Source organism: Pseudomonas sp. 25 R 14 (assembly GCF_900004755.1).
Taxonomy (GTDB): Bacteria; Pseudomonadota; Gammaproteobacteria; order Pseudomonadales; family Pseudomonadaceae; genus Aquipseudomonas; species Aquipseudomonas brenneri.
Genome location: NZ_CVTS01000046.1, coordinates 30,024 through 86,577 on the forward strand (window position 1 = coordinate 30,024; position 56,554 = coordinate 86,577).

A 56,554-nucleotide genomic window follows, 5' to 3' on the forward strand; every position below is an offset into this window, starting at 1 on the left:
CCGCCGCTCCCACACAAGCCGGCTCTCACGGTCAGTTATTGGCCGCTGTAGATCTGGTCAAACACCCCGCCATCATTGAAGTGGGTCTTCTGCACGGTGCGCCAGTCACCAAAGGTCTTCTCCACGGACAGGAAGTCGACTTTCGGGAAGCGGTCGGTGTACTTGGCCAGTACCGCCGGGTCACGCGGACGCAGGTAATTGTTGGCGGCGATTTCCTGGCCTTCTGGCGACCACAGGTATTTGAGGTAGTCATCGGCCACTGTACGGGTGCCTTTTTTGTCGACCACTTTGTCGACGACCGACACCGGCGGCTCGGCTTCGGCAGAGACGCTTGGGTAGATCACTTCGAACTGATCACGACCGAATTCACGGGCAATCATTTCTGCTTCGTTTTCAAAGGTCACCAGCACGTCGCCGATCTGGTTGGTCATGAAGGTCGTGGTGGCGGCACGGCCACCGGTATCGAGCACCGGTGCTTGTTTGAACAGCTTGCCGACAAACTCCTTGGCCTTGTTTTCATCGCCGCCGTTCTTCAGCACATAACCCCAGGCCGACAGGTAGGTGTAGCGCCCGTTCCCGGAGGTCTTGGGGTTGGGCACGATCACTTGTACGCCATCCTTGAGCAGGTCCGGCCAGTCTTTCAGAGCCTTGGGGTTGCCCTTGCGCACGATGAACACGGTGGCGGAGGTGAACGGCGCGCTGTTGTTCGGCAGGCGCGTGACCCAGTTATCGGGCACCAGTTTGCCGTTGTCCGCCAGGGCGTTGATGTCGGTGGCCATGTTCATGGTGATCACGTCAGCCGGCAGGCCGTCGATCACCGAGCGTGCCTGTTTGCTGGAACCACCGAAGGACATCTGCAAGGTCAGCTTGTCGTCTGGGTGCTCGGCTTGCCAGTGCTTCTGGAACGCGGCGTTGTAATCCTTGTAGAAGTCGCGCATCACGTCGTAGGAGACGTTGAGCAGGGTGGTCGATGCGGCCTGGGCGCCGATAGACAGGGCGAGGCCGGCGGCCAGGAGAGAAGCGCTAACGAGTTTTTTCACTGCTCATTCCTTGTTGTTCGAGAAGGTAGTGGCTTATAGCCCACGACTATAGCCGGGGCGGCATAGACGCTTAAAGATTAAAAAGAACTTTGCTTATTCTGCTTTGCGATAAAGCCCGTTGCCACAACGTGAGCAAAAGGCTGCGTTGGGTTCATGGCTGCTTTTCTTGCACACCGGGCAATCGTGTTGCAGTTGCTCGCCGCGCATGGCGTTGGCCAGCTCGGCGGTAAAAATCCCGGTGGGTACGGCGATGATCGAGTAACCGGTGATCATCACCAGCGACGAAATCACCTGGCCCAGCGGGGTCTTGGGCACGATATCGCCAAAGCCCACGGTGGTCAGGGTCACGATAGCCCAGTAGATGCCCTTGGGGATGCTGGTAAAGCCGTGTTCCGGGCCTTCAATCACATACATCAAGGTACCGAACACGGTGACCAGGGTGCACACGCTGACCAGGAACACCACGATCTTCTGCTTGCTGCCGCGCAGCGCCGACATCAGGTAGTTGGCCTGCTTGAGATACGGACCCAGCTTGAGCACGCGGAAGATTCGCAACATGCGGATGATGCGGATGATCAGCAGGTACTGGGCATCGCTGTAGTACAGCGCAAGGATGCCGGGGACGATGGCCAGCAAGTCCACCAGCCCGTAGAAACTGAAGGCATAGCGCAACGGTTTGGGCGAGCAATACAGGCGCAGGCCGTATTCGATGGCGAAGATGATGGTGAAGCCCCATTCGATATAGGCCAGCACATCGGCGTAGTTCTGGTGGATCTGGTCGATGCTGTCGAGCATCACGATCACCAGGCTTGCGAGTATGGTCAGCAACAGGATGCCGTCGAAGCGCCGCCCGGCCGCGGTGTCGCTCTGGAATACCATGACGTAGAGGCGCTGGCGCCAGTCGTTGTTGCTGTCCATGAAGTTCGCCTGAATCGAAGGTCTGCGAAGCCTAGGGGGATTCGAACGGGCTGTCCATGTTGGGCCTTTGCAGCAGGCGCCGCGTCGCGCGTACCAGCCAGCAGGCGAGGATAAACGGCGCAGTCAGCGGCGCCAGGTGCAGGCCGGCGAAGCCTGGGGTCAGGATGATTGCCAGCAGGATGCCGAACAATGGCAGCCAGGGCTGGCGCCGGAACTGGCTGAGGGCCAAGGCGGCGAGTGCCGGGTTATAGCTGTGCAGGCCGAGCAGGGCGCCAGCGCGGTCATCGAGCAACAGGCCCATCGCCACGCCGCTGCTGGCGCCGATCAAGGCCCACAGCATCGCGCGTCGGTCAGCCAGCCATAAACCGAAGGCAATCAACAGGCCGGCCAACGGTTGATCGAGCAGGACGATCTGCCCCAGGCCAACCAGCGGTGCGCCGAGCCACACCAGGGTATCCGGCGGGCTGATCGTCAACGCCGCAGGTGAGACCGTGCCGAGCAACAGCCAGCTCAAACCGACAAAGGGCGCGGTGTAGGCGGGCAAGTCATCGCTATGGGCCACGCGCTTGATCCATTGGCGCGTCAGGATCGCACTCAGGCCGCCGCACGCCAGGATCAGCGGCGGCAACAGTGCCGACCAGGCAAAGTGCTGGCTGATCAGCAACCCCAGCAGCACACCGTTGTAGCTATAGAGCCCGGCCTGGCGCTCGGCCTTGGGATAGTCACGGCGCTGGGCCGTGAGCAAACCGGCGACCCCGCCCAGCAGCGCACCGCCGAGCAGGGCCGGGGCACAGGTCAGGATCGCCAGCAGGCAGAGCAGGCCACACAGCGGGTGGCGCTGCAGGAAGATCTGGCTGAAACCGTTGAGCAGGGCTTCGGCCCAGTCGGGGCAGGTTGGGTTGGACATGGTGGTGGTCGCTCCCCTGTAGGAGCGAGCTTGCTCGCGAAGGTCGTTAACGATGACGCGTACTTTTTGAATGGACGCGTCGCTCTCAGTTTTTTCGCGAGCACGCTCGCTCCTACAGTAGCGTCTCGATACGCAGCGAGTTGGTCGACCCCGGCTGCCCAAAGGGCACCCCCGCCGTGATCAACAACGTATCCCCACGCTGGGCCATGCCTTGGGCCTGGGCGATTTCCAGCGCGGTGGAACATACCTCGTCCACCTGCCGCAACCGATCATTGACCACCGAGTGCACGCCCCAGGCTACGCTCAGGCGCCTGGCGGTGGACAGGTTTGGCGTGAGGTTGAGGATCGGCACCGCCGGCCGCTCCCGCGCTGCCCGCAGGGTGGATGTGCCGGACTCGCTGTAGTTCACTAGCACCGCCACCGGCAGGATGCTGCTGATCCGGCGGATCGCACAGCTGATCGCGTCGGACACCGTGGCATCGGCCTTGGGTCGGCTTACATCCAGTTGGGTCTGGTAATCCGGGCCGTTCTCTACCTGGCGGATGATCTTGCTCATCATCTGCACGGCTTCCAGCGGGTATTCGCCAGAGGCGGTTTCGGCCGAGAGCATCACCGCATCGGCGCCTTCGGCCACGGCATTGGCCACGTCCGTGACTTCGGCGCGGGTCGGGGCCGGTGAGAAGCGCATGGATTCGAGCATCTGTGTGGCGACCACCACCGGTTTACCCAACTGGCGGCAGATGGTGATGATGTCTTTCTGGATTTGCGGCACGCTTTCGGCCGGGACTTCCACGCCCAGGTCCCCTCTGGCGACCATGATTGCATCGCTCAGCTCGGCGATTTCCTGCAAACGCTGCACGGCCGAGGGTTTCTCGATCTTGGCCATCAGGTAGGCTTTGTCGCCAATCAGTTCGCGGGCTTCGCGGATGTCTTCCGGGCGCTGCACAAACGACAGGGCGACCCAGTCCACCCCAAGCTCCAGGCCAAAGCTCAGGTCACGCCGATCCTTGGCGGTCAATGGGCTCAACTCCAGCAAGGCTTGTGGCACGTTCACGCCTTTACGGTCCGACAATTCGCCACCGTTGAGCACGGTAGTGTCGATGGCGTCGCTGTATTTGGCGGTCACCCGCAGGCGCAGCTTGCCGTCGTCCAGCAACAGGTCCATGCCCGGTTCAAGGGCGGCGATGATTTCCGGGTGCGGCAGGTTGACCCGGCGCTGGTCGCCCGGGGTGTCGTCCAGGTCCAGGCGCAGGGCCTGGCCGCGCACCAGTTGCACCTTGCCTTCGGCAAACCGGCCGACGCGCAGCTTGGGCCCTTGCAAGTCCATCAGGATGCCGAGGGGGTAGTTCAATTGCCGCTCGACCTGGCGGATCCACTGGTAGCGCTGGGCATGGTCGGCGTGGTCGCCATGGCTGAAGTTGAGGCGGAAGATGTTCACCCCGGCTTCCACCAGTTCGCGGATGTCATCGATACCGTCGGTGGCCGGTCCCAGGGTGGCGAGGATTTTAACCTTCTTGTCAGGCGTCATGTTCAGGACTCTCAAGGATCAGAATGGCGCGCAAGTCGTTGACGTTGGTCCGGGTCGGCTCGGTGACGATCAACGCGTCGAGTGCCGCGAAATAGCCGTAGCCATTGTTGTTGTCCAACTCATCGCTGGCCGACAGGCCCAGGGCTTCGGCACGGGCATAGCTGGTGGGGGTCATGATCGCCCCGGCGTTGTCTTCGGAACCGTCGATGCCGTCAGTGTCCCCGGCCAGCGCGTAGACACCGGGCAGGCCCTTGAGGCTGTCGGTCAGGCTCAGCAGGAACTCGGCGTTGCGTCCGCCACGGCCATTGCCGCGTACGGTCACGGTGGTTTCGCCGCCGGACAGGATCACGCAGGGCGCTGCCAGTGGCTGGCCGTGCTGGATGATCTGCCGGGTGATGCCGGCGTGGACCTTGGCCACGTCCCGCGCTTCGCCTTCCAGGTCGCCGAGGATCAGCGGGCTGAAACCGGCCTGGCGCACTTTTACCGCCACGGCTTCCAAAGATTGTTGTGGCCGCGCGATCAGCTGGAAATGGCTGCGCGCAAGGCACGGATCGCCGGGTTTGACGGTCTCCGACTCAGGGCTCTGCAACCAACTGCGCACCGAGGCCGGGATGTCGATCTGGTAACGCTTGAGGATCGCCAGCGCTTGTTGCGAGGTGCTCGGGTCGCCCACGGTGGGGCCGGAGGCAATCACTGTGGCTTGATCACCCGGTACATCGGAAATCGCATAGGTGTAGACGGTGGCGGGCCAGGACGCCTTGGCCAATCGCCCGCCCTTGATTGCCGAGAGGTGCTTGCGCACACAATTCATCTCGCCAATGGTCGCGCCGGATTTGAGCAGGGCTTTGTTGATCGCCTGCTTGTCGGCCAGGGTAATTCCCGCTGCCGGCAAGGCCAGCAGGGCCGAGCCACCGCCGGACAAGAGGAAGATCACGCGGTCGTCTTCGTTGAGGTTGCTGATCAGCTCCAGCACGCGTTTGGCCACGGCCTGGCCGGCGGCATCGGGCACCGGGTGCGCGGCTTCGACCACTTCGATTTTCTGGCAGGGGGCGCCGTGGCCGTAGCGGGTGACCACCAGGCCCGAGACTTGGCCTTGCCAGCTGTTTTCCACGACCAGGGCCATGGCGGCGGCGGCTTTGCCCGCGCCGATCACGATCACGCGGCCGCTGCGGTCGGCAGGCAGATAAGGCTCGAGGACTTGCCGGGGGTGGGCTGCGTCGATGGCTGTGGCAAACAGCTCGCGAAGCAGGTGTTGCGGATCGACCGACATAAGCGGGCTCCCGGATTCTTGTTATTGGATTTGAAATGTGGAATGCAATCAAAATGTGGGAGCTGGCTTGCCTGCGATAGCGGTGTGTGGGGCGATTAATCTGTCACTCAAAGACCGCTATCGCAGGCAAGCCAGCTCCCACAAGGTATTGCTTTCCAAAAGGGGAGGTTACTTATCGCGAATCGAGAAATTCGCCATATGCTCCAGGCCCTTGATCAGCGCCGAGTGGTCCCAGTTGCCGCCGCCGATCGCGGTGCAGGTGCTGAACACTTGTTGGGTGCCGGCGGTGTTGGGCAGGTTGATCCCCAGTTCCTTGGCGCCGGCCAGGGCCAGGTTCAAATCCTTCTGGTGCAGGTTGATGCGGAAACCCGGGTCGAAGGTGCCCTTGATCATCCGCTCGCCATGCACTTCGAGGATCTTCGACGAGGCGAAGCCACCCATCAGCGCTTCGCGCACCTTGGCGGGGTCTGCACCGTTTTTCGAGGCGAACAGCAGCGCTTCGGCCACGGCCTGGATGTTCAGGGCGACGATGATCTGGTTCGCCACCTTGGCGGTCTGGCCGTCGCCATTGCCGCCCACCAGGGTGATGTTCTTGCCCATGCTCTGGAACAGTGGCAGGGCGCGTTCGAAGGTCTGTGGCGCGCCGCCGACCATGATGCTCAGGGTCCCGGCCTTGGCGCCGACTTCACCGCCGGATACCGGGGCGTCGAGGTATTGCGCGCCGGTGGCGTTGATCTTCGCGGCAAACGCCTTGGTGGCGGTGGGCGAGATCGAACTCATGTCGATCACCACTTTGTTCGGTGACAGGCCGGCCGCCACGCCATCGGCACGGAACAGTACGTCGTCGACCTGTGGGGTGTCGGGCACCATGACAATGATAAATTCTGCTTCCTGGGCCACTTGCTGCGGGTTGGCCAGGGCCACGGCGCCAGCGGCGACCAGTTCGGCGGGTGCCTTGCCGTGATGCTCGGAGAGGAACAGTTGGTGACCTGCTTTCTGCAGGTTCGCGGCCATGGGTTGGCCCATGATGCCGGTGCCGATAAAGCCGATTTTAGCCATGATCAAAATCCTCTTTTTATTCGTTATGCAGGTTGTGCACTGCCCCCTGTAGGAGCTGGCTTGCCTGCGATGGCTTCACCTGGGTATGCCTGATACACCGAGGTGTCTGCATCGCAGGCAAGCCAGCTCCTACAGGTTTTTATGGTGTTGGTCAGATCGCGTTATGGGTCTTGAGCCAGCCAAGACCGGCTTGGGTCGTGGTCAGCGGCTTGTACTCGCAGCCCACCCAGCCCTGATACCCGATGCGGTCCAGGTGTTCGAACAGGAAGCGATAGTTGATCTCGCCCGTGCCCGGCTCGTTGCGCCCGGGGTTGTCCGCCAACTGGATATGGTTGATCTGATCCAGGTGCGTTGCCATGGTGCGGGCCAGGTCGCCTTCCATGATTTGCATGTGATAGATGTCGTATTGCAGGAACAGGTTGGCGCTGCCCACCTGTTCACGGATCGCCAGGGCCTGCGCCGTGTTGTTCAGGTAGAAGCCAGGGATATCGCGAGTGTTGATCGCTTCCATCACCAGCTTGATACCCACCGCTTGCAGCTTGTCGGCGGCGTACTTGAGGTTGGCGACGAAGGTTTTTTCGACGCTAGCGTCATCCAGGCCTTGTGGACGGATGCCGGCCAGGCAGTTGATCTGGGTATTGCCCAGCACCTGGGCATAGGCGATGGCCAGGTTGACGCCGGCACGGAACTCCTCGACCCGATCCGGGTGGCAGGCCAGGCCGCGCTCACCGTTGGCCCAGTCACCGGCCGGCAGGTTGAACAGCACTTGGGTCAGACCGTGGGCGTCAAGCTGCGCCTTGATTTCGGCGGAGCTGAACTCGTAGGGGAACAGGTATTCCACACCACTGAAACCTGCGTCGGCGGCGGCTTTGAAGCGGGCAAGGAAGTCCTGCTCGGTGAACAGCATGGACAGGTTGGCGGCAAAACGCGGCATGGGAATCTCCTCAAAAGCGTTCCCGCGTCGGACGCGGGAACGTGCAGTCATTAATCGAGCAGTGAAATCGCGGTAGGCGCGTCATTGCCCACCAGTGCCAGGTCTTCGAATTCGTTGACGGCGTTGATCTCGGTGCCCATGGAAATATTGGTCACACGCTCCAGAATAATCTCAACGATCACCGGAACCTTGAATTCCTCGATCATTTCCTGAGCCTTGCGCAACGCCGGCTGGATCTGTGCCGGTTCGAACACGCGCAGGGCCTTGCAACCCAGGCCTTCGGCGACGGCGACGTGGTCAACACCATAGCCGTTGAGTTCCGGGGCGTTGAGGTTGTCGAAAGACAGCTGCACGCAGTAGTCCATTTCAAACCCACGTTGGGCCTGGCGGATCAGCCCCAGGTAGGAGTTGTTCACCACCACGTGGATGTACGGCAGCTTGAACTGCGCGCCCACGGCCAGCTCTTCGATCATGAACTGGAAGTCATAGTCGCCCGACAGTGCCACCACCTTGCGGCTCGGGTCGGCCTTGACCACGCCCAGCGCAGCCGGAATGGTCCAGCCCAGCGGGCCGGCCTGGCCGCAGTTGATCCAGTGGCGCGGCTTGTAGACGTGCAGGAACTGCGCGCCGGCAATCTGTGACAGGCCGATGGTGCTGACGTAGCAAGTGTCTTTGCCGAACACCTGGTTCATCTCTTCATACACGCGTTGCGGCTTGACCGGTACGTTGTCGAAGTGGGTCTTGCGGTGCAGGGTGGCTTTGCGCTGCTGGCAATCATGCAGCCAGGCGCTGCGGTCCTTGAGCTTGCCGGCGGCTTTCCACTCGCGGGCCACTTCGATAAACATTGTCAGTGCGGCGCCGGCGTCGGAGACGATGCCCAGGTCCGGGGTGAACACGCGGCCGATTTGTGTTGGCTCGATGTCAACGTGAATGAACTTGCGGCCCTCGGTGTACACCTCCACCGAACCGGTATGGCGGTTGGCCCAGCGGTTACCGACGCCCAGCACCACGTCCGACTTGAGCATCGTCGCGTTGCCGTAGCGGTGCGAGGTTTGCAGACCGACCATGCCCACCATCAGCGGGTGATCGTCGGGGATGGTGCCCCAGCCCATCAGGGTCGGGATCACCGGGATACCGGTCAGTTCGGCGAACTCCACCAGCAACTCGCTGGCATCGGCATTGATCACGCCGCCACCGCTGACCAGCAGCGGGCGCTCGGCTTGATCGAGCATGGCCAGGGCTTTCTCGACCTGGATGCGGGTAGCCAGTGGCTTGGCCAGTGGCAATGGCTGGTAGGCGTCGATATCGAACTCGATTTCGGCCATCTGCACGTCGAATGGCAAATCGATCAACACCGGGCCAGGGCGGCCGGAACGCATTTCATAAAAGGCTTTCTGGAACGCATAGGGCACTTGGCCTGGTTCCAGCACGGTGGTTGCCCACTTGGTCACCGGCTTGACGATGCTGGTGATATCCACGGCCTGGAAATCTTCCTTGTGCATCCGGGCCCGCGGTGCTTGCCCGGTGATGCACAGGATCGGGATCGAATCCGCCGAGGCACTGTACAGGCCGGTGACCATATCGGTGCCCGCGGGGCCCGAAGTACCGATGCACACGCCGATATTACCGGCCTTGGTACGGGTGTAACCCTCGGCCATGTGCGAAGCGCCTTCCACGTGGCGAGCGAGGACGTGATCGATGCCGCCGACCTTTTGCAGGGCCGAATACAACGGGTTGATCGCGGCACCTGGGATGCCGAAGGCGGTGTCCACACCCTCACGGCGCATCACCAGAACGGCGGCTTCGATTGCTCTCATTTTGCTCATGGTTTTGGTGCCTCTTGCGTTTTGTAATTGTATACAAGTAGGTTTTGTCAAAGTGTATTCACGGCGAGCAGCGCAGGTCAATCCATTTTGTTCTAGCGTCTGTGCATTCGTCGGAAGGCATTTTGCAGGGAGTATTTCGACGTATGGTGCGTATATTTCGAAAAATTGTATACAAAAAATAAATCTATTGTGATCTATTTGTCGTATCAGGCTTCTGATCAGTCAGAGCCCCCAGGCTTTCTCAATAACAAAATAAGGACGGCACCCATGAGCGCTTTAACCTTGAAAGTCGCAGTCAACCTGGTCAGCCAGGCCATCACCGCAGGCCGCACCATTGCCGCTGCACCGCTGACCATCGCGGTGCTCGACAGCGGCGGACATCTGATCACCCTGCAACGAGAAGACGGTGCCAGCCTGCTGCGCCCGCAAATTGCCATCGGCAAGGCCTGGGGCGCGATTGCCCTGGGCAAAGGCTCGCGCTTGCTGGCACTGGATGCACAGCAGCGACCGGCGTTTATTGCCGCCTTGAACAGCCTGGGGCAGGGCGGTGTAGTGCCGGCGCCGGGTGGGGTGTTGATTCGCGATCAGGCGGGGTTGGTGCTGGGGGCGATCGGGATCAGTGGGGATACGTCGGATATTGATGAGCAGTGCGCGATCAGTGCGATCGAGGGGGTGGGGTTGTTGGCGGATGCGGGGGTGAGTGCTTGATTTTGTAGTGACTGGGAGGGCCTCTTCGCGAGCAAGCCCGCTCCCACATGGTGGGAGCGGGCTTGCTCGCGAAAGCGGCGACTCGGTCTTGCATCTATACCCAAACCGCATCCCACAGCGGATAGTCGCCAACCCTCTCCACCAATCCCGCCCTCAATGGATTGGCCACCACATACCTGGCCATCTTCACCAGGTCATCTTCCTTGCGCAGCGCGCGATCATGAAAGCTGGTCTGCCAAAGCCGACCCTTGCGGCCAGTGGCGCCGTTGACTGATCGAGTGCTTTTGGATTTGACCTGGCACATCAAGTCACCCAGCGAGCCTTTTTGCAGTTCGATCAGCCAGTGGAAATGGTCGGGCATCACCACCCAGGCCAGGGAGTGCGCCAGCCCTTGATAGTGGGCGAGCCTGAACTGCCAGACCACCAGGCGTCCCAGGTAGAAGTCGCTGAAGATCGGCACGCGTTCGTGGGTGTTGGTGGTGATCAGGTAGGTGCGGTTGGTTTCGTTGAACCGGCCAATGCGTAGGCGGTGTGAGGTGGCTCGATCAGGCATTCCGTTGCCTCTCTTCAGATGGGGTCTTGAGAGGCTAGATCGGGGAGTCTGAGGCTGATGGGCAGGCTTTTGGCGGGATGTGTCTGGGAGGGCGCATTCGCGAGCAAGCCCGCTCCCACATTGGCTTTGCGGTGTTCATACAATCTGTGTCTGGCGCAGATCCAAATGGGGGAGCGGGCTTGCTCGCGAATCTTGGCCACACCACGGTCTATCAGTCCGGCTCACACCCCTTCAACACCAACCGGATAATCGTCTGCGCCGCCGCTTCATAATCGGCCTCATCCAGCTTGGCCTTGCCCGTGACCGCTGAGATCTGCCAGTCAAAATCGGCATAGGTCTGGGTGGCCGCCCAGATGCTGAACATCAGGTGATTGGGGTCAATGGCGGCGATCAGGCCGCGATCTACCCAGCTCTGGATGCATTGGATGTTGTGCTTGGCCTGGGCGTTAAGCTGTTCCACCTGTTCGGAGCTCAGGTGCGGTGCGCCGTGCATGATTTCGCTGGCGAACACTTTTGAGGCAAACGGCAGGTCGCGGGAGATGCTGATTTTCGAGCGGATGTAGCCGCTCAGCACTTGCCTGGGATCGCCATCCGGATTGAAGGGTGTGGAAGCGGCCAGGATCGGCTCGATGATGCTTTCGAGCACCTCGCGGTAGAGGTTGTCCTTGGACTTGAAGTAGTAATAGACATTGGGTTTGGGCAACCCGGCCTTGGCGGCGATATCACTGGTTTTGGTCGCGGCGAAGCCCTTGTCGGCAAACTCCTCGCTGGCAGCCCGCAGGATCAGTTCTTTGTTGCGCTCGCGAATGGTGCTCATAGACCAGATGATTCCTTGCCAGGACAGGCGGTTGCGCATGGTAGCACCGGCGATCCGCGAGCCTCAAGAATGTGCCCGTGACGCCTTGTACCACGCTATGCTGAGAAATATCCCACATTAAGGACGTCCGATTCATGGCAGGAAGCAGCTTGTTGGTTTTGATTGATGACATCGCGGCGGTACTCGACGATGTGGCCTTGATGACAAAAATGGCCGCCAAGAAAACCGCCGGGGTGCTGGGGGACGATCTGGCGCTCAATGCCCAGCAAGTCTCTGGCGTGCGCGCCGAGCGGGAAATCCCGGTGGTATGGGCCGTCGCCAAGGGCTCGTTTGTCAATAAACTGATCCTGGTCCCCGCCGCGTTGCTGATCAGCGCCTTTGCACCGTGGGCGGTCACGCCGTTGTTGATGCTCGGCGGTGCCTATCTGTGTTTTGAAGGCTTTGAAAAGCTCGCGCACAAATTCCTGCACAGCAAGGCGGACGATCAGGCCCAGCATGCCCAGTTGGTCGAAGCGGTGGCCGATCCCGCAACGGACCTGGTGGCGTTCGAGAAAGACAAGATCAAGGGCGCGATCCGTACCGACTTTATCCTCTCGGCAGAAATCATTGCCATCACCCTGGGCACCGTGGCCGATGCACCGTTGATGCAGCAAGTGATCGTGCTGTCGGGCATTGCTCTGGTCATGACCGTGGGGGTCTATGGTTTGGTGGCCGGCATCGTCAAACTCGATGACCTGGGCCTGTGGATGGCGCAAAAGCCCGGCCAATTGGTACGCGATATTGGCAACGGGCTTCTGCGAACCGCGCCGTACATGATGAAAAGCCTCTCGGTGATAGGCACCGCGGCGATGTTCATGGTCGGTGGCGGTATCCTGACCCATGGCGTGCCTGCGGTGCATCACTGGATTGAGAGCGTGAGCCAGAGTATTGGGGGGATCACCTGGTTGATGCCAACCTTGCTCAATGCCATCGCGGGGGTCATTGCCGGGGCGGTGGTTCTGGCGCTGGTCTCGGTGGTGAGCAAGCTCTGGAGGAGTTTGAAAGCCAAGCCATAGAGAGACAGGCGACGCTTTTTGGGCAACGGCACAGTTTGTGCTGGTGCTCGGCGCTGATAAGGGGTGTTTGAGCATGGTTTCTCGGGCAGTTTCTTTTACAGAGCGATAGTCAGCCACCGTTCTGTCGGTGTTATGGCTTGGGTCTGGCTTTATGTCTGGACCTTGTCACAAAACAGATCTGAATGCCTGGTAACCAATATGAAAAAAACTGGAAAACATATCTGCTTTTGTACGATAGCCTCCGTATCTGGTACCGGGTGTAACATCACCTAGAGGGTTTTCTGAGGTGATATTTATATTTTCTCCTCCTTTCAAGCTTTCAACGTAGTTAAAAGCAGTAATGATGTCATAGAGTGCGTCGGCACGTGATTCCGGGTCGCGGTTGTGTGCACTCCAGTCGCCAACTAGATTGTTGAAGGTTAAGTCGTTGTCTCTGATATGAGCATTTTTATTGAAGAAAAATTCAATTTTCTCAAAAGTTTTCTTGTTGTCATTTATAAGCTCTTCTGCTGTTCTACTATCTCCCCGTGGGCGACCTGTTGGGTAGGTTGGCGCTTTGAGAACTTGCTGTTCACCTTTGTATATCAGGCTTGAATAGCCTTTTTCGATAAATTCAGAGAGCAAGGCATGTTCTGAGTGTTTTTCAGTACGATTCGAGGGTAGTAAACCAGAAAGAAAACCGTCGTTGTGTTGGCCGAAACGCACAGTGTGTGCATCCGGTGAGTCTATAAAGTTGAACAAACGAGCAGCGTTGTATGCAGCATCGGCTCGGGACTCCGGGTTTGTGTTGTTCTCTGACCAGTCCCCGGTATGTTTATAAATACCGTTGAGGTAGCTATTCGTTAGAGGCCTCTCTATGGCTTCATTTTTATAGATAGTTGGTTCGAGGTTCAGATTTTTTAGGGTGGGGTTGGCATTGATGATGTCTTCGGCCGTTCGGCGATCGCCTTCCGGCCGACCCGTTGCGCCTGTCGGACGCACCGCGCTGTCCGGGCCTCTTAGTGCCGCTGGTAGGTGGACGTTATGGCTGAAGCGCTCGGTATGTAGTGCTTCACTGTTTTGTGTCGATTTGAATGTGTCGGTGTCTATGCTGTTAGTGTGGTCGATGCTTTTTAAAGAGGTTGTGCCGATAGCGGGGGTAAGATTGATATCCATAGTTGGCCTTTTGTTGGTTTTTGTTAGTGGAAATTTGTGCGTGAAGAAAATCAGTATTTTTATATTGTATTGGTCGGCAGGGCTGTGTGGTTCCATGTGTTTCTGATTCATAGTGTTAACTATTGGAGCGTGAGGCCGTGGCTCCCTGGTCTGGTAATAACTATATAGAAAGAAACAAAGTCAACATGCAGGATTTGGATGTTGGTAGCGAACAAACTATGGCGTGCCTTGGGAGGGGGGTGGCGAGTAGGCTAATGGCTCTCTATTTGAGAGAGCCTGGCCAAAAAGTGACGCTAATTGGATTGTTACAGCGCGCTGTAGCCTTTTTCACTGAAAGCCTTGAGCTTTTGTGCTTCCGATCCTGCTGAAACACTACCGAACTGGCCGAAGCCTTGTATGTGTTGATCGTTCTGTTGGGCCGGATCCTGGCGCTTGATATCTGCGCGGCCATTTAGGTGGTTGACCACCTCAGCCAGGTTATAGGCAGCATCGGCGCGTGATTCGGGGTTGCGGTTGGCAGGGCTCCAGTCGCCGGTTTGATTCTTGAGTTGATTGAAGAAGTTGTTCGCAAAAGGACCGTTTTGTTTAAGAACATCTTTCAGGATCGGGTTGTCCTTGAAGATTTGTTCTGCGCTGCGAGTATCGCCGGCAGGTCGGCCATGGGCGCCTTTGGGGGCTTGTTGGTTGGACGTAGTTGAAGTCTGGGGCTCGATTGTCACTGAGCTGGGGACGGTAGGGGGGGTGATACCAGATATCGTCATGTTGAAATTCCACTGGAAAGTTCGAGGTAGGCAGCGCAGTCAGCCTGTTGTTTGTCAGGCGTATCAGCGCGCGTGCCAGGATGTACGTGGCAAACATGTACGAAAGGGTTCCGAGTGGTACCGAAAGTGACTCCTGCGCGCATTAAAAAAGGCCATCGAGGTGTTCGATGGCCTTTTTGTTTGTACCGAGTATTACTCTGCTATTTGTAGTTTTCGCGACTCGCTGTACACGTACCGAACTTTTTCATACTCGAACGGCGAGTTCATCTGGCCGTAGCGAAAGCTCGTCTGGTAGCGCTTGTCTACCGCACGCAGGGCCCAGATTTCCGGGTGGTTGGAGCTGACTTCGGCGACGTTGAGGAAGTTGATCTGCGATTCGGCGGTGTAGTCCACCAGCAGGCCGCCGGTGTCGCGCAGGTTTGACGGGCCGAGGATCGGCAGGACCAGGTAGGCTCCACCGGGCACGCCGTAGAAACCCAGGGTCTGGCCGAAATCTTCGCTTTGGCGCGGCAGGCCCATGGCGGTCGCCGGGTCCCACAGGCCGGCGATGCCGAGGGTGGTGTTGACCAGCAGGCGGCCAGTGGTTTCCAGGGAGCGGTGGCCCTTGAGTTGCAGCAAGCTGTTCAGCAGGTTGGGCACATCGCCCAGGTTGTTGAAGAAATTGCTGACGCCCGTGCGCAGGAAACTTGGGGTGACGTAGCGATAGCCGTCGACCACCGGCAGGAACACCCATTGGTCGAAGCGATAGTTGAAGTGGTACACCCGACGGTTCCACGACTCCAACGGGTCATAGACGTTGAGGGCGTTGAGGGTCGAGCGCTCGAACTCGCGCTGGTCCAGGCCGGGGTTGAACTTGAGTTTGCTCAAGGGCTCCTTGAAGCCATCCTGATCAACCACGGTCGGCGCGTGAGCCTTGCTGTTGTCCGCGTTGGCAACGCCTGCACAGAGTAAGGCCGCAAGAAGCAGGAGATGTTTAGCCACGGAAGAACTCCAGCATGGCGTCGGCGTTGACGCGGTAATTGAGGTTGCCGCAGTGGCCGCCCAGTGGGTAGACGGTCAAGCGATCGCCGAACGTCTTGCGCAAGAAGCCCAGGTCGCCAGGGCCGAGGATCACGTCGTCGGCGTTGTGCATTACGGCGATTTTCGGGCTGTCGCGCAGATAGTCCTCAAGGGCATACAGGCTGACCTGATCGACCAGTTGCAGCAGGCTGCCGCCGTCGGAGCGGGCGCGCCACATCGGGATTACCTGTTCGGTGAGGTAGCAGTCGAAATCACACTGCAGGGCACGCTTGAGGAATGGTGTGAGGCTGGTGCTTTCGGTGATCGGGTACTTGGGCGGTATGATCAGGCCGCGACGGTTGATCAGGTCCGAAGTGAAGGCGATATCGGCCGCCGAGAAGCGGAACGAGGTGCCGATCAGCATCGCCATCTGCTCGTTGGTCAGGTGCTCCTTGGAGTTCTGGAAGTCGTAGAGCAGGGCGTCGTTAAGGTCGATATAGCCCTTTTCCTGGAAGTAGCGGGTCAGTTTGGCCAGTACCAACTCATAGAAAGTCGTGCTGTTGTTGATGCCCTTGACCTCGGTCTGCACCAGCTTGTCGAGGTTGGTGATGGAGGTGTAGAGGTTGACCGGCGGGTTGAGCAGCAACACTTTCTTGAAGTTGAAGCTGCGGCGGGTCTCGTCCAGCTTGCTGACGAATGCCGCGTCCAGCGCACCCAGGCTGTAGCCGGTGAGGTAGAAATCGGTGACCGGCAGCGTGGCATTTTGTGCGCGTACGGCCTGCATTACGCGGTACATGTCCTCGGCGTCTTCCTGGGTGATGCCGGGGGTGGCAAAGCGCGAGGCGGCGCTGATGAAGTCAAAGCTGGTGGGCGACGACAATTGGACGACGTGGTAACCCGCCTTGTAGTACAGCTTTTTCAGGTATTCGTTGAGGGTGCTGTCAAAGCGCGCGCCGGTACCGGCGATCAGGAAAATCAGCGGCGCGGCGCGGTCTTGCTTGGCAATGCGGTAGGTGAGTTTTTTCACCGGCCAGAAGTTGTCGGGCAGGCTGAATTCACGCTCCGGGCGCATGGTCAGGCTGTAGTCGGATTGGTTGATGTCATCGATGGATGGCAAATCCGGCCGCAGATCCGGTGGCGTGGTGGCGATGGTCGCCTCGAACGGGTTGGTCAAAGGGTAGCCATAGCTGGCCGGGTCGACATCGACCGCCAGTGCTGACGCACTCAGAAAAAGGCCACCCAACAGGGCAGCACAGCGCAAGGAACGGAGCATGACTAAATCCCTAAGAGGAAAACGTGCTGAATGAAGTTCGCAGGCTATGACCACCGCGTTATCGCCGAAGTGCCAACCATCTGCACTAAATATCGGAAAAAAACGTAGGAATCGAGGTAATAGTAGCCAGACGATACACTTTGGCACGCTTTGATGAATAGTTATCTGCGTGCAGCCCTTGCCAATGGCCCCGGGGAGATTAAGCTGGGCGCCGTTTTCGCCTATCGGAGTGCCCTTATGTCCCCTCGTTTGCCGCTGATCCTGCTGCTGTTGACCGTGCCGTTATGGCTGGCCGCCAGTTATGGCGCCCGTTATGGGTTCATGGAAGATGGGCAGTGGGTGGGCATCTGCGCTGACGACGCCAGCCGTTGGGAATGCCAGTTGCGCGCCAATCTGGGGTTGATGATTCACTTTCGGGTGTTGGGCTGGGCTGCGTTGGTCACGTCGGTACTGGCGTTTTTTGTGCCAGGTCGTGCCGGATGGGGCTTGGCGGTGCTGGGGTTGGCGTTCGGGATTCCGGCGTTGGCGTTGTACAACACCAATTTTGCGGTGTTTGCGTTGGTGATTGCCGGGTTGCGGTTGGTCAGGAAATTTCGGGCTGCCTGATAGGGCCAATGGCGAGCAAGCTCGCTCCCACATTTTGATCTGTGAACACATTCAAATGTGGGAGCGGGATTGCTCGCGATAGCAATCTCAAGCCTTGCGCACCCGCAGGCAACGCCACAGGGCAACAACCATCAACCCACTGACCAATGCCCAGCCCAACGCTTGCTGGTTCATCAGCCCTTCTTGGTAAAGCTGCGGCGCAATGCCGGCACCGATGATGAAGGCCAGCAGGGCAATTTCCCGGCGTGGCCCGGTAACAGGGCGCAGCAGGTAGACCAGTGCTGGCAGCAGTAGGGCTGCACTGGGGAAGCTGCGGTAGCGCGGGTCGAACACCAGCGCCAGCATCATGACCGCCGCGGCGAATCCGGCAAATGCTATCAGCCAGCCAGCGCGTTGCTCCAGCCAGGCAAAGGCCCGCTCGCGCCAGCCCTGGCGAGCGCTCAAGGCCAGGGCGGCGTGTGCCAGCACCAACAGGTTCAATGCCAGCAGCAGTGCTGCCCAGATCCATTCATCGGTGAAGCGTGCGGTCAACCGGGTCAGTTCGGCCCAACTGCCAATCGAACCGGCGGCCACTGCGCCGAGTAACGGCAGCAGCAGGGCAGAGCGGGTCGTGCGCACACGCCCGCCGAGCACCAGGGTACCCAGCAGGATCAACCCGCCAACGCCCAGCCACACCGGCCAGTACGGCACGTTGGTGACCGGGCCGGCCAGAATGCCCTTGTCCTGGCGATCGGCATCAAACAGTCCCCAGTAGCCGCCAACCGCACCTTCGCTGGCGCGTTTCCATGGCTGGTCAAAGGCTTCGATCAGGTTGTAGTGCCAGCCATTGGCTTCGGCCATGGCGACAAAGCCGCGAATGAACTTCGCTTCGTTGACCCGGCTCGGCACGGCGGTTTCGCGCTGGCGGCCTTCGCTGGGCCAGCCGGTCTCGCCAATCATCACGTCCTTGGGCGCAAAGCGGTTACCGAAGGTCTGGCGGATATCACCGACGTGGCGCAGGGCCTGATCAATGCCCGCCGGGTCATCTTCCCAGTACGGCAGCAGGTGGATGGTCAGGAAATCCACTGCCGGGGCGATCTCCGGGTGTTGCAGCCAGAACTCCCAGACGTCGGCGTAGGTGACCGGCTGCTGGATCTGGCTTTTGACCTTCGCGATCAGCTTCACCAACTGCGTGGCGGTGATTTCCTTGCGTAGCAGGGCTTCATTGCCGACGATCACCGACGTGACCACGTCGGGGTTGGCATTGGCCGAGGCGATCAGCAGGTCGACTTCCTTGGCGTTGTCCACCGGGTTGCTGTTGATCCAGGCGCCGATCATCAACTTCAGGCCGTGCTTGCGCGCCAGGTCAGGCAGGGCTTCGAGGCCGGTCATGGAGTAGGTGCGGATGCACTCAAAACGCGTGGCCAGCAGTGCCAGGTCGGCGTCCATGCGCTCGGGGCGCAGTTTGAACGGCTGGTCGAAGGGCGATTGGTCCTTGTCGAATGGCGTGTAGGACGCGCATTGCAGCTTGTGGCTGGCGCTGGCCACATCCGGCAGCACCACCGGCTGGCCAAGGCCGTACCAGTAGCCGCCGAGTGCAAACAGGCCGAGCAGCAAGGCAAATACATAAGGCAGGAAGGGGAAGCGGGCAGTCGCGGTCATGGTCAGGCCGTGTGGGAGCAAAGCCGCGCATCTTACCTGTATTTGCCGGTTTCCAGTGGGGCCGCATAATTTTGACATGCAAAGTTCGGGCGGAATTTTGACGGAATTTCCTACAGTTCGTCCTGCTGGCAACTTGATGTCGTTTCTTGCTTACCCGAGGTCGCAGTCAGAGCAGGTCGCCAGGGGCGGCGGGTTGATGATCGAACAGCACCATAGAACAACAGGTTGACGTCGCTCGGCATCCGTCGGGCGCAGCACTTTCGGGGATGCACTATGAAGATGCGACGACTCTTGGGCGCAGCTGCCACGTTGGTAGTTGCGATGGGTTCCACGCTGGCCAGCGCCGACAGCAAGACCCTGAGCATCGGTTATGTGGACGGTTGGTCGGACAGCGTTGCCACCACCCATGTGGCAGCTGAAGTGATCAAGCAAAAGCTCGGCTATGACGTGAAGCTGCAAGCGGTCGCCACCGGGATCATGTGGCAGGGCGTGGCCACTGGCAAACTCGACGCGATGCTCTCGGCCTGGCTGCCGGTGACTCACGGCGAGTATTGGACCAAGAACAAGGACAAAGTGGTCGACTACGGCCCCAACTTCAAGGATGCGAAGATCGGTTTGATCGTACCGGAGTACGTCAAGGCCAAGTCCATCGAGGACTTGAAGACCGACACCACCTTCAAGAACAAAATCGTTGGCATCGATGCCGGTTCAGGCGTGATGCTCAAGACTGACGAAGCCATCAAGCAATACGGCCTGGACTACAAGCTGCAAGCCAGCTCCGGCGCAGCCATGATCGCCGAATTGACTCGCGCCGAAGACAAACAGGATTCCATCGCGGTAACTGGCTGGGTGCCACATTGGATGTTCGCCAAGTGGAAACTGCGCTTCCTTGATGATCCAAAAGGCATTTATGGTGCTGCCGAGACCGTCAACAGCATCGGCAGCAAGGGCCTGGAAAAGAAAGCCCCGGAAGTCGCGGCGTTCCTGAAGAAATTCCAGTGGGCCTCCAAGGACGAAATCGGCGAAGTCATGCTGGCGATCCAGGAAGGTGCCAAGCCTGATGTGGCGGCCAAGGATTGGGTGGCCAAGCACCCTGAGCGTGTGGCCGAGTGGACTGCCAAATAATCGGATAAACCTGTAGGAGCGAGCTTGCTCGCGAAGAACGCAAAGACGCCGCAATCCTCCAGGGTGTGCGCGTTATCGTTGACGTTTTTCGCGAGCAAGCTCGCTCCTACAATTGTTTCTGGCGCGCCGTAAACCCTCGCTACACGGGTTCTAAGACTAAGGTCGTCTGGAACCTCTCCCGCAGCCGCATACAGTGGATATGTTCCAATAATAAAAAAGCTGTGCTGCGAGGATAAAAACAATGAACGACAGCATTTACCTCTCGATTCAAAACAGCCCGCGCTTCAAGGAGCTGGTCAGTAAAAGGGAAAAGTTCGCCTGGATTCTCTCGGCGATCATGCTTGGGCTGTACTCCGGATTCATCCTGTTGATTGCCTATGGACCACAAGTTCTGGGAGCCAAGATCAGCCCTGAATCGTCCATAACCTGGGGAATCCCGATCGGGATCGGCCTGATTGTCTCGGCCTTTGTGCTCACAGGCATCTATGTGCGACGCGCCAACGGCGAATTCGACGACCTGAACAATGCGATTCTCAAGGAGGCTGCGCAATGATCCGTCGTCTATTGGCTGTATTCGGCGCTTCGCTGTTTGCTCCTGCCGTTTGGGCGGCGGACGCATTGACGGGTGAAGTGCACAAGCAACCGTTGAATGTCGCGGCTATCGTGATGTTTGTCGCCTTCGTCGGCGCTACCTTGTGCATTACCTATTGGGCGTCCAAACGTAACAATTCGGCGGCTGACTACTATGCGGCCGGCGGCAAGATCACCGGTTTCCAGAACGGCCTGGCGATTGCCGGCGACTACATGTCGGCGGCATCTTTCCTGGGGATTTCCGCGCTGGTATTCACCTCTGGCTACGATGGCCTGATCTACTCGATCGGCTTCCTGGTGGGCTGGCCGATCATTCTGTTCCTGATCGCCGAGCGCCTGCGTAACCTGGGCAAGTACACCTTCGCTGACGTGGCGTCCTATCGCCTCGGGCAGACCCAGATCCGCAGCCTGTCGGCCTGTGGTTCGCTGGTGGTGGTGGCGTTCTACCTGATCGCGCAGATGGTTGGCGCGGGCAAGCTGATCCAGCTGCTGTTCGGCCTTGATTACCATGTTGCGGTGATCCTGGTGGGTATCCTGATGTGCCTCTATGTCTTGTTCGGCGGCATGCTGGCAACCACGTGGGTACAGATCATCAAGGCAGTGTTGCTGCTGTCCGGTGCTTCGTTCATGGCGCTGATGGTGATGAAACACGTCAACTTCGACTTCAACATGCTGTTCTCCGAGGCGATCAAGGTTCACCCTAAAGGTGAGGCGATCATGAGCCCCGGCGGCCTGGTGAAAGACCCGATTTCGGCGTTCTCCCTCGGCCTGGCCCTGATGTTCGGTACCGCTGGCCTGCCACACATCCTGATGCGCTTCTTCACCGTGAGTGACGCTAAAGAAGCCCGCAAGAGCGTGCTGTATGCCACAGGCTTCATCGGCTACTTCTATATCCTGACCTTTATCATCGGCTTCGGCGCGATTCTGCTGGTCAGCACCAACCCGGCGTTCAAGGATGCAGCAGGCGCTCTGTTGGGCGGCAACAACATGGCGGCGGTGCACCTGGCCAATGCGGTGGGCGGCAGTATCTTCCTGGGCTTCATCTCGGCCGTGGCGTTTGCCACCATCCTGGCAGTGGTTGCCGGTCTGACCCTGGCGGGTGCTTCGGCGGTGTCCCATGACCTGTATGCCAGCGTGATCAAGAAAGGCAAGGCCAACGAGAAGGATGAGATTCGCGTCTCGAAAATCACCACCATCGCCCTGGCTGTCCTGGCGATTGGCTTGGGTATCCTGTTCGAAAGCCAGAACATTGCGTTTATGGTCGGCCTGGCATTCTCCATCGCGGCCAGCTGTAACTTCCCGGTGCTGCTGCTTTCCATGTACTGGAAAAACCTCACCACCCGTGGCGCAATGATTGGCGGTTGGCTGGGCCTGGTCAGTGCCGTAGGCCTGATGATCCTTGGCCCGACCATCTGGGTCTCGATCCTGCACCATGAAAAGGCGATCTTCCCGTACGAGTACCCGGCGTTGTTCTCGATGATCATTGCGTTCGTCGGTATCTGGTTTTTCTCCATCACCGACAAATCGGCGGCGGCGGTGAAAGAGCGTGCGCTGTACTTCCCGCAGTTTGTGCGTTCACAGACTGGTCTGGGGGCGAGCGGGGCGGTTAATCACTAAGGTTGTCGCTCAATAAGAAATGCCCCGGTCGAAAGGCCGGGGCATTTTTTTTGCCTGGGGTTCTGTGTTGCCTGGGGTATTGCTTTCGCGAGCAAGCCCGCTCCCACAGTTGACCGCATTTCAAAGGATGTACACGGTCAACTGTGGGAGCGGGCTTGCTCGCGAAAACGGTAGGTCAGGCAGCACAAACAAAAACGGCCTCCACTAAGGGAGGCCGTTCTCAATGCAACTAAGCAGTTGAATGCTTACTTGCGGTCTTCCAGCTTGGTAATGTCACGCGACTCGTAGCCGGTGTACAGCTGGCGCGGGCGGCCAATCTTGTACGGGCTGGAGAGCATTTCTTTCCAGTGGGAGATCCAGCCCACGGTCCGCGCCAGGGCGAAGATCACGGTGAACATGCTGGTTGGAATGCCGATCGCCTTGAGGATGATCCCCGAGTAGAAGTCGACGTTCGGGTACAGCGAGCGTTCGATGAAGTACGGGTCGGTCAGCGCGATCTCTTCCAGGCGCATGGCCAGTTCGAGTTGCGGATCGTTGTTGATGCCCAGTTCCTTCAACACTTCGTCGCAGGTCTGCTTCATTACGGTGGCGCGTGGGTCGCGGTTCTTGTAGACCCGGTGACCGAAGCCCATCAACTTGAACGGATCGTTCTTGTCCTTGGCCTTGGCGATGAACTTGTCGATGTTGGACACATCGCCGATTTCATCGAGCATGGTCAATACGGCTTCGTTCGCACCGCCGTGGGCAGGGCCCCACAGAGCAGCGATACCGGCGGCGATACAGGCGAACGGGTTGGCACCCGAAGAACCTGCCAGGCGTACGGTGGACGTCGAGGCGTTCTGTTCGTGGTCGGCATGGAGGATGAAGATCCGATCCATGGCCTTGGCCAGCACCGGGCTGATCGGTTTGATCTCGCACGGGGTGTTGAACATCATGTGCAGGAAGTTTTCCGCGTACGTCAGGTCGTTGCGCGGGTACATCATGGGCTGGCCCATGGAGTACTTGTAAACCATTGCGGCCAGGGTTGGCATCTTGGCAACCAGGCGGATCGCGGAGATTTCGCGATGCTGCGGGTTATTGATGTCCAGGGAGTCGTGATAGAAGGCCGACAGGGCGCCGACTACGCCGCACATGACGGCCATCGGGTGGGCGTCGCGACGGAAGCCGTTGAAGAAAGTCTTCAACTGCTCATGAACCATGGTGTGGTTCTTCACGGTGCTGACAAACTGGGCCTTTTGCTCAGCTGTTGGCAATTCGCCATTTAGCAGCAGGTAGCAGGTTTCCAGGTAGTCCGATTTCTCGGCCAGTTGTTCGATCGGGTAGCCGCGATGTAGCAGAATGCCATTATCGCCATCGATATAGGTAATCTTCGACTCGCAAGAGGCGGTCGACATGAAGCCAGGGTCGAAAGTGAAACGGCCCGTGGCCGTCAGGCCCCGTACGTCGATAACATCGGGACCAACGGTGCCGGTTAAAATGGGCAGCTCGACGGGGGCTGCGCCCTCGATGATCAACTGCGCTTTTTTGTCAGCCATGTGGCCTCCTATTTATGCTTCAAATCATCAGACAGACCCCCCACGCAGGGCCCGCACCACTATATTGATATAAATCCAGATGTCAATTTGCCTAAAGTCTTGCCCCAGAAGGCTTTAACCGTACTTTTTCCTCGAAATTGCCTGCCGTTTACGCCTTTTATCCCGTCAGCGCAATCAGCTATTAGGGTGAGGAGCGCGCGTTGTCATTAGTAGCCTAACTGTCTATACTCGGCCACCGACCGCCAAGGGCTTTTGGGCTTGCTTTCATTGGGGGTCGCACTCCCTGGGTGGTGCTTACCTGACCAGTGCACTCCCCAACAACTTTGCCCTGATTGTTAGGGGCTCTTCAGTGTGAAAAAAAGCCGTGAATAGCCAACGACCTGTAAACCTAGACCTAAGGACCATCAAACTCCCCATCACCGGCGTTACGTCGTTCCTGCACCGTGTTTCCGGCATCATCCTGTTCCTGGGCTTGGGCATCATGCTTTATGCATTGAGCAAATCCCTGGGTTCCGAGGAAGGATACGCCGAGGTGAAGGCATGCTTGACCAGCCCGCTGGCCAAGTTCGTAGCATGGGGCCTCCTGTCCGCTCTGCTGTATCACCTGGTAGCCGGTGTGCGCCACTTGATCATGGACATGGGCATCGGTGAGACGCTGGAAGGCGGCCGCCTGGGCTCGAAAATCATCATCGCCATTTCCGTGGTGCTGATCGTTCTGGCAGGAGTTTGGATATGGTAACCAGCGTTACGAACCTTTCGCGTTCGGGCCTCTATGACTGGATGGCGCAGCGTGTGTCTGCGGTCGTTCTCGCGGCTTATTTCATTTTCCTGATCGGGTACCTCGTTGCAAACCCTGGCATTGGCTACGCCCAATGGCATGGTCTGTTCTCCCACAACGGGATGCGTATCTTCAGTCTGCTCGCCCTTGTGGCCCTGGGCGCTCACGCCTGGGTCGGCATGTGGACCATCGCGACCGACTACCTGACGCCGATGGCGCTGGGCAAGTCCGCGACTGCAGTACGTTTCCTTTTCCAGGCAGTATGCGGCGTCGCGATGTTCGCTTACTTCGTCTGGGGTGTGCAGATTCTCTGGGGTATCTGATTCATGGCTAACATTCCAACGATTTCTTTTGACGCCATCATTATTGGTGGCGGCGGCGCCGGCATGCGCGCCGCGCTGCAGCTGGCCCAGGGCGGTCACAAGACGGCCGTGATCACCAAGGTGTTCCCGACCCGTTCCCACACCGTATCGGCCCAGGGTGGCATCACCTGCGCCATCGCATCTGCTGACCCGAACGATGACTGGCGCTGGCACATGTACGATACCGTCAAGGGTTCCGACTACATCGGTGACCAGGACGCTATCGAGTACATGTGTCAGGAAGGCCCGGCCGCGGTGTTCGAACTGGACCACATGGGTCTGCCGTTCTCCCGTACCGAGCAAGGTCGTATCTACCAGCGTCCATTCGGCGGCCAGTCCAAGGACTACGGCAAAGGCGGCCAGGCTGCACGTACCTGCGCAGCATCCGACCGTACCGGTCACGCCCTGCTGCACACCCTTTATCAGGGTAACCTGAAAGCCGGCACCACGTTCCTGAACGAGTACTACGCGGTAGACCTGGTCAAGAACGCGCAAGGCGAGTTCGTCGGTGTGATCGCGATCTGCATCGAAACCGGTGAAACCACCTACATCCGCGCCAAGGCTACCGTTCTGGCGACTGGCGGTGCAGGTCGTATCTACGCGTCGACCACCAACGCCCTGATCAACACCGGCGACGGCGTTGGCATGGCCCTGCGTGCTGGCGTACCGGTGCAAGACATCGAAATGTGGCAGTTCCACCCAACCGGCATCGCCGGCGCCGGTGTACTGGTTACAGAAGGGTGCCGTGGTGAAGGTGGTTACCTGATCAACAAGCACGGCGAGCGTTTCATGGAGCGTTATGCTCCGAACGCCAAGGACCTTGCTGGTCGTGACGTGGTTGCCCGTTCGATGGTTAAAGAAATCATCGCTGGCAACGGTTGCGGTCCGAACGGCGACCACGTGATGCTGAAGCTTGATCACCTGGGTGAGGAAGTGCTGCATAGCCGCCTGCCAGGTATCTGCGAACTGTCCAAGACTTTCGCACACGTTGACCCGGTGGTTGCTCCGGTTCCAGTAGTTCCAACTTGCCACTATATGATGGGCGGCGTGCCGACCAACATTCACGGCCAGGCAATCACCCAGAACGCCGAAGGCGTGGACGAGATCATTCATGGTCTGTTCGCGGTAGGCGAAGTGGCTTGCGTATCGGTTCACGGTGCCAACCGCCTGGGCGGCAACTCGCTGCTCGACCTGGTGGTATTCGGTCGTGCTGCCGGCCTGCACCTGGAAAAAGCCCTGACCGACGGCATCGAATACGATGACGCCACCGACGCCAACATTGAAGCTGCCCTGGCGCGTCTGAACGCGCTGAACGAGCGCACTGATGGCGAAGATGTGGCAACCCTGCGTCGCGAGCTGCAAAACTGCATGCAGAACTACTTCGGTGTATTCCGTACTGGCGAATACATGCAGAAGGGTATTGCCCAGCTGGCTGACCTGCGCAAGCGGATTGCCAACGTCAAGATCAACGATAAGAGCCAGGCGTTCAACACCGCTCGTATCGAAGCCCTTGAGCTGCAAAACCTGCTGGAAGTGGCTGAAGCGACTGCGATTGCCGCCGAGGTTCGTAAAGAATCCCGTGGTGCCCACGCTCGTGAAGACTTTGAAGATCGCGATGACGAAAACTGGTTGTGCCACACCCTGTACTTCCCGGGTGACAAGCGTGTAACCAAGCGTGCCGTGAACTTCTCGCCGAAGACGGTTCCGACGTTTGAACCGAAGATTCGGACTTACTAAGGGTGGCTGCCATGTTGAAAGTCAGTGTTTATCGCTACAACCCTGATCAGGACGCCGCGCCGTTCATGCAGGAATTTGAGGTCGATACCGGTGGTAAAGACCTGATGGTGCTGGATGTGCTGGCCCTGATCAAAGAGCAGGACGAAGGTTTCTCCTATCGTCGCTCTTGCCGTGAAGGTGTCTGTGGTTCCGACGGTATGAACATCAACGGCAAAAACGGCCTGGCTTGCGTCACGCCGCTGTCTGCCGTGGTCAAGAAGGGCAAGCTCGTTGTACGTCCGCTGCCAGGTTTGCCGGTTATCCGTGACCTGGTCGTCGATATGAGCATCTTCTACAAGCAATACGAGAAGGTTAAGCCATTCCTGCAGAACGACACGCCGGCTCCGGCCATCGAGCGTCTGCAGTCCCCGGAAGAGCGCGAGAAGCTCGACGGTCTGTACGAGTGCATCCTGTGCGCTTGCTGCTCGACCTCTTGCCCGTCCTTCTGGTGGAACCCGGACAAGTTCCTGGGTCCAGCTGCACTGCTGCAAGCCTATCGCTTCCTGGCAGACAGCCGTGACACCAAGACGTCCGAGCGTCTGGCTTCACTGGATGACCCGTTCAGCGTATTCCGCTGCCGCGGGATCATGAACTGCGTCAACGTATGTCCTAAAGGCCTGAACCCGACTAAGGCCATTGGTCACATCCGTAACATGCTGCTGCAGAGCGGCGTGTAAGACGTTGTAGCAAAAGCAGGACCGTTGTGCCCGTAAATGCTACGGCGCAGGCTTCAACCGGCGCCGTAGTTTTAACTTGAGCAGCGACTTACAAAGCCGCAGCTCTTATTTTGAAGAAATGAGACAAGCAGGGGCATTCGGGTTGGTACCCGAACTATCAGCGTGATCCTAAGTGGCTTGTTTTGGTCGCTGCACTTGGCCTTTTGCAAGCAAACTCGGTGTTTTCGCCGGTGGTGTCCCCAAATCGAGGGTGACCAAGCATGCAAGAAAGCGTGATGCAGCGCATGTGGAACAGCGGCTATCTTTCAGGTGGTAACGCTGCCTATGTGGAAGAGCTTTATGAGCTCTACCTGCACGACCCTAACGCTGTGCCAGAAGAATGGCGCACCAAATTTCAGACGTTGTCTTCAGACGGCAACGCTGCCACCGATGTATCGCATGCAACAATTCGCGATCAATTTGTGCTGCTGGCAAAGAACCAGCGCCGCGCCCAACCGGTTTCCGCCGGGAGCGTGAGCAGTGAGCACGAGAAGAAGCAAGTTGAAGTATTGCGACTGATCCAGGCCTACCGTATGCGTGGCCACCAGGCAGCCCAGCTTGACCCGCTGGGGCTGTGGCAGCGTCCTGCACCTGCAGACCTGTCGATCAATCACTACGGCTTGACCAATGCCGATCTTGATACGACCTTCCGTGCCGGCGACCTGTTCATCGGCAAAGAGGAAGCGAGCCTACGCGAAATTCACGAAGCGTTGCAGCAGACATATTGCCGCACCATCGGCGCTGAATTCACGCACATCACCGATTCCGAGCAGCGCCACTGGTTCCAGCATCGCCTTGAAGGCGTGCGTGGGCGTCCGGTGCTGTCCGCCGATGTGCGCGGTCACCTGCTTGAGCGCGTAACCGCTGCCGAAGGCCTTGAGAAATACCTGGGCACCAAATACCCGGGCACCAAGCGTTTCGGCCTGGAAGGCGGCGAAAGCCTGATTCCGATGCTCGACGAGTTGATCCAGCGTTCCGGTTCCTACGGCACCAAGGAAATCGTGATCGGCATGGCTCACCGTGGTCGCCTGAACGTGTTGGTCAACACCTTCGGCAAGAACCCGCGCGAGCTGTTCGACGAGTTCGAAGGCAAGAAGAAGGTCGAGCTGGGTTCCGGTGACGTTAAATACCACCAGGGCTTCTCGTCCAACGTGATGACCACCGGCGGTGAAGTTCACCTGGCCATGGCGTTCAACCCATCCCACCTGGAAATCGTTTCTCCAGTGGTCGAGGGTTCTGTACGTGCTCGCCAGGATCGTCGCAACGATTCCACCGGTGAGAAGGTCCTGCCGATTTCCATCCACGGTGACGCGGCATTCGCCGGTCAAGGCGTGGTCCTGGAAACGTTCCAGATGTCGCAGACCCGCGGCTTCAAGACCGGCGGTACGATCCACATCGTCATCAACAACCAGGTGGGCTTCACCATCAGCAACCCGCTGGACGCGCGCTCTACCGAGTACGCGACCGACGTTGCCAAGATGATCCAGGCGCCGATCCTCCATGTGAATGGGGATGATCCGGAAGCCGTGTTGTTCGTGACCCAACTGGCCATTGACTACCGCATGCAGTTCAAGCGTGACGTGGTCATCGACCTGGTCTGCTACCGCCGTCGCGGTCACAACGAAGCGGATGAGCCGAGCGGCACCCAACCGTTGATGTACCAGCAGATCTCCAAGCAGCGCACCACCCGTGAGCTGTACGCCGAAAGCCTGACCAAGGCCGGCGTGCTGGATGAAGCGCGTGTTCAGGCGAAAATCGATGAATACCGCAACGCGCTGGACAACGGTCTGCATGTAGTAAAAAGCCTGGTCAAAGAACCGAACAAAGAGCTGTTCGTGGACTGGCGTCCATACCTGGGCCACGCCTGGACTGCGCGTCACGACACCTCGTTCGATCTGAAGACCCTGCAGGAACTGTCCGCCAAGCTGCTGGAAATTCCGGATGGCTTCGTGGTGCAGCGCCAGGTTGCGAAGATCTACGAAGACCGTCAGAAGATGCAAGCCGGCGGCCTGCCGATCAACTGGGGTTATGCCGAAACCATGGCATACGCGACCCTGGCGTTCGAAGGTCACCCGATCCGCATGACCGGCCAGGACATTGGCCGTGGTACGTTCTCGCACCGTCACGCGGTATTGCACAACCAGAAAGACGCGGGGACCTACATCCCGCTGCAGCACTTGTACGAAGGTCAGCCACGTTTCGACCTGTACGATTCGTTCCTGTCTGAAGAAGCCGTACTGGCGTTCGAATACGGTTACTCGACCACTACGCCAAACGCGTTGGTGATCTGGGAAGCCCAGTTCGGCGACTTCGCCAACGGTGCCCAGGTGGTTATCGACCAGTTCATCACCAGCGGCGAGCACAAGTGGGGCCGCCTGTGCGGTCTGACCATGTTGCTGCCACACGGTTATGAAGGTCAGGGTCCGGAGCACTCCTCGGCCCGTCTGGAGCGTTACCTGCAATTGTGCGCCGAGCACAACATCCAGGTGTGCGTGCCGACTACCCCGGCCCAGATCTACCACTTGCTGCGTCGCCAGGTGATCCGCCCGCTGCGCAAGCCGCTGGTAGTGTTGACCCCGAAATCGCTGTTGCGTCACAAATTGGCCATCTCGACCCTGGAAGATCTGGCCGATGGTTCGTTCCAGACCGTTATTCCGGAAATCGACACCCTGGACGCGGCCAAGGTCACTCGCCTGATCCTGTGCAGCGGCAAGGTTTACTACGACTTGCTGGAAAAACGTCGTGCCGAAGGCCGCGAAGACATCGCCATCGTGCGTATCGAGCAGCTTTACCCGTTCCCGGAAGATGACCTGATGGAGGCCATTGCGCCTTACACCAACCTCACCAATGTGGTGTGGTGTCAGGAAGAACCGATGAACCAGGGCGCGTGGTACAGCAGCCAGCATCACCTGCGTCGCAGCATCGGCAACCACAACAAGGCCCTGGGCCTGGAGTACGCCGGTCGTGATGCTTCTGCTGCACCTGCTTGTGGTTATGCATCGATGCACGCCGAGCAGCAGGAAAAACTGCTGCAAGATGCTTTCACTGTTTAACGCCTTCGCGCTGACTGAAACCGAATTTTAAGGACCCACAGATAATGGCTATCGAAATCAAAGCCCCGTCATTCCCGGAATCGGTTGCCGATGGCACCGTTGCCACCTGGCACAAGAAACCAGGTGAGGCCGTCAAGCGTGACGACCTGATCGTCGACATCGAGACCGACAAGGTTGTACTGGAAGTGTTGGCCGAAGCCGACGGCGTCCTGGGCGCCATCATTGCTGAAGAGGGCGCTACCGTCCTGTCCAACCAGGTACTGGGTTCGATCGAAGCGGGCAGTGCTGCTGCCGCCGCTCCAGCCGCCGCTGCTGCTCCGGCTGCCGCACCTGCTGCTGCCGCTCCGGCCGCGGGTGGTGAAGATCCAATCGCTGCACCGGCTGCGCGTCAGTTGGCTGAAGAAAACGGCATCAACCTGGCTTCCATCAAGGGCACCGGCAAAGACGGCCGTGTGACCAAGGAAGACGTGGTTGCCGCTGTTGAAGCCAAGAAAAACGCCCCGGCTGCCGCACCTGCCAAGGCTGCTGCCCCGGCTGCCGCTGCTCCTGTGTTCGCTGCTGGCGACCGCACCGAGAAGCGCGTACCGATGACCCGCGTGCGTGCCACCGTGGCCAAGCGCCTGGTTGAAGCACAGTCGAACATGGCGATGCTGACCACTTTCAACGAAGTCGACATGACTGAAGTCATGGCCCTGCGTTCGAAGTACAAGGATCTGTTCGAGAAGTCCCACAACGGCGTACGCCTGGGCTTCATGTCGTTCTTCGTGAAAGCGGCCACCGAAGCACTCAAGCGCTTCCCGGCAGTCAACGCTTCCATCGACGGCAGCGACATCGTCTACCACGGCTATGCGGACGTCGGCGTTGCCGTCTCCAGCGACCGTGGCCTGGTGGTACCGGTCCTGCGTAACGCCGAGCTGATGAGCCTGGCTGAAATCGAAGGCGGCATCGCCGGCTTCGGCAAGAAGGCCCGTGACGGCAAGCTGACCATCGACGAGATGACCGGCGGTACCTTCACGATCACCAACGGTGGTACTTTCGGTTCGATGATGTCGACCCCGATCGTCAACCCGCCGCAAGCTGCGATCCTGGGCATGCACAACATCATCCAGCGTCCGATGGCCATCAATGGCCAGGTCGTGATTCGTCCGATGATGTACCTGGCACTGTCCTACGATCACCGCCTGATCGATGGTAAAGAAGCCGTGACTTTCCTGGTGACCATCAAGAACCTGCTGGAAGATCCAGCTCGTCTGCTGCTGGATATCTGATAAAGCGGCCGTGAGCTGCAAGTTTCAAGCTGCAAGCAATTGCAGCCTGGCTTGTGGCTCGGGCTTGAAGCTTTTTTGCTAAAGAGGATTTTTTTTCATGTCGCAGAAATTTGACGTTGTAGTGATTGGTGCGGGCCCTGGCGGCTACGTTGCCGCCATCAAGGCCGCTCAACTGGGCCTCTCGACTGCTTGCATCGAAAAATACACCGACAAGGAAGGCAAACTGGCGCTGGGCGGTACCTGCCTGAACGTTGGCTGCATTCCTTCCAAGGCGCTGCTGGACAGCTCCTGGAAATTCCACGAAGCCCAGGACGGTTTTGCCATCCACGGCATCAACCACGCTGGCGTGACCATGGACGTGCCAGCAATGGTCGGCCGCAAGGCCAACATCGTCAAAGGCCTGACCTCTGGCGTTGCTACCCTGTTCAAGGCCAATGGCGTCACTTCCCTGCAAGGTCACGGCAAACTGCTGGCCGGCAAGAAAGTTGAAATCACCAAGCCAGACGGTTCGACCGAAATCATCGAAGCCGAGAACGTGATCCTGGCTCCAGGTTCGCGTCCGATCGACATTCCACCGGCTCCAGTTGACCAGAACGTGATCGTTGATTCGACCGGCGCCCTGGAATTCCAATCGGTACCAAAACGCCTGGGCGTGATCGGCGCTGGCGTGATCGGCCTGGAACTGGGTTCCGTCTGGTCCCGCCTGGGTTCCGAAGTGACCGTGCTGGAAGCCCTGGACACGTTCCTGCTGGCTGCCGACACTGCGGTGTCCAAAGAAGCGCTGAAAACCCTGACCAAACAAGGTCTGGACATCAAGCTGGGCGCACGCGTGACCGGTTCGAAAGTCAACGGCGAAGAAGTGGTCGTGACCTACACCGACAAGGATGGCGAGCAGACCATCACTTTCGACAAGCTGATTGTTGCCGTTGGTCGCCGTCCAGTGACCACTGATCTGTTGGCAGCTGACAGCGGCGTGACCATCGACGAGCGTGGCTTTGTCCATGTCGACGATCACTGCGCTACCACCGTTCCTGGCGTCTACGCCATCGGTGACGTGGTTCGCGGCATGATGCTGGCGCACAAGGCATCCGAAGAAGGCATCATGGTGGTTGAGCGCATCAAAGGTCACAAGACCCAGATGAACTACGACCTGATCCCTTCGGTTATCTACACCCACCCGGAAATCGCATGGGTCGGCAAGAACGAACAGCAGTTGAAAGCTGAAGGCGTTGAAGTTAACGTCGGCACCTTCCCGTTTGCCGCTTCTGGCCGTGCCATGGCAGCAAACGACACTGGCGGTTTTGTCAAAGTCATCGCTGATGCCAAGACTGACCGCGTATTGGGCGTCCACGTGATTGGCCCAAGCGCTGCAGAACTGGTTCAGCAAGGCGCTATCGGTATGGAATTCGGCACCAGTGCCGAAGACCTGGGCATGATGGTCTTCTCCCATCCGACCCTGTCCGAAGCGTTGCACGAAGCAGCGTTGGCTGTGAATGGCGGCGCCATCCACATCGCCAACCGCAAGAAGCGCTAAGCGAGATAATAAGAAACCACGGCGGAGTTGCCCGTCGTGAGCCTTGCGCGCAAGACTCACCGCGGAATATCCGCTGGACGCAGTCTTGCGCAGCTTTGCCGGCCTTAGGGCGATGAAGCTGGGCAAGCAGCAGTCACAGGTGGCGCGGCACTCATAATGAGCGCAGCGCCGAATGCGCAGTACCTAACGAAGACGGTAAAAAGCATGAATCTTCACGAGTATCAGGGTAAGCAGCTGTTCGCTGAATACGGCCTGCCAGTTTCCAAGGGCTACGCAGTAGACACCCCGGAAGCAGCAGCAGAAGCTTGCGACAAAATCGGCGGCACCGAGTGGGTTGTCAAAGCCCAGGTCCACGCTGGTGGTCGCGGTAAAGCGGGCGGCGTTAAGCTGGTTCGCAGCAAAGAAGACGCCAAGGCCTTCGCACAGCAGTGGCTGGGCAAGCGTCTGGTGACTTACCAGACTGACGCCAATGGCCAGCCAGTCACCAAGATCCTGGTTGAATCGTGCACTGATATCGCTAAAGAGCTGTACCTGGGCGCTGTCGTTGACCGTTCGAGCCGTCGCATCGTGTTCATGGCTTCCACCGAAGGTGGCGTGGACATCGAGAAGATCGCTCACGAAACCCCAGAAAAAATTCTCAAGGCCACTATCGATCCACTGGTTGGCGCTCAGCCATTCCAGGGTCGCGAGCTGGCTTTCCAGCTGGGTCTGGAAGGCAAGCAAGTTGCCCAGTTCGCCAAGATCTTCGTTGGTCTGGCCAAACTGTTCCAGGATCACGATCTGGCCCTGCTGGAAGTGAACCCGCTGGTGATCAAGGCTGACGGCGATCTGCATTGCCTCGACGCCAAGATCAACATCGACGCCAACGCCATGTACCGTCAGCCTAAGCTGAAGACTTTCCACGATCCGTCGCAAGACGATCCGCGCGAAGCGCACGCTGCCAAGTTCGAACTGAACTACGTAGCCCTGGAAGGTAACATCGGTTGCATGGTCAACGGTGCTGGCCTGGCCATGGGTACCATGGACATCGTCAACCTGCATGGCGGCAAGCCAGCCAACTTCCTCGACGTAGGCGGTGGTGCTACCAAGGAACGCGTTACCGAAGCGTTCAAGATCATCCTGTCCGACTCCAACGTCGCTGCAGTACTGGTCAACATCTTCGGCGGCATCGTTCGTTGCGACATGATTGCCGAAGGCATCATCGGTGCAGTGAAAGAAGTCGGCGTGAAAATCCCGGTTGTTGTACGCCTTGAAGGTAACAACGCTGAACTGGGCGCTAAAGTACTGGCAGAAAGCGGTTTGAACATCATCGCTGCTACCAGCCTGACCGACGCTGCTCAACAAGTTGTCAAAGCTGCGGAGGGCAAATAATGAGCGTCCTGATCAATAAAGACACCAAAGTTATCTGCCAGGGTATTACTGGTTCGCAAGGTAGCTTCCACACCCAGCAAGCCATCGAATACGGCACCAAGATGGTTGGCGGCGTAACTCCAGGCAAAGGCGGCACCGAGCACCTGGGCCTGCCAGTGTTCAACACCGTGAAAGATGCTGTTGCTCAAACTGGCGCTACCGCCAGCGTGATCTACGTTCCAGCTCCTTTCTGCAAGGACTCGATCCTGGAAGCAGCATTCGGCGGCATCAAGCTGATCGTTTGCATCACCGAAGGCATTCCTACCCTGGACATGCTAGACGCTAAAGTTAAGTGCGACGAGCTGGGTGTTACCCTGATCGGCCCTAACTGCCCAGGCGTGATCACTCCAGGCGAATGCAAGATCGGCATCATGCCAGGTCACATTCACTTGCCAGGCAAAGTCGGTATCGTTTCCCGTTCCGGCACCCTGACCTACGAAGCTGTGAAGCAGACCACTGACGCCGGTTTCGGTCAGTCGACTTGCGTCGGCATCGGCGGTGACCCGATCCCAGGTTCGAACTTCATCGACATCCTGAAACTGTTCCAGGAAGACCCGAAGACCGAAGCGATCGTCATGATCGGTGAGATCGGCGGTTCGGCTGAAGAAGAAGCGGCTGCCTACATCAAGGCACACGTGACCAAACCGGTTGTTTCCTACATCGCTGGTGTGACTGCCCCTGCGGGCAAGCGCATGGGCCATGCTGGCGCAATCATCTCTGGCGGCAAGGGCACTGCAGACGAGAAGTTTGCTGCCCTGGAAGACGCAGGCGTGAAAACCGTGCGTTCGCTGGCAGACATCGGCAAGGCTTTGTCCGAGCTGACTGGCTGGGCTGTCAAGTAAGCCTCGCGCTTAACTGACGTTTCACCACACAAAGGCCACCTTCGGGTGGCCTTTGTGCTTTCTGCCGGTTGCTGAAGATCAAAATGTGGGAGCGGGCTTGCTCGCGAATGCGGTGTATCAGTTGATGCATTCAGTGCTGACCCAGCGCATTCGCGAGCAAGCCTGCTCCCACAGTGGACTGCATTGCCAAATTAAGTATGAAAACGCGACATTCAAGTGTCGCTTATCGGACAGTCCGCCCCGCAACAGTGCGTTTGTCAGGCAAATTCTGTACGCTAGCCGCCTCTTTATGCGCCCGCATCCCAAAAGGAAGCCGCGTGCTAGACCGGTCGGTCCCCATAAGGGCCGGCAGCATTTCCCTCATCCATAGGGAATCCCTCTCTAAATTCCGATTCAGTAGTGTGGTATTTCCTCAAATGAAAGTGTTGAAAAGCCAGGATATCCTGGCGTTGGGCTTTATGACTTTTGCCCTGTTCGTGGGCGCCGGCAACATCATCTTCCCGCCTATCGTTGGTTTGCAGTCCGGGCCTCATGTCTGGATGGCGGCGTTGGGCTTCCTGATCACCGCCGTGGGTTTGCCGGTGGTTACCGTTATCGCGCTGGCCAAGGTTGGTGGTGGCATGGATGCCTTGAGCAGCCCCATCGGCAAGGTCGCCGGTGGCATCCTGGCTGCAGCGTGCTACCTGGCTGTCGGCCCATTGTTCGCCACGCCACGTACCGCAACGGTTTCGTTCGAAGTAGGCCTGGCGCCATTGACCGGCGAAAGCCCGCTGGCCCTGTTCCTCTACAGTTCGGTGTACTTCCTGCTGGTGTTCTTCATCTCCCTGTATCCAGGGCGTTTGCTGGATACCGTCGGCCGTTTCCTCGCGCCGCTGAAGATCATTGCACTGGCGGTCCTGGGGATCGCAGCCTTCGCCCTGCCTGCGGGTGATATCGGCGTTGCAACGCCTGAATACGTCGCCGCACCGTTCTCCCAGGGCTTTATCAATGGCTACCTGACCATGGATACCCTGGGCGCGCTGGTGTTCGGCATCGTGATCGTCAACGCCATTCGCTCCCGTGGCGTCGAGTCGCCACAGCTGATTACCCGCTACGCGATCATTGCCGGGCTGATTGCCGGCGTGGGCCTGGCGCTGGTCTACGTCAGCCTGTTCCGCCTTGGTTCGGGCAGCCATGAAGTGGCCGCCGGTGCAGCCAATGGCGCAGCGGTATTGCACGCCTACGTGCAACACACCTTCGGTTCCCTGGGCAGCGGTTTTCTTGCGGTGCTGATCTCCCTGGCGTGCCTGGTCACGGCGGTAGGCCTGACCTGTGCCTGCGCCGAGTACTTCAGCCGGGTGTTGCCACTGTCCTACAAGACCCTGGTGGTAATCCTGGCCGCGTTCTCGCTGCTGGTGTCGAACCTGGGCCTGACCAAGCTGATTGCATTCTCGATCCCGGTACTGACCGCCATCTACCCGCCGTGCATCGTTCTGGTGGCCCTGAGCTTCTGCAAGGACTTCTGGCATGAGCATGGCCGCATCCTTGGCCCGGTAATGCTGGTGTCGTTCATCTTCGGCACCATCGACGCTCTCAAGGGCGCTGGCCTGGCCGGTTGGATGCCTGCGCAAATGGCTAACCTGCCATTGAGCGAACAAGGCCTGGCGTGGCTGGTACCTTGTGTGATTACCCTGGTGGCTGCATTCGGGGTTGACCGCATGCTGGGTAAGCGCAGCGAAGCCATCGCTTAAAGCGATCTGACATACGCTGAAATCGAAATGCCCCGTATCAATCGATCCGGGGCATTTTTTATGGGCGACGGGCAGTGTCTTTTTTCGTGGACTAACGTCGAAGGGGTACGAAATTCCAAAGTTGGAGCGCAGAACAATGTTGGAACAAGCCCACTCCCACATTGTTCTGCGTTCGCCAGACTCATCGTGTAAAGGACCCGCATGTCGTTCGTTGAAGCCAACCTGATCCACTTGCTTGCCGCGCTCTGGTTTGTCATCTGCTGGGGCGGTTACACCCGCTACGCCAGCTGGAAAGCCCGGGACACTGCCTGCCTTGCCAGTGTGCTGCATCTGTACCGCGAAGACTGGATGCGTCGCATGCTGCTGCGCGACAACCGCATCGCCGATGCCAGCGTGATCGGCAACCTGGAGCGCAACGCTTCGTTCTTCGCCTCCAGCACCCTGATCATCCTTGCCGGTATCCTCACTGTGCTCGGGGCCTCGGAGCGTGCGGTCTCGCTGCTGGCGGATATTCCCATGGTGCAACAGGCGTCCCAGGGCATGTCGGAGATCAAGCTGCTGTGCCTGGCCCTGGTGTTTGTCTATGCCTTCTTTACTTTCAGTTGGTGCATGCGCCAGTACAACTTCGCAGCGATCCTGATTGGCTCGGCGCCGATGGTCGGTGAGCGGCATGTCTCAGAGCAGGAACGCAAGGCGTTTGCCTCGCGGGCGGCGCGGGTGATTTCCATGGCCGCCAACCAGTTCAACTTCGGCCTGCGTTCCTATTACTTCGGCATGACCATGCTCGCCTGGTTTGTCAGCCCCTGGCTGTTCATGCTGATGAGCAGCGGGGTGGTGCTGGTGCTGTACCGGCGGGAATTTCATTCCGATGTTCTGGAAGTCATGGTTTATACCCCGACAGAGGCACCTTTGCCTGAGGCAAATAAAGAGGCCGCTTCCTGACTAGATCGTTTATTACGGCTGCTTAGTCCGGCTTTCCGGTTTGGCTGCTCACAAAAACAGCGCACAAAGTAAAGCCCGCTATTAAGCGGGCTTTCTTTTGCAACATGGTATTTAAACCGCGGTATCAGGAACCGCTTGCAGGTGTAGCTGGAGCATTTTCTTTAGCCGCGGCTGCGTCAGATTCAGCTTGGGCTTTGGCGGCTTCGGCGTTTTCTTTTGCAGCGTCGTTCACTTTATCCTGAGCTTCGCTCATTTTTTCCTGAGCTTGTTCAGCATGCTGAGTGGCATCCTGAGCTTTGTCCTCGGATTTCTTATCGCAGGCAGCGAGGCCAAGGGCGGCAGCCAACATCAAGGAAACAGCGAAAGTCTTGCGCATGGGGTGTTTCTCCTTATTGAAGATATCTACTGGCCTTTCGAGCATGGGGTGCCTGTATTAGTTCCTTTAATCCCACAGATATATAAGCCGTTTCTCCAAGGAACTTTCTTCCGGGGTACTTGTTTCGCCGGATCACTACTAATAAGAGTCTTTATCGAATGACCGATAACCCCCTTTTAGAGCGTGCCGCACGTTTTGTCTCAGCCCTGCGTCACTGTCAGGTACTGGGTATCGAGGTGCATGACGCGAGCGCGGACGGCATGACCTTGCTCTTGCCGTATAGCCCGCAGATCGTTGGCGATCCGCAAACCGGGATCATTCATGGTGGCGCCTTGACCTCGTTGATGGACACGGCCTGCGGCATGGCCACCTTGTGTGTGCTGCCGGAATTTGAAGTGTGCCCCACCCTGGATTTGCGCATCGATTACATGCACCCGGCCGAGCCGCACAAGCCGGTGTTCGGGTTTGCCCAATGCTACCGGGTGACCACTGATGTGATTTTTACCCGTGGTTTTGCTTATCAGGATGACCCCGAGCAACCGATTGCCCATGTGGTGGGCACATTCATGCGCATGGGCAAGCGTTTGAAGGGCACACGGGGATTTGGCAGCAGCATCAAGGGAGAACAGGCATGACACACCAATTCAAGACCCGCATGGAGCAGGCCCACCAGCGCGGCGACTACAAGGCGCTACTCGACCTGATCCCCTATGCCCGGTTGATCGGCATCGAATGCACGCGCCTGGGGGATGAGTTGCTGTTTCGCATGCCTGCCAACAAGGACAATATTGGTAACCCGATATTGCCGGCCATCCATGGGGGCGTCATCGCAGGCTTTATGGAGCTGTCGGCGGCCTTTCATTTATGGGTAGCCACGGAGGCTCCAGGGGTTGAAAGGAGTTTGCCCAAGATCGTCGACTTTTCCCTGGATTACCTGCGGGCCGGGCAGTTTCGCGACACTTACGCCACCTGTCAGGTGTGGCGCCAGGGGAGGCGCGTGGCCAATGTCGCGATCACCGCCTGGCAAAGCACCCCGGCCGAGCCCATTGCCACCGCTCGGGCGCATTTCAAGATTCAGGAGCAGGGCCACCCTTGAAATCCTGGTCTTAGCCCCCAACTTTGATGACAACCCGCCGCCAACCCTTTCGGGGGCGGCCATTGCCATCCAATTGGAGTTTGATGACCATGAGTGTGGAAACTCAAAAGGAAACCCTGGGCTTCCAGACCGAGGTGAAGCAACTGCTGCACCTCATGATCCATTCGCTGTATTCCAACAAGGAAATCTTCCTTCGCGAATTGATCTCGAACGCCTCTGACGCTGTCGACAAATTACGTTTCGAAGCCCTGTCCAAGCCTGAGTTGCTGGAAGGTGGCGCCGAGCTGAAAATCCGTGTGAGCTTCGACAAGGACGCCAAGACCGTCACCCTCGAAGACAACGGCATCGGCATGAGCCGTGAGGACGCGATCACCCACCTGGGGACCATCGCCAAATCCGGCACCGCCGATTTCATGAAGAACCTGTCGGGCGACCAGAAAAAAGATTCGCACCTGATCGGCCAGTTCGGCGTGGGCTTCTATTCGGCCTTTATCGTCGCCGACAAGGTTGAAGTGTTCAGCCGCCGTGCCGGCCTCGCTGCTGGCGAAGGCGTGCACTGGTCTTCTAAAGGTGAGGGCGAATTTGAGATCGCCACCATCGATAAGGCCGACCGTGGTACCCGTATCGTGCTGCACCTCAAGGACGGTGAAGACGAATTCGCCGATGGCTGGCGCCTGCGCAATATCATCAAGAAGTACTCCGACCATATCGCGCTGCCAATCGAACTGCCGAAAGAACAAGCGGCAGCCGAAGGCGAAGAGGCTCCAGCCCTGGAATGGGAAGTGGTCAACCGCGCCAGCGCCCTGTGGACCCGTCCTCGCACTGAAGTGAAGGACGAGGAATACCAGGAGTTCTACAAGCACATCGCCCACGACTACGAAAACCCGTTGAGCTGGAGCCACAACAAGGTCGAAGGCAAGCTGGAATACAGCTCGCTGCTCTACGTCCCGGCCCGTGCCCCGTTCGACCTGTACCAGCGTGAAGCGCCCAAAGGCCTGAAGCTGTACGTACAGCGTGTGTTCGTGATGGACCAGGCAGAGTCCTTCCTGCCGCTGTACCTGCGCTTTATCAAGGGCGTGGTCGACTCCAATGACCTGTCGCTGAACGTGTCGCGGGAAATCCTGCAGAAAGACCCGATCATCGACTCGATGAAGTCGGCGCTGACCAAGCGTGTGCTCGACATGCTGGAAAAACTGGCGAAGAACGAGCCTGAGCAATACAAAGGCTTCTGGAAAAACTTTGGCCAGGTCATGAAGGAAGGCCCGGCAGAAGATTTCGCCAACAAGGAAAAAATCGCCGGCCTGTTGCGCTTTGCCTCCACCCAGGGCGAAGACGGCGAGCAGGTTGTGTCCCTGGCCGAGTACCTGGCGCGCGCCAAGGAAGGTCAGGACAAGATCTACTACCTGACCGGTGAAACCTACGCCCAGGTCAAGAACAGCCCGCACCTGGAAGTCTTCCGCAAGAAAGGCATCGAAGTGCTACTGCTCACCGACCGTATCGATGAGTGGCTGATGAGCTACCTCAGCGAGTTCGACGGCAAGAGCTTTGTCGACGTGGCCCGTGGTGACCTGGACCTGGGCAACCTGGATTCGGAAGAGGACAAAAAAGCCGCTGAAGAAGTGGCCAAGTCCAAAGAAGGCCTGGTTGAGCGGATCAAGGCCGCCCTGGGCGATGCTGTCAGCGAAGTGCGGGTTTCCCACCGTCTGACCGACTCCCCGGCGATCCTGGCCATCGGCGAGCAGGACCTGGGCATGCAGATGCGCCAGATCCTCGAAGCCAGCGGGCAGAAGGTGCCGGACTCCAAGCCGATCTTCGAATTCAACCCGGCTCACCCGTTGATCGAGAAACTCGACGGCGAGCAGAGCGAAGAGCGTTTTGGCGACCTGTCGCACATTCTCTTCGACCAGGCGGCCTTGGCCGCAGGGGACAGCCTGAAAGACCCGGCGGCTTATGTACGCCGGCTGAACAAGCTGTTGGTTGAGTTGTCGGTTTAACAACGTTGTAAGAAAACCCCGCTTCGGCGGGGTTTTTCGTTCTGGCTCTGCTGTAGGAGCGAGCTTGCTCGCGAAAAACGTGAGATCACCGCATTCATTCAGCATTTGCGCGTTATCGTTGACGTTCTTCGCGAGCAAGCTCGCTCCTACAGGGAGCATCGTCAATCCATCTAAATTGGAGAAAATGATGAGCCAAGTCACTGTGCGTTCCGTGGTCTATCAGATTGATGGCCAGTCTTATGAAAGCCGCCTGGCCTTCGATGCCAGTCACAAGGGCCCGCGGCCGGGCTTGCTGATGGCACCGAACTGGATGGGTGTCAGCGCAGGCGCCGAAGAGATCGCCAAGGCCGTGGCCGGCAAGGGCTATGTGGTGTTGATCGCTGATCTGTACGGGCAAACCGTACGCCCGTCCAATGGCGATGAAGCCGGGGCGGCGATGATGCCGTTGAAGAATGACCGTGGGTTGCTGAACAAGCGGATGCAGGCGGCCTTTGAGCAACTGCAAGGCCAGGTCGAAGTCGCTGTCGATACCACGAAACTGGCGACCTTTGGCTTTTGCTTTGGCGGTTGCTGCTCCCTGGAGCTGGCGCGTACCGGGGCGTCGTTGAAGGCTGCGGTGTCGTTCCATGGCACCCTGGACACGCCAAACCCGGCGGACGCGCAGAACATCAAGGGTTCAGTGCTGGTGCTGCATGGCGCTAGCGATCCGTTGGTGCCCAGGGAACAACTGCCTGCATTTGAAGATGAGATGAACGCGGCCGGCGTGGATTGGCAATTACTCAGCTACGGCGGCGCGGTGCATTCGTTCACCGACCCGCAGGCCAATGTGCCAGGCAAGATGATGTATGACGCCAAGACAGCGGGGCGGGCGTTCCAGGCGATGCATAACCTGTTGGATGAAGTGTTCAAGGGCTGAGTCTTCAGCGCCTGTTAGGGCCTTATCGCGGGCTTGCTCGCGATAGCTATTTGACAGGCAACTCAATTCTGCCGGTCTCCCCCGGCACCGTTGGCCAATCCCCTGCCGCCCAACGCTGGCGAGCCTGCTCGATCAACGCCGAGTCACTGGCCACAAAATTCCAGTTGATCCGCCGTGGCCCATCCAGCGGCGCGCCACCGAAGATCACCAGGTGGCATTCTGTCTCGGCAAACAGCGCCATGCTCTGGCCCGCCGGCAACACCGCCAGGCTATGGGCCTCCAGGGGCTCACCGTCCAGTTGCGCATCACCCTGCAGCACATACACCGCGCGCTCGGCATGTTCATCGGGAATTAGCAGGGTGGTGGCCGTCTGCATCTGCACTTCGGCATACAGCGTCGGTGACAGCACCGGTACCGCTGACTCCAGGCAAAACCCATTGCCGGCGATCAGGCGGATGCTTACGCCGAGGTTGTCACTGACCGGCAGGCTCGCCGCCGGGTGATGGCTGTAATGCCCCGGTCCCTGCTCGTGTGCCTTGGGCGACGCCAGCCACACTTGCAGGCCATGCAGGTTGAAACCCTTGGCCTTGAGGGCGTCAGGCGTGCGCTCGACGTGGGCAATCGCGCTGCCGGCAGTCATCCAACTGACGTCACCGGCCTTGACCACCTGATCAGAACCGAGGCTGTCCTTGTGCAGGAGTTCGCCTTCAAACAAGTAGGTCAGTGTCGACAAGCCAATATGCGGATGCTGGCGGATATTCATGCCGCTGCCAGGGGCGTAGCGGGTTTCGAGCATATGGTCGAAGAACACGAAAGGTCCGACGCTGCGGCATTCCCGCGAGGGCAGGGGGCGCAGGATAGGCTGCCCCTCGACATCTTCGGCGCGTGGGCGAATTACAGTCACGGTGGTCATGGTGCATCCCTGTCTGAGCGGGTTAGATGGGTTTGAGCATAACCCGCCCGGCAGGAAATCGGTGTTATTGGCTGAAGGCGCCTTCCGAGAGTCGGGTCTCGATGCTGATCTCGGCGGTGGTCATCAGCTTGTGTACCGGGCACTTGTCCGCCACACGATGCAGTTCATCGCGCTGGGCATCAGTCAGCACGCCCTTGAGGGTCAGCTTGACGTTGAGCTTGTATTTGCCCTTTTGCTCTTCGGTGCTGTCGTGGGTGACTTCCACGGTCACGCCCGTCAGGGGGATATCCTTTTTCTGTGCATACAGCTTGACGGTCAGCGCTTTGCACGAGGCCAGCGCGGCGTCGAAGTAATCGTGGGGCGAAGGCGCCGAGTCGTCGCCACCCAGGCTCTTGGGCAGGTCGGTAAACAGCTCATGCTGATTGATGTTGACGCTGTGTCGAAAGTTGTCGGCATTCAGGGTATTGACGATAACAGGCATGGCAAACCTCGGAAGGTGGCAGGATGAAGGTCATGCAGTTATAGAGCATGCTGGCACTTGAGTGTTCCGCATTTTTTGCGCGGTGAACCCCCGTGCAATGCCTGCGGTCTACCTGACTTGCCCCTGGATTGAGGTTTTATCGTGCCCTGGACCCGCCTGAGTATTGCCCTGTTGCTCGCCGCCAGCAGCCTTGCCGTGCAGGCTCGCGACTATGCCTACAGTGACGCGCACCTGCATTACGTCGATTTCTTCCAGGAGACGGCGGGCATGGACAAGTTGCTCAAGGCCATGGCCGATAACCGTATCGAACACGTGATGATTTCCGGCGTCCCGGTGGCGAAGAAATGGCATGAAGACGAACCCAAGCGCCCGCGCTACTACGCCGGCGATGACGCCGATGCCTATTGGTACAGCGCCACCGATGTGATCGTCGCCGCAGCGGTCAACAAGCTGACCCCGCAGCAACGCCAGCATTTTCATCCCTTCTTGAGCGGCTTCAACCCCAATGACAAGAACTCCGAGGCGCATATCCAGCGCATGCTGGACCTCTATCCTGGGCTGTGGCAGGGCATTGGCGAGGTGTTCACCCGTCACGATGACCTGACGGCCCTGACCTCAGGCGATACCCCGCGGGCGAACAACGAGGCGATGACGCGGATCTATCACCTGGCCGCCGAAAACGACCTGCCGGTGCTGGTGCATTCCAATATCACGTCCAAGCGCGAGCGCAATCCCCTGTACCTGGCAGAGATTGAAGCGCCGCTGCGCAATCATCCGCACACTCGGTTCATTTGGGCCCATGCCGGCACCAGCATGGAGATCCACCGTCACCAGACGCAGCTGGATTTCCTGCTGCCCACCTTGAGTCGCATGCTGGAGGCTTATCCCAACCTGTATATCGACCTGTCCTGGAGCATGCTCACGCCTTATCTGCTGGACGAGGCGGGAAAGCCCCGAGCCGAATGGCTGGCGCTGGTAGAGCGCTTTCCGGAGCGCTTTATGCTGGGTTCTGATGTTGTAGGGCGCTTCAACAAGTTGGGTAAGGAAATGCGCAGCTTCAATCCCTTCCTTGATGCTTTGCCGCAAGACGTTGCGCGAAAAGTCGCGCGGGACAATTTCCTGGCGATTTTGCCCAAGCCTCGCTGATCGGGTTTGTCATCGTCCGGTCATACCGGTGTCATAAGCTCCCGCCATCTAATCCAAGGAGCCCACTATGCACCTCACCCGTTTAAGCGCCCTGGCGGCATTGATGATGATCAGCGGCATGGCCAGCGCCGAAGTCCGTATCGAAGGCCCGGTGGAATTCGGCGTGTTTGAAGGCCCGAAAGCCGAGCTGCAGTCGGGCGAGCGCGTGTTGCGCCGCAGCAACGAGCAGATCCAGGCCACCACCGTGGTGCCGGCCAAGCTGGGGACTAAGTTTGGCCTGCGTTACCAGTTGCTTGGCAAGGTCGCCGAAGACACGCCGCTGACCTTGCTCTACTTCACTCCAGGCATCCGCACGGCCGACGGCCAGCGGCATGACAAATTCGAAGTGACCCAGAAGTTGGTGCCTGGCGCGCCTCAGGACGTGATGGCCTACGAGTTCACCGAAAGCCACGAAGTGGTGCCGGGCGAGTGGCGATTCATGGTGTTCCAGGGTGATCGCCTGCTGACCCAGAAGAGCTTTACCGTGCGCTGAATCGCTACAGTTATAGGGTCGGTAGATAAAGGCGTTTTGATATCGCGTTTTCGTCTTACGCAAAAAGTCGAAGACGCCGATACCTTTCATGAGCAACCCGCTGCAGGTGGATGCAGCGCTCTTGAAAGGAATCCGAGCAATGAGTATCAGAAGTCTCAATATCGCTCCTCGTGCAGGCCTGGGTTTTGGATTGTTGGCGTTGATGGTGTTTGTACTGGGCGGGTTCGCCTTGATGCAAATGGCCAACATGCGCGAGCAGTCGGACCAGGTGGAAACCAACTGGCTGCCCAGCGTGATGGCGGCCGGCGAAATGAATCAGGACCTGCTGCGGATACGCGCCTTGACCTTGCGTCTGCTGATTAACCGCGATCCTCAGGCGGTGGCCCAGAATGAACAAAAAATCCTCGATATCAAAAAGCAGCTGCATACCGCACAGAAGCTGTATGAAGCGTTGATTGTCCTGCCCGAAGACCAGGTGCTGTTCGACCGCTTCAAGGTTGAGCAGCAACAGTATTTGCAACGCCAGGAGCAGGTCATGGCGTTTTCCCGGCAGAATCAGCTGGAAGACGCGCTCAAGGTGGTCAATGGCGAGATGAATCACCTGGCGGATACCTTGGCCGGTACCCTGGGCGAGTTGGTCATCCTCAACAAGGTCAGCGCCAACCAGGCGGCAGACTTGGCGCAGCAGGTATTCAGCCAGTCGCGGATCTGGGTGATCGGCATGATCGCCATGGCCGCGTTGATTACCATCGGTCTGGCCGTCCTGTTGACCCGTAGTATCGTGTTGCCACTGGCGCAGTCGGTGAGGGTCGCCCAGGGAGTGGCCAGCGGCGACTTGACCGGCGAGATCACCGTCAGCGGCAAGGACGAGCCGGCGCGCCTGCAGCAGGCGCTCAAGAGCATGCAGGAAAACCTGCGTGAGACGATCCGGCGCATTTCCGATTCCTCCAACCAACTGGCCTCCGCTTCCGAGGAGCTCAGTTGTGTCACCGAAGACGCTACCCGTGGCCTGCACCAGCAAAGCCAGGAAATCGAACAGGCTGCCACGGCGGTCAATCAGATGACGGCGGCGGTGGAGGAGGTGGCCAGTAATGCGGTGGCCACTTCGCAGGCCTCGCGCGAATCCGATCGCATTGCCCAGCAAGGGCGTGAGCAAGTGCATCAGACGGTGCTGTCGATCGAGTCGCTGGCTGATGACGTGACGGCCAATGCCACCCAGGTCGAGGACTTGGCGCAGAAGGTATACGGCATCAGCAAGGTGTTGGATGTGATTCGCGCAATTGCCGAGCAAACCAATCTGCTGGCGCTTAACGCGGCGATTGAGGCGGCACGGGCTGGTGAGGCCGGGCGCGGGTTTGCGGTGGTCGCTGATGAGGTGCGGGCCCTGGCTCATCGTACTCAGCAATCGACCCAGGAAATCGAGCAGATGATCGGCGGGATCCAGCAGGGCACCGATCAGGCGGTCAACTCGATGCAGCAGAGCAACAGCCGGGCGCGTTCGACCCTGGATATCGCCAAGTCGGCGGGCACCGCGCTGGAGGAAATTGCCTCGGCGTTCACCCTGATCAACGAACGCAACCTGGTGATTGCCAGCGCTTCGGAGCAGCAGGCGGCGGTGGCACGGGAGGTGGATCGCAACCTGATGAACATTCGCGACCTGGCGATGCAGACGTCGGCGGGCGCCAACCAGACCAGTGCGGCGAGCCAGGAGTTGTCGCGGTTGGCGGTAGACCTGAACACCATGGTGGCGCGGTTTTCGGTGTAGGGCTTTAAACCGGGTTGATGCTATCGCAGGCAAGCCAGCTCCCACATTTTGATTTGCGAATACAGTCAATGTGGGAGCTGGCTTGCCTGCGATGAAGACGACTCGGTCTACTGGTAAACCCGCCCAATAAAAAACGCCCCGAACCAGTCGGGGCGTTTTCACATGATCAACCTGCGGGGCTTACTTGCCCTGCCAGCGTTTCAGTACCAGGGTAGCGTTGGTGCCACCGAAGCCGAAGCTGTTGCTCATCACGGTGTTGATGGTTGCATCTTCACGGGTCTTGGTCAGGATCGGCATATCAGCAACGGCTGGATCCAGCTCGTCGATGTTGGCCGAACCCGCCATGAAGTTGCCTTCCATCATCAGCAGGCAGTAGATCGCTTCGTGCACGCCAGCGGCGCCCAGGGAGTGACCCGACAGGCTCTTGGTGGAGCTGATGGCCGGTGCCTTGTCGCCGAATACCGCACGTACGCCTTCCATTTCCTTGGCATCGCCCACTGGAGTGGAGGTGCCGTGGGTGTTCAGGTAGTCGATTGGCGTATCAACGGTGGCCATGGCCATCTGCATGCAACGAATGGCACCTTCGCCGCTTGGCGCAACCATGTCGTAGCCGTCGGAAGTCGCGCCGTAGCCGACGATTTCCGCGTAGATCTTTGCGCCACGGGCCAGGGCGTGTTCCAGCTCCTCGACCACGACCATGCCGCCACCGCCGGCGATGACGAAACCGTCACGCTTGGCGTCGTAGGCACGGGAGGCCTTTTCCGGGGTTTCGTTGTACTGAGTGGACAGCGCGCCCATCGCGTCGAACAGGAACGATTGGCTCCAATGCTCTTCTTCACCGCCACCGGCGAACACGATGTCTTGCTTGCCCAACTGGATCTGTTCGACCGCAGTCCCAATGCAGTGAGCACTGGTGGCGCAGGCGGAGGAGATCGAGTAGTTCACGCCCTTGATCTGGAATGGAGTGGCCAGGCACGCAGAAACGGTGCTGCCCATGGTCCGCGTGACGCGGTACGGGCCGACGCGCTTGACGCCTTTCTCGCGCAGGATGTCCAGCGCTTCCATCTGGTTCAAGGTCGACGCGCCGCCGGAGCCGGCGATCAGGCCGGTACGCACGTTGGACACCTGGTCGTCGCTCAGGCCGGAATCGGCAATCGCGTCTTTCATGGCCAGGTAGGCATAGGCTGCTGCGTGGCCGACGAAGCGATAGATCTTGCGATCGATCAGTTCTTCGAGTGGTAGGTCAATGGAGCCGGAAACCTGGCTACGCAGACCCATTTCGGCATATTCCGGGTTGAAGCGGATGCCAGGGCGACTTGCACGCAGGTTAGCGGTGACGGTCTCTTTGTCATTGCCCAGGCACGAAACGATGCCCAGACCAGTGATAACGACGCGGCGCATGCGGATAACCCTTAAAAGTTGTCAGTGGAAGTGAACACGCCGACCCGAAGGCCTTCGGCAGTGTAGATCTCGCGCCCGTCGACAGTGACCGAACCATCGGCGATGGCCAGGTTCAGCTTGCCCTTGAGAACGCGTTTGATGTGAATGTTGTAGGTGACTTTCTTGGCGGTCGGCAGGACCTGGCCAAAGAACTTCACTTCGCCCGAACCCAGGGCACGCCCGCGGCCCGGCAGGCCTTGCCAGCCCAGGTAGAAACCGACCAGCTGCCACATGGCGTCGAGGCCCAGGCAGCCCGGCATGACCGGATCGCCTTCGAAATGGCAGGCGAAAAACCACAGGTCAGGGGTGATATCCAGCTCGGCGACCAATTCACCTTTGCCGTACTTGCCACCCTCTTCGCTGATATGGGTGATGCGATCCACCATCAGCATGTTCGGGGCGGGCAGTTGCGCGTTACCTGGGCCGAACAGCTCACCGCGACTGCAGCGCAGCAGGTCTTCCCGGGTAAAGGCGTTTTGTTTGGTCATGCGAGCTCCTCAATAATCCCATGCGGCAGGGCCGGGTAAATCTTCCCGACCGACTGAAGCGTGCTTGCCTCACGTCGGCAGCCTACAGGTAGACTATTGCGTTGTAGTGAAAGTCACAGCATCAAGGACATGAATGTACACTTGTGCACTGAAATTTTAAACCGGGCTTATTTATGGGCCCGCTCGGGTGCCTAAGACTGCCGCACTTTCGCCTTTCACGCCAGTCGCAGTTGGCTGATGATGCCCATCTAATGCACCCAGCGCTGTAGGATTTGCTGCAAATCCGTACGTTTGAACGGCTTGGCCAGGTAATCGTTCATCCCGGCGGCCAGGCACGCTTCGCGATCGCCCTGTAACGCATTGGCCGTCAGGGCAATGATCGGCAGGTCGGCGCAGCCAGGCAGCTGACGAATCTGACGGGTGGCTTCATAGCCGTCGATCACCGGCAGTCGGCAATCCATCAAAATCGCCGTGAAAATCAGGCTTTCGGCACTGCGAATCGCTTCGGCGCCATCAGTGGCGATGCTCACCTCGAACCCCAGGCTGCGCAGCATGGCCTCGACCACGGTGCGGTTGACCGGGTTGTCTTCCACCAGCAGCACATTGCGGCCGTCACCGGCGCTGGCTTTATGCGGGGTGTCCGCAGCAATCTGCGGCAGGCTTTGCTGGTAGATCGCCAGCGGGATTTCCAGGGTGAACACCGAACCCAGGCCTTCTTCGCTCTGGGCGCGCAGGGTGCCGCCCATCCGCTCGGCCAGGGTGCGGGCAATCGGCAGGCCCAGGCCGGTACCGCCGTAACGCCTGGAGATAGAGCTGTCAGCCTGTTGAAAGGCGTCGAACATCAGCTCCAGGCGCTCGGCCGAAATACCAATCCCGGTGTCGCGTACCGTGCAGGTGAACCACAGCAGTTCATGGTCCAGGGTTTGCCAGTTGGGCTCGACGCTGACCGTGCCCTGTTCGGTGAACTTCAGTGCATTGCCGATCAGGTTCACCAGGATCTGCCGGATCCGCGTCGGGTCACCCTGCACGCGCAACGCTTCCATGCCCGGCGGGATTGGCAACTCCAGGACCAATCCGCGCTGTATGGCGCTGTGCTGGAACGCCTGGGCGCAGCTGTTGATCAGGTCAACCAGATTGAACGGAATATGCTCCAGCTCCAGGGCCGAGCGTTCGATACGCGAGAAGTCGAGGATATCGTTGATGACTTTGAGCAGGTGTTCGGTGGACTCCGAGGCCAGTGCGGCGTACTCGGTCTGTTCGTCGGTCATGGAGGTGGTTTCGAGCAATTGCAGCATGCCCAGTACGCCATTCATCGGCGTGCGCAATTCGTGGCTCATCATCGCCAGGAAGTCGGATTTGGCGCTGTTGGCACGCTCGGCTTCCTCGCGCGTCTGGATCAACTGGGCCATGGCTTGCTGCTGCTCGCGACTGGCGTGGTGCAAGCCTTCGGCCAGGTTGTTGATATGGCGGGACAGGTCACCCAGTTCGGAGTCATCGACAATTGGCAGTGGGGTTTTGTAGTCGCCCCGCTGGATTGCCTTGACCGCATGCCCCATGGCGCTGATCGGTTGCGACAGGCTGGCAGCCAGGCGCCGCGCCAGCAGGAAGGTAAAGAGCAGGGCAAACAACGCAAGGATCCCGGCCTTGAAGAGGATTTCCTGTTGGCGCTGACTGAAGGCGTCGTTGGACATGCCGACGATCACCCGGCCCAGATAGTCGGCCTTGGGGGCCTTGGGCTGCGCGGTGTTGTCCTGGAAAAAGTCGTTGCCCAGCTGGATATGCTGCAAGCGAATCGGGGCCTGGAAGATTTTTACCGACAACGAGCGGTCATGCTTTTCCGTGGGTTGTTCGACATAGACCAGGATGTTTTCTGCGCTGTCCTGGATTTCCAGGAAGCGCACATGCGGCGTGGCCAGGGTCGCCCGCAGCAGGCTGTCGAGCACGTCGTTGTTGCCCGAGATCACGCCATACTCGGTGGCTGGCGCCAGTTGGTTGGCGATCAACTGGCCGGTGTGGTCCAGTTCCTGGCGCAGGTCCTGGATCCGCACGAAGGTAAAGAAGCTGATCAGCAGCAGTGTCAGCAACAGGGCCGGGCCCAGGGTGATGATTTGGGTTCGGGTATTGATATCCCAACGGCGACGCAAGGTCATGGGTGTTTCTCCCCTTCGGCCAATCGGGTCGCGACGGCGGTCTCGTCCACCTGTTCGATCCCCAGCGAGCGCGCCACTTGCGGGTTGCCCACGACTTTGAAGTGTTCCGGGTACAGCGAGCGCGGCCAGCCGGCCGGCGGGTGATCGAGCAGGCGGTTGAGCACATCCAGCCAGTCAGCCTGGTCGCTGTAGGTACTGGCCAGGCTGCCGGCCCGCACGAAACCGGCGTTGGGCCCGATCAGCGGCAATTGCCTGGCGTAGCTGCTCAACAGCAGGTTTTTCACGGTCTTCGGGTTGTATAGCTTTGGATCATCCAGGCCCAGTAACACATCGCTGCTTTTAAACAGGCTGAGCAGAGGGCGACTGTCATTAATGTTGTCCCAGGGCTGGGCGACGATTTCCAGGCCCAGGGCCGTGGCATGCTGGCGCAGTTCCGGCAGCAGGAACTCGCTGTCGTTGCCGTACAACACGCCAATGCGCTGGGCCTGGGGCAAGATATTGGCGATCAGGCGCAACTGCCGGTCCAGGGACGGGTCGCTCCACAGCAGGCTGATCTTGCCGGGCACATGGTTGCCCAGGCGTTGGCGGGCTTGCAGGCGGCTGATGCGCAGCACCAGCGTCGCCGGGCCCTGGGTGTCCTGCAGGCGCCAGTCGAGGCTGGGCAAGTCCAGCAGGATCAGGCGGGTGCTGGCCGGCAATTGACCGGGTGCGGGCATGTCTTGCAGCGCCTTGAAGGTGACCTCATCAACGGGGCGTTGCACGCGCAGGGCCTGGGCAAAGGCCTGCACGCCAGGGCTGTCTTGGGCGGCGGTCAGCAGGATTTCGGCGCTCCACGCGGGCATGGCCAATGCCAGGCTGGCGAGCAGCAGGCAGCGGCGCCAGAACCTGGTGCCGGGAAGGGCGGTCATCCTTGACTGGGCAGGGGTCATGTCAGAACTCTAACTCCGCGCTGAAGTAGAGCACATGGCGTTGGTCGTAGTTGTTGTCGATCTGGGTGGTGGGCTGGTTATCGAGGCGTTGTTGCAGCATGCCGGCCAGCTCCAGGTTGGCCTTGCCCAGGGCGATGCGCTTGGCGACCCGCATGTCGACCCGTTCAAAGCGATATTGGTTAAGTGCATCGTCCCCATAATAGAACAGCGCGCTGGACCAGCCATGCCCCCACTCGCGCATCCAGCCGGCCGAACCGCTGTTGCGCGCGGTCTGTTGCTGGTCCAGCGGGTTGCTGGCGCTGGCATCGACGTAAGCATAGGTCAGGCGTAGCCGGTCGGCGCTACTGACGTGCCAGTCCAGTTGGGTTTCGGCGCCGGCAAACCGTGAGCGGTTACTGTTGCTGGCAATGTACTGGTTATTGCGCAGGGGCTCGCTGATCATGCCGGTGATTTCGTCATAGAACAGCTTGATGTCGAGGTTCAGCCCGCTATCGGCAAAAAAGCCGTTGTAGCCCAACTCCCGGGAGCGCATCAGTTCCTTGTCGAGGTTGCCCGGGCCGCGGGTCTTGACGAAATACTGGCCGGTTGTCTGCCCGTAGGCGGGGGAGCTGAGGCCAGTGACCCGGTAGCTCCAGTTGACGTTGTTCTCGAACATGTCCGGCGAGCGGATCGCTTCGGAGTACACCGCGCGCAACCCGTGGCGCGGGTTGATCAGGTAATTGACCGCAACCCTGGGCGTGAGCGAGTTACCGCTCAAGTGGGTGTTTTCGTACATCGCCCCGCCCTGCAACAACCAGTGTTCGCTGGCCCGCCATTCCAGATGGCCGAACAGGCGCCAGGTGGTGTCGTCCAAGGTGCCATTGAAATAGGTGTCAGAGTCGGCGCGGTCGTAGCGGTAATTCATCCCACTGACCAGTCGCAGGCTGTCGGACAGGCTCAGGGTGTCTTGTACTTCGAGGTCGTAGCGGCTTTCCTTGGTGCTCTGGTCGATATTGCCGCAGACGCTTTCCTTGCCGCCGTTATTCCATTGCTTCAGGACCTCTTCGGCCAGCGCCTGCTCGGCGGCAGAGCCTGGCGGTGGGCTGCCGTTTTCATAGTCCTTTATGTGCCGCGCCAACTGCTCGGCGTAGTTGGGGTTCATCTGCCACAGTTGCGTCAACTGCGGGCTGAACGACACCTTGGCGTCGCAGGCTTTCCAGACCTGCCGACGGTCCCATTGTTGCGCCGAACCCTGGATATACAGGCTGTGATCGGGGTTGAAGTCGAAGTTCCAGCGCAGGGATGCGGCGTAGTCCTTGGCGGTGACGTCGGAGTCGGTGCCACCGTCGGTAATCCCGGCGAACACTGGCTTGTAGGTGTATGGCCGCTGATTGGTCCCTTCCTTGGCGTTGAGTTGCCAGTCGATGCTCTGCTGCTGGTTCAGCACCTGGCTGACCGCCAGGCTGAAGCGGCTGAGCCGCCGGCTGTCGCGGTAGTCGGCGCCGACCCGGTCGCTGTCAAAGCCATCATCCTGTTGCCCGGACAGCGACAGTCGCAGGTTGCCGGTGTCCCAGCCCAGGCCCTGGCTGGCATACCAGTCGTTGATCCCGCGCTCGCCCCGGGTCATTTTCATCCGGGTACCCAGGCTGTTGGCCGGCGAGCGAGTGAGGATATTGACCACCGCCATCAGCGCATTGGCGCCATAGCTGACGGTATTGGGGCCACGGAACACTTCGATCCGCTCGATATCTTCCATGGCGACTGGAATGTCGCTCCAGTCCACGGTGGCCAGGCCGGCGCGGTACACCGAGCGGCCATCGATCAGCACTTGCATGCGCCGCGCTTCGTTGGCGCTGGTGCCGTGGTAGTTGACGGCGGCCTGGTTGCCCGAGGTGTAGCCCACCATCATCCCCGGCACCAGGCGCAGCAGCTCGGCAATATCGCGTGCACCACTGGCCTTGATCAATTCGCTGTCGATCACCGTCATGCTGCCAGGCACGGCGGCGGCCGACTGCTTGAGCCGGGTTGCCGTCAGGACTTGGGGCAGCGGCTGGTTGTCGAGGAACAAATCGTCGGCCAGCAACGGCGTACTGACCAGCAGCGCCAGTAACAGAGATGAACGAGGAGGAGGGCCCAAATACACGGCACGGCCTTGATAATTACGGATAGCCGACCATGTTAACTGAGGCGAGCGCTTTTGCCAGTCGGCGCTATCGCAATTACTGTGGTCCATTCGGCCATTTTCCGACAATCGTGGGAAATCACAGAAGGGCTGGTCGCCGTCAGGTCGGCCCGTATAATGCCGCCATCGCCACTGGTATGGATTAACGGATTGCATATGACTGAACAGCGCCCAATTGCGGTCCTGGGAGGCGGAAGTTTTGGTACCGCCGTGGCTAATCTACTGGCTGAAAACGGCCATCAGGTGCGCCAGTGGATGCGCGATCCCGAACAGGCCGAGGCCATCCGGGTCAACCGGGAGAACCCGCGTTACCTCAAGGGTATCAAGATTCATGCGGCGGTCACGCCGGTCACCGACCTGCAGGCCACCCTGGATGACTGCGACCTATGCTTTGTCGCGTTGCCCTCCAGCGCCCTGCGCACGGTGTTGGCACCCCATGCCGAGCGGCTGGCGGGCAAGATGCTGGTCAGCCTGACCAAAGGCATCGAGGCCCAGACCTTCAAGCTGATGAGTGAAATCCTTGAGGAAATCGCGCCCCAGGCCCGTATCGGTGTGCTTTCCGGGCCGAACCTGGCACGCGAAGTGGCTGAACATGCCTTGACCGCGACCGTGGTCGCCAGTGAAGACGAGGCTTTGTGCGAGCGCGTGCAGGCGGTGCTGCATGGCCGTACCTTCCGGGTCTACGCCAGTGCCGACCGCTTTGGCGTGGAACTGGGCGGCGCGTTGAAAAACGTCTACGCCATTATCGCCGGCATGGCCGTGGCTCTGGGCATGGGCGAAAACACCAAGAGCATGCTGATCACTCGCGCCCTGGCGGAAATGACCCGCTTTGCGGTCAATCAGGGTGCCAACCCCATGACTTTCCTCGGCCTGGCCGGAGTCGGTGACCTGATCGTCACCTGTTCGTCACCCAAAAGCCGCAACTATCAGGTGGGTTTCGCCCTGGGCCAGGGCCTAAGCCTGGAAGACGCCGTCACCCGCCTCGGTGAAGTGGCCGAAGGGGTCAATACCCTCAAAGTACTGAAGGCCAAGGCCCAGGAAACCGGGGTCTATATGCCGTTGGTCGCCGGCCTGCACGCGATCCTGTTCGAAGGGCGCACCTTGAACCAGGTCATCGAGTTGCTGATGAGGGCCGAACCCAAGACCGATGTCGACTTTATTTCCACCAGTGGTTTCAACTGAGGAACGCGCGATGAACGATCCGAAAACAGCACCCAAGTATGAATCCATCGGCCTGCGCATCCTGTGGATGCTGGTGTTTGCCCTGGTCTGGCAAGTGGCCCAGTTCCTCCTCGGGGCGTTGGTGGTGGTGCAGTTGATCTACCGCCTGATCTACGGCGCGCCGAACCTGGGCCTGATGAACTTTGGCGACAGCCTCAGCCAGTTCCTCGCCCAGGTTGGCCGTTTTGGCAGCTTCCACAGCGAGCAGAAACCCTGGCCCTTCGCCGACTGGCCAACCGCGCGCGCCCCGGAAGGCGAGGCCGCCCACAGCGTGCCGCCGGCCCCGCACCCGGTGCGTGATGAAGAGCCCAAGCTATGAAACTGTGGGTATTGCGTCACGGTGAAGCCGAGTCCCATGCGCCGAGCGATGCCCAGCGCAACCTGACCGAGCGTGGTCGCCAGGAGGCGTTGCATAGCGCTGCCCACCTGATCGGCGCTGACATCAAGGCCATCATCGCCAGCCCCTACGTGCGGGCGCAGCAGACCGCGCAACTGGTGCGTGAGGCGTTGGGCTTTGCTCCTGAAATTCGCACGGCTGCGTGGCTGACGCCGGATGGCAATCCGTTGCAAGTGCTGGAGAAACTCGACACCGATGACAATGTGCTGCTGGTCAGCCA

At 59.2% G+C, this 56,554-nt stretch carries 51 protein-coding genes and 1 pseudogene (1 of these 52 running past the window's edge); 28 read left to right on the forward strand and 24 right to left on the reverse strand.

The annotated features are described in order from the left end of the window. Nucleotides 1–35: 35 nt before the first annotated feature. The 3 genes from BFQ03_RS15500 to BFQ03_RS15510 form a co-directional block, all read right to left on the reverse strand. A complete protein-coding gene (locus tag BFQ03_RS15500) occupies nt 36–1,040 on the reverse strand; it encodes a sulfate ABC transporter substrate-binding protein (protein ID WP_032859134.1) in 1,005 nt (334 codons plus the stop codon). A gap of 93 nt (nt 1,041–1,133) precedes the next feature. Then, nucleotides 1,134–1,958: an ion transporter gene (locus tag BFQ03_RS15505; RefSeq protein ID WP_032859137.1), complete on the reverse strand. Its 825-nt coding sequence runs from the start codon at nt 1,956–1,958 to the stop codon at nt 1,134–1,136. A gap of 31 nt (nt 1,959–1,989) precedes the next feature. Further along, the gene (locus BFQ03_RS15510) at nt 1,990–2,865 is read right to left on the reverse strand and encodes an urea transporter (RefSeq protein WP_065943505.1); all 876 of its coding nucleotides are present in this window, start codon (nt 2,863–2,865) and stop codon (nt 1,990–1,992) included. Nucleotides 2,866–2,895: 30 nt separating this feature from the next. Between BFQ03_RS15510 and BFQ03_RS30675 the strand changes: the two are divergent. Beyond that, a pseudogene (locus BFQ03_RS30675) lies at nt 2,896–2,985 on the forward strand (outer membrane lipoprotein carrier protein LolA); the annotation flags it as partial. Here BFQ03_RS30675 and pyk read toward each other — a convergent pair. The 5 genes from pyk to gcl form a co-directional block, all read right to left on the reverse strand. Then, nucleotides 2,978–4,393: a pyruvate kinase gene (gene pyk / locus BFQ03_RS15515; RefSeq protein ID WP_032859143.1), complete on the reverse strand. Its 1,416-nt coding sequence runs from the start codon at nt 4,391–4,393 to the stop codon at nt 2,978–2,980. The pseudogene BFQ03_RS30675 and the gene pyk sit on opposite strands and share 8 nt — an antisense overlap. Next, nucleotides 4,383–5,663, reverse strand: coding sequence for a glycerate kinase type-2 family protein (locus BFQ03_RS15520; RefSeq protein WP_032859144.1), 1,281 nt, complete (start codon nt 5,661–5,663; stop codon nt 4,383–4,385). The genes pyk and BFQ03_RS15520 overlap by 11 nt, the downstream gene beginning before the upstream one ends. A 168-nt stretch (nt 5,664–5,831) precedes the next feature. Next, entirely contained in the window at nt 5,832–6,722 is an 891-nt protein-coding gene (locus tag BFQ03_RS15525; RefSeq protein WP_032859145.1) for a 2-hydroxy-3-oxopropionate reductase, read from the reverse strand. Between the two features lie 151 nt (nt 6,723–6,873). Further along, entirely contained in the window at nt 6,874–7,656 is a 783-nt protein-coding gene (hyi, locus tag BFQ03_RS15530) for a hydroxypyruvate isomerase (RefSeq protein WP_032859147.1), read from the reverse strand. Between the two features lie 50 nt (nt 7,657–7,706). Then, the gene (gene gcl, locus BFQ03_RS15535; RefSeq protein ID WP_032859149.1) at nt 7,707–9,482 is read right to left on the reverse strand and encodes a glyoxylate carboligase; all 1,776 of its coding nucleotides are present in this window, start codon (nt 9,480–9,482) and stop codon (nt 7,707–7,709) included. Nucleotides 9,483–9,749: 267 nt separating this feature from the next. Between gcl and BFQ03_RS15540 the strand changes: the two genes are divergently transcribed. Beyond that, nucleotides 9,750–10,190, forward strand: coding sequence for a GlcG/HbpS family heme-binding protein (locus BFQ03_RS15540; RefSeq protein WP_032859150.1), 441 nt, complete (start codon nt 9,750–9,752; stop codon nt 10,188–10,190). 94 nt (nt 10,191–10,284) lie between these two features. Here BFQ03_RS15540 and BFQ03_RS15545 read toward each other — a convergent pair whose 3' ends face one another. Beyond that, a complete protein-coding gene (locus BFQ03_RS15545; RefSeq protein WP_065943506.1) occupies nt 10,285–10,743 on the reverse strand; it encodes an REP-associated tyrosine transposase in 459 nt (152 codons plus the stop codon). 211 nt (nt 10,744–10,954) lie between these two features. Then, a complete protein-coding gene (locus tag BFQ03_RS15550) occupies nt 10,955–11,560 on the reverse strand; it encodes a TetR/AcrR family transcriptional regulator (protein ID WP_065943507.1) in 606 nt (201 codons plus the stop codon). Nucleotides 11,561–11,694: 134 nt separating this feature from the next. Here BFQ03_RS15550 and BFQ03_RS15555 point away from each other — a divergent pair, with 134 nt between their 5' ends. Then, on the forward strand, nt 11,695–12,615 hold the full coding sequence (locus tag BFQ03_RS15555; protein ID WP_065943508.1) for a DUF808 domain-containing protein: 921 nt from the start codon (nt 11,695–11,697) through the stop codon (nt 12,613–12,615). 165 nt (nt 12,616–12,780) lie between these two features. On the opposite strand, the gene BFQ03_RS15560 is transcribed toward BFQ03_RS15555, so the two are convergent. The 4 genes from BFQ03_RS15560 to BFQ03_RS15575 all read right to left on the reverse strand — a co-directional run bounded on the left by BFQ03_RS15560 (nt 12,781) and on the right by BFQ03_RS15575 (nt 16,803). Beyond that, on the reverse strand, nt 12,781–13,881 hold the full coding sequence (locus BFQ03_RS15560; protein ID WP_065943509.1) for a hypothetical protein: 1,101 nt from the start codon (nt 13,879–13,881) through the stop codon (nt 12,781–12,783). Nucleotides 13,882–14,075: 194 nt separating this feature from the next. Further along, entirely contained in the window at nt 14,076–14,531 is a 456-nt protein-coding gene (locus BFQ03_RS15565) for a hypothetical protein (RefSeq protein ID WP_065943510.1), read from the reverse strand. A gap of 192 nt (nt 14,532–14,723) precedes the next feature. Further along, nucleotides 14,724–15,512, reverse strand: coding sequence for an MlaA family lipoprotein (locus BFQ03_RS15570; RefSeq protein WP_032859157.1), 789 nt, complete (start codon nt 15,510–15,512; stop codon nt 14,724–14,726). Continuing rightward, the gene (locus tag BFQ03_RS15575; RefSeq protein WP_065943511.1) at nt 15,505–16,803 is read right to left on the reverse strand and encodes a serine/threonine protein kinase; all 1,299 of its coding nucleotides are present in this window, start codon (nt 16,801–16,803) and stop codon (nt 15,505–15,507) included. Before BFQ03_RS15575 ends, BFQ03_RS15570 begins: the two co-directional genes overlap by 8 nt. Nucleotides 16,804–17,040: 237 nt before the next feature. Between BFQ03_RS15575 and BFQ03_RS15580 the strand changes: the two genes are divergently transcribed. Then, nucleotides 17,041–17,409, forward strand: a complete 369-nt coding sequence (locus BFQ03_RS15580; RefSeq protein ID WP_032859161.1) for a hypothetical protein — start codon at nt 17,041–17,043, stop codon at nt 17,407–17,409. Between the two features lie 87 nt (nt 17,410–17,496). Here the strand turns inward: BFQ03_RS15580 and BFQ03_RS15585 are convergent, their stop codons facing one another. Then, on the reverse strand, nt 17,497–19,050 hold the full coding sequence (locus BFQ03_RS15585) for a glycoside hydrolase family 17 protein (RefSeq protein WP_032859162.1): 1,554 nt from the start codon (nt 19,048–19,050) through the stop codon (nt 17,497–17,499). A 273-nt stretch (nt 19,051–19,323) separates the two neighbouring features. On the opposite strand from BFQ03_RS15585, the gene BFQ03_RS15590 reads away from it, so the two are divergent. The 3 genes from BFQ03_RS15590 (at nt 19,324) to BFQ03_RS15600 (ending at nt 22,383) form a co-directional block, all read left to right on the forward strand. Continuing rightward, nucleotides 19,324–20,175: a glycine betaine ABC transporter substrate-binding protein gene (locus BFQ03_RS15590; protein ID WP_032859165.1), complete on the forward strand. Its 852-nt coding sequence runs from the start codon at nt 19,324–19,326 to the stop codon at nt 20,173–20,175. 241 nt (nt 20,176–20,416) lie between these two features. Next, nucleotides 20,417–20,728: a DUF485 domain-containing protein gene (locus BFQ03_RS15595; RefSeq protein ID WP_032859167.1), complete on the forward strand. Its 312-nt coding sequence runs from the start codon at nt 20,417–20,419 to the stop codon at nt 20,726–20,728. After that, complete coding sequence (locus BFQ03_RS15600) at nt 20,725–22,383, forward strand: cation acetate symporter (RefSeq protein ID WP_032859168.1); 1,659 nt, start codon at nt 20,725–20,727, stop codon at nt 22,381–22,383. Before BFQ03_RS15595 ends, BFQ03_RS15600 begins: the two co-directional genes overlap by 4 nt. A 245-nt stretch (nt 22,384–22,628) precedes the next feature. Here BFQ03_RS15600 and gltA read toward each other — a convergent pair whose 3' ends face one another. Further along, nucleotides 22,629–23,918 carry a citrate synthase gene (gene gltA, locus BFQ03_RS15605; RefSeq protein ID WP_003222994.1) on the reverse strand — a complete coding sequence of 430 codons (1,290 nt, stop codon included), beginning with the start codon at nt 23,916–23,918 and terminating at the stop codon, nt 22,629–22,631. Nucleotides 23,919–24,282: 364 nt separating this feature from the next. Here gltA and sdhC point away from each other — a divergent pair, with 364 nt between their 5' ends. The 11 genes from sdhC (at nt 24,283) to BFQ03_RS15660 (ending at nt 38,329) form a co-directional block, all read left to right on the forward strand. Beyond that, a complete protein-coding gene (gene sdhC / locus BFQ03_RS15610; protein WP_003172804.1) occupies nt 24,283–24,657 on the forward strand; it encodes a succinate dehydrogenase, cytochrome b556 subunit in 375 nt (124 codons plus the stop codon). After that, the gene (gene sdhD, locus BFQ03_RS15615) at nt 24,651–25,019 is read left to right on the forward strand and encodes a succinate dehydrogenase, hydrophobic membrane anchor protein (RefSeq protein ID WP_029292670.1); all 369 of its coding nucleotides are present in this window, start codon (nt 24,651–24,653) and stop codon (nt 25,017–25,019) included. Before sdhC ends, sdhD begins: the two co-directional genes overlap by 7 nt. Nucleotides 25,020–25,022: 3 nt before the next feature. Continuing rightward, complete coding sequence (gene sdhA / locus BFQ03_RS15620) at nt 25,023–26,795, forward strand: succinate dehydrogenase flavoprotein subunit (RefSeq protein ID WP_032859173.1); 1,773 nt, start codon at nt 25,023–25,025, stop codon at nt 26,793–26,795. An 11-nt stretch (nt 26,796–26,806) separates the two neighbouring features. Further along, nucleotides 26,807–27,511 carry a succinate dehydrogenase iron-sulfur subunit gene (locus tag BFQ03_RS15625; protein WP_029292674.1) on the forward strand — a complete coding sequence of 235 codons (705 nt, stop codon included), beginning with the start codon at nt 26,807–26,809 and terminating at the stop codon, nt 27,509–27,511. A 260-nt stretch (nt 27,512–27,771) separates the two neighbouring features. Then, the gene (locus BFQ03_RS15630) at nt 27,772–30,603 is read left to right on the forward strand and encodes a 2-oxoglutarate dehydrogenase E1 component (protein ID WP_032859176.1); all 2,832 of its coding nucleotides are present in this window, start codon (nt 27,772–27,774) and stop codon (nt 30,601–30,603) included. A 44-nt stretch (nt 30,604–30,647) separates the two neighbouring features. Continuing rightward, nucleotides 30,648–31,871: a 2-oxoglutarate dehydrogenase complex dihydrolipoyllysine-residue succinyltransferase gene (gene odhB / locus BFQ03_RS15635; RefSeq protein ID WP_032859178.1), complete on the forward strand. Its 1,224-nt coding sequence runs from the start codon at nt 30,648–30,650 to the stop codon at nt 31,869–31,871. Nucleotides 31,872–31,968: 97 nt separating this feature from the next. Continuing rightward, nucleotides 31,969–33,405 (forward strand): dihydrolipoyl dehydrogenase, encoded by a 1,437-nt coding sequence (gene lpdA, locus BFQ03_RS15640; protein ID WP_032859179.1) that lies wholly within the window; start codon nt 31,969–31,971, stop codon nt 33,403–33,405. A 204-nt stretch (nt 33,406–33,609) separates the two neighbouring features. Continuing rightward, nucleotides 33,610–34,776, forward strand: a complete 1,167-nt coding sequence (sucC, locus tag BFQ03_RS15645) for an ADP-forming succinate--CoA ligase subunit beta (RefSeq protein ID WP_003233235.1) — start codon at nt 33,610–33,612, stop codon at nt 34,774–34,776. Beyond that, complete coding sequence (gene sucD / locus BFQ03_RS15650) at nt 34,776–35,657, forward strand: succinate--CoA ligase subunit alpha (RefSeq protein WP_032859181.1); 882 nt, start codon at nt 34,776–34,778, stop codon at nt 35,655–35,657. The genes sucC and sucD overlap by 1 nt, the downstream gene beginning before the upstream one ends. Nucleotides 35,658–36,073: 416 nt before the next feature. After that, a complete protein-coding gene (gene brnQ, locus BFQ03_RS15655; RefSeq protein ID WP_065943512.1) occupies nt 36,074–37,387 on the forward strand; it encodes a branched-chain amino acid transport system II carrier protein in 1,314 nt (437 codons plus the stop codon). Nucleotides 37,388–37,588: 201 nt separating this feature from the next. After that, entirely contained in the window at nt 37,589–38,329 is a 741-nt protein-coding gene (locus BFQ03_RS15660) for a DUF599 domain-containing protein (RefSeq protein ID WP_032859185.1), read from the forward strand. 124 nt (nt 38,330–38,453) lie between these two features. Here the strand turns inward: BFQ03_RS15660 and BFQ03_RS15665 are convergent, their stop codons facing one another. Next, nucleotides 38,454–38,705: a hypothetical protein gene (locus BFQ03_RS15665; RefSeq protein ID WP_032859653.1), complete on the reverse strand. Its 252-nt coding sequence runs from the start codon at nt 38,703–38,705 to the stop codon at nt 38,454–38,456. Between the two features lie 158 nt (nt 38,706–38,863). On the opposite strand from BFQ03_RS15665, the gene BFQ03_RS15670 reads away from it, so the two are divergent. From BFQ03_RS15670 to BFQ03_RS15685, 4 genes are all read left to right on the forward strand, one after another. Further along, entirely contained in the window at nt 38,864–39,340 is a 477-nt protein-coding gene (locus BFQ03_RS15670; protein ID WP_032859187.1) for a PaaI family thioesterase, read from the forward strand. Continuing rightward, nucleotides 39,337–39,801, forward strand: coding sequence for a PaaI family thioesterase (locus tag BFQ03_RS15675; protein ID WP_032859188.1), 465 nt, complete (start codon nt 39,337–39,339; stop codon nt 39,799–39,801). The genes BFQ03_RS15670 and BFQ03_RS15675 overlap by 4 nt, the downstream gene beginning before the upstream one ends. 89 nt (nt 39,802–39,890) lie before the next feature. Next, nucleotides 39,891–41,795, forward strand: coding sequence for a molecular chaperone HtpG (gene htpG / locus BFQ03_RS15680; RefSeq protein WP_032859654.1), 1,905 nt, complete (start codon nt 39,891–39,893; stop codon nt 41,793–41,795). 187 nt (nt 41,796–41,982) lie between these two features. Continuing rightward, nucleotides 41,983–42,711: a dienelactone hydrolase family protein gene (locus tag BFQ03_RS15685; protein WP_065943513.1), complete on the forward strand. Its 729-nt coding sequence runs from the start codon at nt 41,983–41,985 to the stop codon at nt 42,709–42,711. Nucleotides 42,712–42,757: 46 nt separating this feature from the next. On the opposite strand, the gene BFQ03_RS15690 is transcribed toward BFQ03_RS15685, so the two are convergent. Together BFQ03_RS15690 and BFQ03_RS15695 are read right to left on the reverse strand one after the other, a co-directional pair. Then, nucleotides 42,758–43,624, reverse strand: coding sequence for a pirin family protein (locus tag BFQ03_RS15690; protein ID WP_032859193.1), 867 nt, complete (start codon nt 43,622–43,624; stop codon nt 42,758–42,760). A 64-nt stretch (nt 43,625–43,688) separates the two neighbouring features. After that, nucleotides 43,689–44,105 carry an OsmC family protein gene (locus tag BFQ03_RS15695; RefSeq protein WP_065943514.1) on the reverse strand — a complete coding sequence of 139 codons (417 nt, stop codon included), beginning with the start codon at nt 44,103–44,105 and terminating at the stop codon, nt 43,689–43,691. Between the two features lie 141 nt (nt 44,106–44,246). Between BFQ03_RS15695 and BFQ03_RS15700 the strand changes: the two genes are divergently transcribed. The 3 genes from BFQ03_RS15700 (at nt 44,247) to BFQ03_RS15710 (ending at nt 47,548) form a co-directional block, all read left to right on the forward strand. Continuing rightward, a complete protein-coding gene (locus BFQ03_RS15700; protein WP_032859197.1) occupies nt 44,247–45,251 on the forward strand; it encodes an amidohydrolase family protein in 1,005 nt (334 codons plus the stop codon). Nucleotides 45,252–45,318: 67 nt separating this feature from the next. Then, nucleotides 45,319–45,783: a DUF3859 domain-containing protein gene (locus tag BFQ03_RS15705; RefSeq protein WP_032859199.1), complete on the forward strand. Its 465-nt coding sequence runs from the start codon at nt 45,319–45,321 to the stop codon at nt 45,781–45,783. Between the two features lie 139 nt (nt 45,784–45,922). After that, a complete protein-coding gene (locus tag BFQ03_RS15710) occupies nt 45,923–47,548 on the forward strand; it encodes a methyl-accepting chemotaxis protein (protein WP_065943515.1) in 1,626 nt (541 codons plus the stop codon). Nucleotides 47,549–47,728: 180 nt separating this feature from the next. Here the strand turns inward: BFQ03_RS15710 and fabB are convergent, their stop codons facing one another. The 5 genes from fabB to BFQ03_RS15735 form a co-directional block, all read right to left on the reverse strand. Further along, the gene (gene fabB / locus BFQ03_RS15715; protein ID WP_032859205.1) at nt 47,729–48,949 is read right to left on the reverse strand and encodes a beta-ketoacyl-ACP synthase I; all 1,221 of its coding nucleotides are present in this window, start codon (nt 48,947–48,949) and stop codon (nt 47,729–47,731) included. Nucleotides 48,950–48,960: 11 nt separating this feature from the next. Next, on the reverse strand, nt 48,961–49,476 hold the full coding sequence (gene fabA, locus BFQ03_RS15720) for a 3-hydroxyacyl-[acyl-carrier-protein] dehydratase FabA (protein WP_032859207.1): 516 nt from the start codon (nt 49,474–49,476) through the stop codon (nt 48,961–48,963). Between the two features lie 248 nt (nt 49,477–49,724). Next, nucleotides 49,725–51,626, reverse strand: a complete 1,902-nt coding sequence (locus tag BFQ03_RS15725; protein WP_032859209.1) for an ATP-binding protein — start codon at nt 51,624–51,626, stop codon at nt 49,725–49,727. Continuing rightward, nucleotides 51,623–52,555, reverse strand: coding sequence for an ABC transporter substrate-binding protein (locus BFQ03_RS15730; RefSeq protein WP_032859211.1), 933 nt, complete (start codon nt 52,553–52,555; stop codon nt 51,623–51,625). Before BFQ03_RS15730 ends, BFQ03_RS15725 begins: the two co-directional genes overlap by 4 nt. Before the next feature lies 1 nt (nt 52,556). Continuing rightward, on the reverse strand, nt 52,557–54,677 hold the full coding sequence (locus tag BFQ03_RS15735) for a TonB-dependent receptor plug domain-containing protein (RefSeq protein WP_065943516.1): 2,121 nt from the start codon (nt 54,675–54,677) through the stop codon (nt 52,557–52,559). 195 nt (nt 54,678–54,872) lie between these two features. Between BFQ03_RS15735 and BFQ03_RS15740 the strand changes: the two genes are divergently transcribed. The 3 genes in view from BFQ03_RS15740 to sixA are tightly spaced (at most 10 nt apart) and all read left to right on the forward strand, a layout consistent with a single transcriptional unit that may run on beyond the window. Next, complete coding sequence (locus BFQ03_RS15740; RefSeq protein WP_032859214.1) at nt 54,873–55,898, forward strand: NAD(P)H-dependent glycerol-3-phosphate dehydrogenase; 1,026 nt, start codon at nt 54,873–54,875, stop codon at nt 55,896–55,898. Nucleotides 55,899–55,908: 10 nt separating this feature from the next. After that, on the forward strand, nt 55,909–56,256 hold the full coding sequence (locus tag BFQ03_RS15745; RefSeq protein WP_032859216.1) for a DUF4389 domain-containing protein: 348 nt from the start codon (nt 55,909–55,911) through the stop codon (nt 56,254–56,256). Beyond that, on the forward strand, nt 56,253–56,554 hold the 5' portion of the coding sequence (gene sixA / locus BFQ03_RS15750; protein ID WP_032859218.1) for a phosphohistidine phosphatase SixA. 148 nt of this gene lie beyond the right edge of the window; the window shows 302 of its 450 coding nt (coding positions 1–302); the start codon lies at nt 56,253–56,255; its stop codon lies off the right edge, out of view. The genes BFQ03_RS15745 and sixA overlap by 4 nt, the downstream gene beginning before the upstream one ends.

Coding starts and splice junctions, on each gene's coding strand:
- BFQ03_RS15505 (WP_032859137.1), bottom strand. CDS start 1,958: ATGGACAGCAACAACGACTGGCGCCAGCGCCTCTACGTCATGGTATTC.
- BFQ03_RS15510 (WP_065943505.1), bottom strand. CDS start 2,865: ATGTCCAACCCAACCTGCCCCGACTGGGCCGAAGCCCTGCTCAACGGT.
- pyk (WP_032859143.1), bottom strand. CDS start 4,393: ATGACGCCTGACAAGAAGGTTAAAATCCTCGCCACCCTGGGACCGGCC.
- BFQ03_RS15520 (WP_032859144.1), bottom strand. CDS start 5,663: ATGTCGGTCGATCCGCAACACCTGCTTCGCGAGCTGTTTGCCACAGCC.
- BFQ03_RS15525 (WP_032859145.1), bottom strand. CDS start 6,722: ATGGCTAAAATCGGCTTTATCGGCACCGGCATCATGGGCCAACCCATG.
- hyi (WP_032859147.1), bottom strand. CDS start 7,656: ATGCCGCGTTTTGCCGCCAACCTGTCCATGCTGTTCACCGAGCAGGAC.
- gcl (WP_032859149.1), bottom strand. CDS start 9,482: ATGAGCAAAATGAGAGCAATCGAAGCCGCCGTTCTGGTGATGCGCCGT.
- BFQ03_RS15540 (WP_032859150.1), top strand. CDS start 9,750: ATGAGCGCTTTAACCTTGAAAGTCGCAGTCAACCTGGTCAGCCAGGCC.
- BFQ03_RS15545 (WP_065943506.1), bottom strand. CDS start 10,743: ATGCCTGATCGAGCCACCTCACACCGCCTACGCATTGGCCGGTTCAAC.
- BFQ03_RS15550 (WP_065943507.1), bottom strand. CDS start 11,560: ATGAGCACCATTCGCGAGCGCAACAAAGAACTGATCCTGCGGGCTGCC.
- BFQ03_RS15555 (WP_065943508.1), top strand. CDS start 11,695: ATGGCAGGAAGCAGCTTGTTGGTTTTGATTGATGACATCGCGGCGGTA.
- BFQ03_RS15560 (WP_065943509.1), bottom strand. CDS start 13,881: ATGAATCAGAAACACATGGAACCACACAGCCCTGCCGACCAATACAAT.
- BFQ03_RS15565 (WP_065943510.1), bottom strand. CDS start 14,531: ATGACGATATCTGGTATCACCCCCCCTACCGTCCCCAGCTCAGTGACA.
- BFQ03_RS15575 (WP_065943511.1), bottom strand. CDS start 16,803: ATGCTCCGTTCCTTGCGCTGTGCTGCCCTGTTGGGTGGCCTTTTTCTG.
- BFQ03_RS15580 (WP_032859161.1), top strand. CDS start 17,041: ATGTCCCCTCGTTTGCCGCTGATCCTGCTGCTGTTGACCGTGCCGTTA.
- BFQ03_RS15585 (WP_032859162.1), bottom strand. CDS start 19,050: ATGACCGCGACTGCCCGCTTCCCCTTCCTGCCTTATGTATTTGCCTTG.
- BFQ03_RS15590 (WP_032859165.1), top strand. CDS start 19,324: ATGAAGATGCGACGACTCTTGGGCGCAGCTGCCACGTTGGTAGTTGCG.
- BFQ03_RS15595 (WP_032859167.1), top strand. CDS start 20,417: ATGAACGACAGCATTTACCTCTCGATTCAAAACAGCCCGCGCTTCAAG.
- BFQ03_RS15600 (WP_032859168.1), top strand. CDS start 20,725: ATGATCCGTCGTCTATTGGCTGTATTCGGCGCTTCGCTGTTTGCTCCT.
- gltA (WP_003222994.1), bottom strand. CDS start 23,918: ATGGCTGACAAAAAAGCGCAGTTGATCATCGAGGGCGCAGCCCCCGTC.
- sdhD (WP_029292670.1), top strand. CDS start 24,651: ATGGTAACCAGCGTTACGAACCTTTCGCGTTCGGGCCTCTATGACTGG.
- sdhA (WP_032859173.1), top strand. CDS start 25,023: ATGGCTAACATTCCAACGATTTCTTTTGACGCCATCATTATTGGTGGC.
- BFQ03_RS15625 (WP_029292674.1), top strand. CDS start 26,807: ATGTTGAAAGTCAGTGTTTATCGCTACAACCCTGATCAGGACGCCGCG.
- BFQ03_RS15630 (WP_032859176.1), top strand. CDS start 27,772: ATGCAAGAAAGCGTGATGCAGCGCATGTGGAACAGCGGCTATCTTTCA.
- odhB (WP_032859178.1), top strand. CDS start 30,648: ATGGCTATCGAAATCAAAGCCCCGTCATTCCCGGAATCGGTTGCCGAT.
- lpdA (WP_032859179.1), top strand. CDS start 31,969: ATGTCGCAGAAATTTGACGTTGTAGTGATTGGTGCGGGCCCTGGCGGC.
- sucC (WP_003233235.1), top strand. CDS start 33,610: ATGAATCTTCACGAGTATCAGGGTAAGCAGCTGTTCGCTGAATACGGC.
- sucD (WP_032859181.1), top strand. CDS start 34,776: ATGAGCGTCCTGATCAATAAAGACACCAAAGTTATCTGCCAGGGTATT.
- brnQ (WP_065943512.1), top strand. CDS start 36,074: ATGAAAGTGTTGAAAAGCCAGGATATCCTGGCGTTGGGCTTTATGACT.
- BFQ03_RS15660 (WP_032859185.1), top strand. CDS start 37,589: ATGTCGTTCGTTGAAGCCAACCTGATCCACTTGCTTGCCGCGCTCTGG.
- BFQ03_RS15665 (WP_032859653.1), bottom strand. CDS start 38,705: ATGCGCAAGACTTTCGCTGTTTCCTTGATGTTGGCTGCCGCCCTTGGC.
- BFQ03_RS15670 (WP_032859187.1), top strand. CDS start 38,864: ATGACCGATAACCCCCTTTTAGAGCGTGCCGCACGTTTTGTCTCAGCC.
- BFQ03_RS15675 (WP_032859188.1), top strand. CDS start 39,337: ATGACACACCAATTCAAGACCCGCATGGAGCAGGCCCACCAGCGCGGC.
- htpG (WP_032859654.1), top strand. CDS start 39,891: ATGAGTGTGGAAACTCAAAAGGAAACCCTGGGCTTCCAGACCGAGGTG.
- BFQ03_RS15685 (WP_065943513.1), top strand. CDS start 41,983: ATGAGCCAAGTCACTGTGCGTTCCGTGGTCTATCAGATTGATGGCCAG.
- BFQ03_RS15690 (WP_032859193.1), bottom strand. CDS start 43,624: ATGACCACCGTGACTGTAATTCGCCCACGCGCCGAAGATGTCGAGGGG.
- BFQ03_RS15695 (WP_065943514.1), bottom strand. CDS start 44,105: ATGCCTGTTATCGTCAATACCCTGAATGCCGACAACTTTCGACACAGC.
- BFQ03_RS15705 (WP_032859199.1), top strand. CDS start 45,319: ATGCACCTCACCCGTTTAAGCGCCCTGGCGGCATTGATGATGATCAGC.
- BFQ03_RS15710 (WP_065943515.1), top strand. CDS start 45,923: ATGAGTATCAGAAGTCTCAATATCGCTCCTCGTGCAGGCCTGGGTTTT.
- fabB (WP_032859205.1), bottom strand. CDS start 48,949: ATGCGCCGCGTCGTTATCACTGGTCTGGGCATCGTTTCGTGCCTGGGC.
- fabA (WP_032859207.1), bottom strand. CDS start 49,476: ATGACCAAACAAAACGCCTTTACCCGGGAAGACCTGCTGCGCTGCAGT.
- BFQ03_RS15725 (WP_032859209.1), bottom strand. CDS start 51,626: ATGACCTTGCGTCGCCGTTGGGATATCAATACCCGAACCCAAATCATC.
- BFQ03_RS15730 (WP_032859211.1), bottom strand. CDS start 52,555: ATGACCCCTGCCCAGTCAAGGATGACCGCCCTTCCCGGCACCAGGTTC.
- BFQ03_RS15740 (WP_032859214.1), top strand. CDS start 54,873: ATGACTGAACAGCGCCCAATTGCGGTCCTGGGAGGCGGAAGTTTTGGT.
- BFQ03_RS15745 (WP_032859216.1), top strand. CDS start 55,909: ATGAACGATCCGAAAACAGCACCCAAGTATGAATCCATCGGCCTGCGC.